This window comes from Cryomorpha ignava, assembly GCF_010686655.1.
In the GTDB taxonomy this organism is placed as follows: Bacteria; Bacteroidota; Bacteroidia; order Flavobacteriales_D; family Cryomorphaceae; genus Cryomorpha; species Cryomorpha ignava.
Genome location: NZ_JAAGVY010000004.1, coordinates 115,343 through 159,278 on the forward strand (window position 1 = coordinate 115,343; position 43,936 = coordinate 159,278).

Here is a 43,936-nt window from a genome sequence, read left to right on the forward strand (position 1 = left end):
GCAATTTAGCGTACAAAAGTAGCTTTTTTAAAGCAAGACAGCTAAAAAATCTTTGATCCGTTCAATTGACGTACTTTTGCAAAAAATTTCAGGTTGGCCTTTCGGCGAATATTGAAACGATAAGAGTAAGAAACAATGAGCACGCTTTGGCAAAAAATGACCCAGGAAGAAATCAAGAAGAAAATCTTTGGGGCACTTGATAATAATGTAGATTATGTAAAAGAGACCATTCTTGGTTTGCCGGCCTCCTATCTCGACGATAAAGTATTTAATCAGGATGCCTCTTTCTTAAAGAATTCGCCTTTTATGTCAACGCTTGTTCATAACCCAAACCATATTGGCTGTCACACACTTGGCAAATCAGAACATTTCTTTGCGGGCACACATGTTATTGAGCGTGAGGTCATTGAAATGTGCGCCGTGGATATTTTAAAAGGTGAGCCCAACCAGCAGGATGGATATATAGCTTCTGGAGGTACCGAGAGCAATATGCAAGCGGTTTGGATTTTTAGAAATTACTTTATGCAAAAGCATGGCGCAAAAAGAGAAGAAGTAGCCATTCTTTGTAGCGAAGACAGCCACTACTCATTCGATAAGGCTGCAAATATTCTTGCCGTTGGCATTCAAAAAATTAAGGTTGATACAGATACTCGCAAAATAAGCGAGGAAACTGTTCTTGAAGCAATTAAAGAAGCTCAAGCCAAAGAATTTAAGTATTTTATCGTGATCGGAAATATGATGACGACCATGTTCGGCTCGGTTGACAATATTGACACTTACATATCAGCCTTCGAAAAAACCGGCTTGCCTCACAAAATTCACATTGACGGGGCTTACGGTGGATTTTACTATCCCTTTACAGAAAACACCGGTCGACTGACTTTTGAAAATGAGCATATAACTTCATTTACATTAGATGCACATAAAATGGCGCAGGCTCCCTACGGAACCGGAATTTTCCTGATTCGGAAAGATTATATTCAGTACGCCAATACCAGTTCTGCGAGTTATGTAGAGGGCGAGGACTTCACAATGATCGGAAGCCGCTCCGGAGCCAATGCCATTGCTGTGTGGATGATTCTTATGAAAAACGGTCCGTTTGGCTGGCAGGAGAAGGTTTATATCCTTCAAAAGCGAACCCGCTGGATGTGCAAAGAACTCAAAGCCCTTGGGATTGAATTTTACAGTCATCCACAATCAAATATTATCACTATTAAAAGTGGAAGTCTGAGCGCAGAGATTGCTACAGAATTTGGCTTGGTACCAGATAATCACCGGAACCCGAAATGGTTTAAAATTGTGATTATGGATCACGTGACGATTGAGAAGTTAATGCCGCTGATATCCCGAATTAAAGAGTCTCAAAAGACTGTATAACTGATTATTAGCAACTTCTACCTACAGTCTTTCTTTAATTTAAAGAGCTAAAAACCAGGTTTCTGACTATTGTTAGCAATGCTATCGGTCAATCCATTCTTTAAACAGGCGGGTTTTTTCGCGACTCAAAACAATATCGGCGTTATCGCAGTGCTTTAACCATATTTTCAATCGGCTGTTTGAATAGCTTACCATCTTCTCTATTCCTTCAAAACGCGAGATGTACTGACGGTTTAGCCTAAAGAACATTTCCGGATCGAGCAAATTCTCAAGTTGCTCCAGACTAAAATCAACCAAAAAATTCTTGCCATCCTCATTTTTTAAATAGGTGGCTCTATTTTCAGAATAAGCAAACACGATATCTTCAGTGTTAACAGCAACAATTTTATCGCCTATTTTTGAAATAAAACGCTGCTTGTATTTGTTTTCATAGTCGGTTTTAGTCGTAATATAGCGCTGATTGCTGCCTTCAGGCCATTTTGGTTTCGAGAAATGGGTTTCATACTTCTTTAAGGCCTTTTCAAGCTCTTCCTTTTCAATAGGCTTTAAGAGATAATCTACACTGTTTAACTTAAATGCTCTTAGTGCATATTGATCGTAAGCAGTGGTGAAAATCACAGGTGAGCTTACTTCAATTTTTGTAAAAATCTCAAAACTAAGACCATCAGCGAGATGGATATCCATAAATATTAAATCCGGATTTGGATTATCCTTTATCCATTCTACCGCATCTTCCACCGATTCAAGCGCACCATGCATAAAGGCATTAGGAAGTAAATCCTTTAGAATTCGGCGCAATTTCTTGGCAGCCTGCTCTTCGTCTTCTATAATTAATAGATTCATTCGCTATTGAGTAAGGGGATTGAAACACTAAAATACCCGTCTTTTTCGCTTATCTCAACTTCTTCATCGGTAAAGAAACGGTATCGTTCAGTAATATTATTTAAGCCAATTCCAGAGACTTCACCAGGGAAATCGCGCTTTTGAAGGTTGTTTCTAACCATTAGCCTATTGTCCGATTTTACAACCTCAATCAACAATGGACTTTTGGCAGTAGCCGTATTGTGCTTTACTGCATTCTCTAAAAGCAGCTGCAGCGAAAGTGGTGGAATTAATAAATTCACCGAAGTATCCACTTCAATTTCATACCGCAATTTATCACCAAAGCGGATTTTCTGTAGCTCCAGGTAATTCTTAGCAAACTTTAATTCATCATTTAAACTAACTATTCTTTCATCTTGAACATCAAGAACATATCTGTATATTCCCGAAAGCTTTTCAATGAATGCATTGGACTTATCGGCATCTTCATACACCAAATTGCTAAGCACATTAAGTGAGTTGAAAAGAAAGTGTGGATTGAGCTGATCTTTCAAACTTTGATATTGCCCTGCAAGCCGTTCAGTTTTCATTTTCTCCGATTCTATTGCCGCCTGCCTCCACTCAAAAAAGAAAGCTCGGCTTGTAAAGAAAAAAGTAAAGCCCAGCGCTATCAATATGGGCAATCTGGTGCTTCGTACCAATCCTCCCCAATTCATACTGTCAATAGTGAGATACTTCCACACAAATAGCGCAAAAATGGTTGAGAGAATAAAACTGACCACAAAAGAGTAAGTAACTACTAAGGTGAGGTCGAGAACCAGCCGTTTAAACGGAGCTTCCAGCCAAGAGAATTGACGACCCGAAAATTCAATTAGCAAATTTATACCTCCGCTGAGCAATGCCGCCACAAGAAAAGAGTAGAGAAAATAATCGAGCAAAAAGGTTTTAATCCAAATAGTTGTCGCTTCAAAACCAGGACTAAAATAAAGACAGATTACAAGCGCAAGAAGCACATTTGTCAACAAGAACCTGGCGAATCTGCGATAACTGTAAACTTGTTTCATTTGACTTACGAATGTAGTTTATAAAACGATTGAACGCTTGAAGAAATTTAAAAAGGGTGCGGCGTTGCGCACCCTTTGTTTATTTCAATTGCAGGCTGCTGCCACTTCCATCGCTACATCTTTACCCCAGCGTGGCTCAAAACCATCTGGAGTTTCATTTTCAAATAGCTCAAGACTCCTCCCTGCCAGCGCGCATGCTTTGGTAGGCTCAGACCCAAAAAACTGCGCCACTCCCAATTCGTTTCGCGCCATCATTGCAGCTGCACGCGGATTTTGGGGATCCATCTGCATAGCCTTGCCATAATGCTGGGCTATCATTGGACTATATTTTTGTCCGCGCGTGGACGGATCAACCACCATTTTTGCTGTTAGCGCATATCCACGCAGCACCTCCAACTCAACGTTTTTCGGGCTTATTCTCTCAGCTGCATCAATATGCTCCATAGCCTTATCGGCAAGCTGGTCGCGCTCTGCGCTATCTTTTACACGAAAGCTCTGATTAATAAGCGATAGCGCGGCGTAATAATCGGGTAAATACTCCCCATCGCCTGCTGCGGCTATTCTGGTAAAAGTATTGGCCGTTGCGGTAAAATCGGCGGCGGTTTGCGCTTCTGCGAATGCGGTCATTGCCTGCCCCATCGCTTTTTGATAAGTTGGGCTTTGCGCCGAAAGGGTTAGTGTGAAAAAGAATAATACGAGTACTGATAATTGATTTTTCATAATTGATAAGTGTTTGATTTTTAATTGTTATAGATTATTTAATTGATTTGCTTCTTTATGCTTTGAAATTGTCCAGAAAACACCCACAAAAAGGAATCTGGCTGCTGGCTGCCCTTGCGCCATACTTTGAAACTTTCCGTTTTCATCGGGCTGATTTGCGTAGGTGTATCCAAAAATATTCTCACGACCCAGCACATTATTGCACGCCACATGTACTATCAGGTTTTGTTTCCACAAATAGCTCCAGTTTACCGAAAGGGAGGCATAACAAGGAGATACCGACTCCATTTCGCCTATTAGGTTTTGATCGTCGTAAGTGTATCCGCTATTCCATGAAAATGTAGCCCCGGGCAGCGACTTCCAATCGGCTATCCAATATTTCCCAACGACAGATAGGTTGTGCTTTGGCGCGAATGATGGCTGCACCTCAGTTTGGAAGCCTTCGTATTGCCGACGACTATCAACGAAACTATAAGTAACCCAAAAATCGGTGTTTTTGAAAGTTGTTCTATCTCTATAAAACAGATCAAATCCATTGGCATAACCCTGACCCTGTGCCCGGTAGCCATTTTCGGTTTTTACCGCGAGTTGGGAATAAGATTTTAGATAACCCTCTATTCTAAAAATGCGATCATCTGATCCGTGCTGAAAACTCAGTTGAAGATGTCCGGCTTCTTGATCTGCAATATTTCCCGAAAGGAGCTGAATATTTTCATTCTGATTCTGGCTAAAAATTCCGGCAGCCACAGAAATTATACCCTGCTTGTAAGGTCTGAAAGCTGCTGCAACACGTGGCTCGAGTTTAAATTCATTATTAAGAGAACCATAATTTCCCCGCAAGCCACCGCGAATTGATAATGACGTGGAGGCAAACCACTCAACTTCTGCAAAAAGAGCCGATCTGATATCTTCGAAATCATTCGATAAATCCAGAACTTTGTCGGCAGATTTATAATCGCGCACCATTACTTCCGCTCCACTTTTTAGCTTTAAAGCATCTGTAAAATAGTGGGTTAGCTTTTGCTTAACATGAAAAAGACGGTTATCTGTCTGATATTTATTAGAGTCTATTTCCAGATTATCGGTATTGAGGCTAAGCGACATACCGCCTTCAGAAATCCACTTTTCAGCTATAATTTTCTTATAAGAAGCATTTCCAAACCCAAAAGTATTGTTGATGGCAATGCGCTGTCCTCTGCCTTCTTCGCCGGGCTGTGGTTGCCAAATAATGAGTTGACTTCCCGACATCTGCAAAAACCCCTTCACCATTCCCTCATTACCCAATTTATGTCTGTAAAGAGCCTGGCCCTGTAGCGTACGTGGAGCCAGTTCAAAATCAAAATTTTGCCTAATAAGCTCCTGGTAAGGATTTAAGTCCGTATAAGCCAGTTCAGCCGAAATTGATTGTTTTTCACCTACCAAAGTACTTGCAGCCGATAAACCTACTGACATAAACGACAAATCTGTTTGGTTTCGAACCGGTTCATCAATCGTTTCGAGCGCCAACACTGATGATAGCGCTCCACCATACTCGGCCGAATAGCCACCTGTGCTGAAAAAAGTTCCTTTAAAAAGTGCGGCATTGAATCGATTTCTGGTAGGCAACCCCGATGTTGTTGAGCCGTATGCGTTGCCAACGCGCAGGCCATCAAAGAAAATGGCCGTTTCTGACGCATCACCGCCTCGGACAAATAGCCTTCCATCATTCGCTACGGTGGCAGTACCAGGTAAGGTATTCAGCGCACCTGTAATATCGGCCAGCGCACCGGCTGTCGTAACCACATCAAGTGGTTTCATAACCATTGATGAAGCTTTGTCGCTAACATCAATGGTACCTGCAGTGATGGATACCGCGCTAAGTTCATTGACTTTTTCAGTTAAACGAAACACTATTTTTTGAGAAGGATCTGTAACAAACTGCTCTTTCGGCTCAAAACCAATGCATGTAGCAACTACAATCAGGCTATCTGTTTGAGCGCTTTTAAATGAAAATAGTCCATTGGCTCCTGTAGTTCCCCCATCGTAAGTACCTTTTAAATAAACATTTACGCCGGGAAGCGGATTACCTTGTTTTGAACTTACATTTCCCGAAAGGGTAACTTGCGCATAGTTGGTGGCGGCAGCAAAAAGGAAGAAAAACAGTGTTAAAAGGCGCATATAATTTGATTTGACGATTCAAATATGCCCTGCTTCTCCGCGGTTTAAAAAATAAATTTACTGAATGTACTTATTTTATGACTGAATCAACAAAATAGGAGTTTCGGCTGTTGGTGAAATAATCATTATATCTGGGACGAATGTAAAGAAAGTGCTAACTATGTGCCCTGAATTAATGCTTTATATTAAATTGAGATTATGAGAGAAGCAATCCGCTTTACGCTTTTTGTTGTTATCATTTTTGCCCTTATTTCTGCAACTTTAAAGTGGCCGCTCTACGGATTTATCGGAATATTTGTGGTTATTCTGGCCATAGGTCTTTACGACATCAATCAAAAAAGTCATACCATTCTACGCAATTTCCCTGTTATTGGCCACATGCGCTATCTACTGGAAATGATTAGCCCCGAGATTCATCAATACTTTATTGAAAGCGATACCGATGGTAAACCAATAGACAGAAATCACCGAACATATATTTACTCTCGTGCAAAGCTCGAAAGAGACACCCATCCATTTGGCACACAGCTAAATGTGAATGAAGATAATTACAAATGGATGCAACACAGTATTTACCCTGCCGCTCGCTTAAGCTCACCACCGCGCATAAGAGTAGGTGGCTCAAAGTGCACCCAACCATATTCGTCGAGTATTTTCAATATATCGGCAATGAGCTATGGGTCATTGAGCAAAAATGCCATTGAGGCTCTAAACAAAGGCGCTAAAGCAGGAAGTTTTTTTCACAATACGGGCGAAGGAGGAATTTCTGCATTTCACCTTAGTGGGGGCGATCTGGTTTGGGAAATCGGAACAGGCTACTTTGGCTGCCGCACGGAAGACGGGCATTTTAACCCCGAAAGGTTTGAGAAAAACGCAAACAGACCGGAAGTGAAAATGATTGAAATCAAAATTTCGCAAGGCGCCAAACCCGGACATGGCGGAGTACTGCCGGCTGCAAAAAACAATGAAGAAATCGCGGAAATCCGTGGTTTGAAACCGCATACAGATGTACTATCGCCTCCAGGTCACTCGGCATTTAGTGATGCATATGGACTTTTGCAATTCGTGCAGCAACTTCGAGAATTATCAAATGGGAAGCCCATTGGCTTTAAACTTTGCATAGGAAGCAAAGATGAGTTTGATGACATATGCAAAAAGATGGTGGAAACTGGAGTAAAACCCGACTTTATCACCATAGATGGATCAGAAGGTGGTACCGGTGCCGCACCGATTGACTTTTCCAATTACGTGGGTATGCCGTGGGAACAAGGTTTGATTTATGCCGTAGATACCCTGCGTGGCTATGATTTAAAGAAAGATATTCGCGTATTGACAGCCACCAAGATTATTACCGCATTCGATGTTTTTAAAGCGCTTTGTATTGGCGCTGATATTTGCGCCGCAGCTCGCGCAATGATGATGGCTGTAGGCTGTATTCAGGCGCTAAAATGCGATACAAACACCTGCCCTACCGGTGTAGCCACACAAGATCCCAGACTTGTACGCGGACTGGTAGTGGAAGATAAGTGGAAACGTGTGCGAAACTATCAGGGAGCTACTATTCACGATTTTCTAGAACTCTTTATGGCGGCAGGCTGCAACCACCTCGAACAATTAGACAGAAAGCTGATTTACAAGCAAGTAAACGATAAAACAATGTCGTACGCCACACTTTATCCCGAAGTAAAACCAGGCAGCTACCTGCAACACGTTAATGCAAAAGCTGCACTCGCAGAGTAGCAAACCCGAAGTAATTTTCTAAATATTTGAGGACTTAAACAAGGTTAAAGCTTTGGTTGTTGTCTACCAATAACCATAAAACCAAAGATTATGCCTGGCAAGAAAATGAATAGTATCAGGAACGAAGATCAGTACGAGACCCTGAAAGACAAAGGAATGAACAAAGAAAAGGCTGCGCGTATCGCAAATACAAAACACCCCGATCACGACTCACGACCTTACGAAGAACGCTCAAGAGATGACCTTTATAAAAAAGCAAAAGAGATAGGTATTGACGGCAGAAGCAAAATGGATAAAGAGCAACTTATTAAAGCGCTTAGAAACAATTGACGCGCTGGATGCTCATTTTTTTTAAAGAAACTCTCATTGGAATATTACTCCAATCAGGGTTTCTTTTTTATTATGTTTTGAAAATTTGATTGGATAGGTAAGTCTGGATCGAGTCGAAATCAATGCCATTGGGCGGTCATTCTCTAAAACTGCAAACCTTAAATATTTTAATTAAATAACACACCTTAAAATCACACTATAAGACACTTATAATTTACATAAGAAATCTCTATATGCCGCTTCAAATGGTCATTAGTATTTAAAAAGGGGTGATTAGAATTAAAATGATACGAATTTCAAATAGATATATACAAAAGCTAGACGCCATTCCTATTGTATACATCTTTAGACATTCCAGATTTGAAAAGTGAAAATGAAACGAACCTATACAATTCCTTTAATAGCGACTGGCACATTTCTTTTGGGGCTAGTTTGTTTGTTTTTACCATTTCTTCCGTTTGGTTGGTTTTTGTTGTTTATAACCGCACTCCTACTTACCCCCTATTTTAAACCAATCAAAAAGCTATTATTGTGGGCAATTAAACGCGATAAATCGGGCATATTTGAAAAGGCTCGTAAAAAAGTTTCTGAACTTTACCATTGGGCAGGCGATAAAAAACGTGCTCATGAAATGGATAATTTTCATAAAACAAATCACGAAGATTAGGCCTTCACCAATTACATTGACATTGGTTTAAAGTAGCTTTTCTACTCGAAAACAGAGACCTCCATCGAAATATTATCCAAATAAAATGCTTTTTTGGGTTTGTTCCAGATATATACCGAAAGCTTATCTGTTTTTTTCCGGATGGGCAATACGAGCGAATAGACAAATTGCTGCCAATTATTGGACTTAAAGAGAGGAACATCTTTTAGCGGAGTTGCAATATAATAATACGGATTACCAATAGAATCGCGTAAATCGAAAACTATCAAGGCTTGCTCGTTGAGCGGCATCGGCTGCAATTCGAGTAGGTGGAGTTCTAATTTCAGGAATGCATCGCGACCATTAACGTACGACGAGTCAATCGGAATTTCTGCAAGCACGTTAAACTCATACTCCCGATAATCAGCTACTATTGAGTTGCTTAAGCTATCGTAAATTGATTTTGAAAACCTAAAGAGAGATTCTTTGTTTTCGAAATCCGTCAAGGCTTTTAAGATAATTGTTTCCTTCCGGTGATAAGGCTTCATATCTGACGCTCCTCCCAGCACATTCTCGTATTGCGCATCTGTTGTACCAAAAACATATCGGTACTTTGACCAATTCATATCGCTCTGAGAGAGAATTCCCGCTTTAAACTGATAAGACTGTAGCAAATTCAGTAGTACACAAGCAGTTGCAATAAGCATAAAGCCATATTTGGAAAAGCGATTTTGAAGCGATTGAATCAAAAATGCGAGAGGAATAAAAAGCAGCGGATAGAAATCGATAAAAACCCGATGGCCAAACGATGGCCCGTAGTACCAAATCCACCAGGAGCTTATGAAATACACAATTAATACACTAAACACCAGATAGCTACAAAATCGATATCGATTCTTTTTAAATAATGGTGCTAATCCAAATATTGTCACAAGCAAAATCGGTGTATAGATAAAAAGGCCTTTTCGAAAGCTGAATAAAACATTCATTATCTGTGGTTTATCAAAATAAAAGCCCTCATTGCTGTAGCCATATAGAACGAAATGGCCGGTTTGTACAAACCATAAGATCTGCTGTATGCCGAAAATACCAACAACTAGCACGACGCATAGAAACAGACGAAAAGGGCGCTTTATCAACGCTTTAATAGCTTTCGCAAATTCTGACCAATTACTCGCCAAAAAAGGAAAAGCAAAAATGATGAGACCATTAAACGGTCTGATGAGCAAGGTGAGCCCCAGAAAAATGGAAGCCAGAATAAAGTGTTTGGTCTTATGTGAGGCTATAAAACGCTTTGCAAAAAGCAAGAGAAAGGAAATGGAGAAAAACGAATAGACATGCGAGAAGGCCGGAGCATTTACGGTATAAAACAGCAAATTACTTCCCACTGCCAAAAGTGCAACTACAATAGCAATCGTTTGACTTCTAAAATGAATGCTCCGCAATACCAGGCTAAAAGCGTAAAGGCCGAGCAGGAAATAAAATAGAGCGGCGAAGTTTGCCATCTTTTGAAAACCTGATTCGTAGCCACTATATGTCAAACCGCTTATCTCATAATAGGTACATGCTGCGGCAAAAAAAGGCGCTATTAGAATCGGAGTTCCGGCATTGTAGCGATTTATCACTCCATTGGGGGTTTCGAGCAAGTAGCGGTAGTCAGCAGGCTCATCACCAAAATCTCCACTTATAAAGATGGAAGGCAGATACATATAGTATCCTTTTCCATCGCCATCAATCGTTCGAATTATATTTTGAGAATCATCCGGTTTCCAGATTACCGATACGATAATGATCAAAAAGAAAATGCCAATTGCAGTTATTGTGGAATTAACCAGACCGAATTGTAAAAAAACATTTTTCATTATCGGTTTATCACCGGGTTTTTAGGATTTCGAAGGTATGGAAATTCCGCGTTCCCCAGCGATTGTTTCCCCGCGATTCATCACGGGGCGGCTCGACCCTTAAACTATTCGCTGTTGGCTGCTGTACCTATATTTCGCGATCTGCGGCGGAATTTTATAAGTTCACCTTTATTTTTTATGCTTCCATTTTTTCGGATTATCTCGGATATATTGCCTCACAGTTTCGAGTTCCTTTTCTGATAAAATAATGTTATCCCAAAATTTCGGATGCCATTGGAATACTGGAAGTGCTTTTCGAATTTGAATGGTACACAGTGCTTTGTACCATCTGATACACCGTCCCAAATTATCGTATAGCATTGGGTTCTTCGTTCCCGTTGCGCCGCCTTTTTTTCTGTCTTTAGCTTCCTTTGCGCTCGAATTCCGTCGATCGCGGCTGTCCGGGCTGTCCGGGCTGTCGGGACTTTCGAGATTGATCGGATTCTCTGGTTTCTCGAAGCCTGCGGAACTGCCAGTCGGATTCTTCCCACTTTCCATCTTAACCACAACAATCCCATGCATGTGGTCTGGCATTATAACAAATTCATCCAGCGACACATAAGGGTATTTAATTGGAATTCTTAGCCATTCCTGTTGAGCTATCTTACCTGCTTCAGAAAGCTTAACCACGCCATTCTCAATTTCACCAAACCACCTTGCCTTGTCTTTTAAATTGATTTCGACATGGTAGATTCCATCCCCTCCGTAATCCCACCACGAAGCTCGTGTTGTTAACCCACGGTATCGATTTTGGTATCTTCTTAACTTCGTCATTCTACCTGTCTGTGTGCATGTGTTTCGACGTGTTTGTATCCCCGCGATTCATCGCGGGGCAATCATTCATCGCGGGGCAATCATTCACCGCGGGGCAATCATTCATCGCGGGGCAATCATTCATCGCGGGGCAATCATTCATCGCGGGGCAATCATTCACCGCGGGGCAATCATTCACCGCGGGGCAATCATTCATCGCGGGGCAATCATTCATCGCGGGGCAATCATTCACCGCGGGGCTACTATTATTATCTTACCCACAAGCCTTTTAGCCTCCAAGTTACTGATTTTATTTCTCAACCAGACTCTCCCTACTTTCATTTCCTTGATTTCACTCGGAATTTTCCTGAATGCTCCGGCTTATCGATAACACGTTGTTGCCCCGCGATAAATCGACGGGGCTACGGGTTCTCCGCATACCGCGCATCCGGCACCAACGCAACCTTTTCCAACCCATCCGCTTCAATGCTGATGCAATCAAACTCTTCGCAAACCGTACCCGAAATCTTGTAAACCCCACGGCCACGAAAGGGAAACTGCCGCAAAACGGGCGGAAAATGAACTGAATCAATAAAATGTCCGTCCAGATCTACAAAATTACCAAAAGCCATTCGGTCGCCGCGCGACGTTTTTACGTCGCGGGCGGTAACCATGTAGCCGTAAATGGTTACACGGCGACCAATCAGGGAAGGCAAATGGCTAGCGCGCGTGGATGTGGCAACAGTATCCCCGCGATAAATCGACGGGGATACAATCGACGGGGATACAGTCGCCGGGGATGCGACATTTCCAGATGCGTTAAAATCTACGTTGTCAACAAGATCGAACGGGTCGCACAGCGGAAACCCCAGCAATTCAGTCTGATCAAAGGCATCTTCTAATTGGGTGCTTCGCAATTTGGGCAGCTTACAATTGCGGCGTGGCTCACAAAACAGATTGAACTGCTCCAGATTTTGGCTTGATGGTTCAATTTTATATCGGGCTTCCCAAAGCAGTTCTCGTTTATTGCGCCCGGTAAACCGAAAGGCGTCAATGCGGATTAAGATGTCTATCTGTTCTACTCCGATGGGAACGCGGTCTAAAAAATCGTCTAAATCGATGAAGGGTTTGGATTTTGGATGAGACAGAGACGCAAAGCATTGCGGAGACGCAAAGCATTGCGGAGACGCAAAGCATTGCGTCTGTACGGCGGCGGCGCCCGCGTCAATGGCCACGTGACGGTTGTTGCCGTCACCCACGTCATCGCAATTGTCGGCACGTGCACGCATTATCCGATACACGGTTTCGTCTTCCAATCCTTGCAAAAATCCAAATCCCAACATGATTTCCTTTCCGGAAATGATGCATTCATTTCGGGCGCTGTTGATGCAGGGCGGTACAATAGTGGCACCTTTCATACGGGCTTCGTGCAGGTAAAACTCGCGGCTGTAAAATCCACCACCGTTATTGATTGTGGCCACCATATACTCCAGCGGAAAATGTGCCTTCAGAAACAAACTTTGATAGCTCTCTACGGCGTAGCTTGCTGAGTGCCCTTTCGCGAAAGCGTAACCCGCAAAGCTCTCTACCTGACGCCAAATTTCAGCGGTAAGCTCGTCGGTATAACCCTTCTTTTTGCAATTGCTGAAAAACTTGCCCTTGGCCTTGGCAAACTCTTCGCGTGAGCGAAACTTGCCGCTCATCCCTCGCCGGAGTACATCGGCTTCGCCCAAGGTAAGGCCGGCAAAAAAGTGCGCCACTTTTATCACATCTTCCTGATAGACCATTACGCCGAAGGTTTCGGGCATAATTTCGAGCATGGTGGGATGGGCTTCTTTTCGCTTTTCGGGATTGCGGTAACGCAGGATAAACTCGCGCATCATACCCGATTTAGAAACTCCCGGACGAATAACCGAGCTGGCGGCCACCAAACCCAGATAATTATCAACGCGCAGCTTCTTCATAAGCATGCGCATGGCGGGACTTTCTACATAGAAACAACCTATGGCATCGCCATTTCGCAGCAGCTCTCGAATTTTCTCATCCTGCTTAAACCGCTTCAGATCGTGAATATCAAAATCTGCCGCATCGGGTTGGTTTTCAGCAATAATAGCTACTGAATCTTTTATCTTTCCGAGTCCGCGCTGACCCAGAATATCAAATTTGTAAAGGCCAATATCTTCGGCTACAACCATATCAAACTGCACAGTAGGAAATCCCTTGGGTGGCATCCAGGTGGGCGAGAATTTATGCACCGGCGCATCAGCAATCAGAATACCACCGGCGTGCAGACTCAAATGGCTGGGAAATCCTTGGATAAGCTGGCTGTAACGCAGTACCAGCAAGGCGTGTCCATCAAGCTTTGACACATCAAACTTCCCGGTTGTCAGCACATCAATCTCATCTTTTGGCAAACCAAAAACTTTTCCCAGCTCGCGCACCACCGCCCGATACTGAAAGGTATTATACGTAGCGAGAATGGCGCAATGCGGAAACCGCTCAAAAATATAGCGCGTAACATCGGGTCGGTCGCGCCACGAAAAATCGAGATCAAAATCAGGCGGATTCTTACGGTAGAGATTGATAAACCGCTCAAAATATAAATCGAGCTCAATGGGATCTACATCTGTAATGCGCAGCACGTAGGCCACCAAACTATTGGCGCCACTCCCCCGCCCTACGTAGAAATAGCCCATACTTCGCGCGTAGCCGGTAATATCCCAGTTAATTAAAAAATAGGATACAAACTGCTTTTGCGAAATCACTTCCAGCTCCATATTGAGCCGTTTCATTACTACGTCATCGGCATTGGGATAGCGGTAATCCAAATTTTCCATGCATAGCCGGCGCAACATAGATTCATCTTCGGCTAGCGAATCGGTATACAAACGCAAGTTTTTATGCGGATAGGCATCGCCAAATTCAAAATTAATGCGACACTCTTGCAAAATGCGGGTTGTATTGGCAATAATCTGCGGAAATTCGCCGTAGAGCGCCATCACTTCATTTCGGTGCATCCATACATCATCGGGGTGACCTTCTTCGGTTTTGGGAAGTTTTGAGAGCAGGCAGTTGTTAGCAATAGCGCGCAACAAGCGGTGGGCATTAAACTCGCGCTTATTGGCAAACGAAAATTGGTGTCCCATTACCACTTTGTCGATATGCTTAGCCCATGGCGAGCGGGAGAAACGGATTAGATCGCGGGGAGCGACGGAGAGGTATTCGTGTTGTAAGAGGGTTTTTGGTTTTTGGTTCTTGGTTTTTGGACGAGTCGACGAATCTTTTAGTCGCGAGCCTTTTAGTCGCGAGTCTCGAGTCGCAAGTCGCGAGAATGTTGTGCCATCTTGATATCGATCGTCATTTTGATTATCGAGTTGGCTGTTATTTATCCGGTTATCGAGCTGGTCATCTAGCCGGTCTTCGAGCCGGTCATCGAGCGGAGTCGAGATGGGAGCCGAGACAAATGGATAAATCACAACCACATGCTTAAAGTGGGGTGCCCTTTCGGGGATGGGTTCGCCGGAGTGGAGAAAGTGTGAGAGATAGATGTTGATCTCTTCCCAACCTTTGTTGTTTTTGGCCAAAGCCAGGAAACATTGTTTTGCTCCATTCCTGAAATCAATTCCCAAAACGGGTTTTATACCTTTTTTGCAAGCCATACGCACAAAGTTGAGCGAGCCTGCCGTGCTGTTAATGTCGGTAAGCGCCACCACATCGAAATCATTGGCTACAGCCCTATCAAGCACATCTGCCGGAGAGCAGGTGCCGTAGCGAAAAGAGTAGTATGAATGATAATTGAGCATAGCTGAAATTGCTATGCAAATATAATTATCATTACACCGTGTTGACAATAATATTAGCTTAATATTCGCTAATACTTCTAACCTACCTGACAGTCAAATCAAAAAAAATTCAATACCCATTTTTGAAAATCTCAGCAGTGAATGCGACCCGCAAACTCAATTAACGAACTACAGAAAACGGTTTTTGAGCATATTTCTTTCCATCTGCCAGCATTATAGCGATGTAGATACCGGGAGGCAGCATAGAAACATCAATTTTCTCATTTCCATTCATATTTACCTCTTTCGAAAGTTTTCCATTAGCTGCATAAATCTTTAAGAAAGAATTTTGAGGAAGACCATCAACTTTTATAGTAATTTGATCTGCCGCAGGGTTTGGATAGATAGTTAATGCATTTTGATTAGCGCGATCAGCCAAACCCGTAGTTGATGCCGGGGTATAACTCACCATTGCAGTCATAGTCTGCGAAGAATCCAAAGGCATTCCCATGGCAGAGCTAAAGTCACTCGCAATAATCATTACCGGAATTGGATAATCTGGCGAATACCAGCTGGTTTGAGTGCGGTTTGTAAGTATCGTGAGCGTAGATTGAAGTGTTTCGATAGATGTATGAGTTATACGCAAAACATTTTCGAAGTTTCCATAAGGTGTAATGATGGTGCCCCAGCCATCTACCACATATGATTGCGTTCCCGAAATAGAATTACTACTTCCGATTCCAAAAACAGAACCACTATAGGTATCGCTGCCCGTATTTTGATATGAGAGCGGATAAGTAAAATGATCAATTGGATCGGAATAATTTACTCCTGAAGAAAAACCGGAAAACTCTGACTTGGTGCCGTACTCAGTAAATGTATTGTTTTCAAAACCCGTATATGAACCTAAAACAATACCATCAAAATCAACAACCCATACCATTGAAGCACCTGGAAAATCTTCTGATCCTTCGACTTCACTCGGGAGCATAACCGTGTAATTTCCCGTAAAATCGTCAATGATTTGATTGGAGAAATCCCAAGTTATATTAGCTCCCGCTTGGCCGGGAGAAGGCGCAAAATCAGCTTGATTTAATACAAATTGATCGCCGAAATTTGGAACAACATTAGAAATTACAGATTGGCTGAAAGCCATAAAGGGTATTGCCATTAAAAGCAATAGTGCATACAAAGACTTCATAAGATTGAGATTAAAGGTTATTGTGCAAAAATAGACTACCATTTTCTTACAGCCAAGACCAGGGCGTAGCAAATACTCGCTACATAACGGTTCAAATAACTGACCAGCACAAATTAACTTGATTGGAATTGAAACACTGCAATTACCTCCGTTTTTAACTCAAGTCTGGCTTTGAATTCCAGCGCTTCAATCAAAAAGAACATTGCTGTTCGCTTTTTACCTATACCTCATACCATACATTAGCGCTTCAAAAAAGAGAACGAGAGATGAAAAGTTGCTGCAGAAAGAAGTCCGCTGCAGAAAAATAAATGAACTGGAAAAAACAATTCTAAACAAACCAAAATTTATCGTGTTCATGTTAAGAATTTTAATAATCCATTAAAAATCCCACTTTAAACAACGACTACATTTTAAATAAAATTAGGTTCAACGGAATCTATTTGTCCAAAATGGACGTAACTCAAATCAAATATAGAAAAACAGTAAAACATGATTAAGAAAAAAACCAAATTATTTACCCTTCTCGCCGGAGGCCTTTTAGTGGCAGGTGTAGGTGCAGCGATTATCGCTGCAGACCACGTCGACGCGCCAAATGTTGCGAGTTCTACATCAGATATTGCCGACCTTTATGCATTTGAAGGCGACAATCCTGACAACACCGTTTTTATTGCAACGCTTCAGGGACCATTAATGCCCGGTTCTCAAACAACCGATGCAAAATTTGACGAAGATGTATTGGTGGAGTTTAATATCGATAACGACGGCGATTTTAAAGAAGACCTGGTCATTCAGGCTATTCGTCGCGGAAATCAGATGTACTTCTTTGGCCCAGCAGCTCCGGCTGAAACAGGTCTTAACAGTACCATTCTAACTTCTGCAACCAGAAATAACGTAGAGATTTCTTCAGGCGCAAATGCCATTGTAGGAAATGGTGACGGAATGACTTTTTATGCCGGTCCACGTCGTGATCCCTTCTTTTTTGATTTTAACCGATTTAATCAGATAGCTTCCGGTGCTGCTGCTCCCAATGGTTTTTTACCTGCAGGTGAGGCAAGCGACTTTTTCGAAGATTTGAATGTACTCGCCATTGCGGTAGAAGTACCAAACTCAATGCTAGGTGAAGCACCTGCTCACGTAGCAGGATTGGTTGGAATAGATGGATTGCCAAATGCTTACAATGTTTGGGTTTCGACAAAGAGAAAATAAAAAATCGCGGATATTAATCATACGATGAATATCCGAATCAAAAATATCTTAAATAAAATAGAATAATAATGAAAAATATAAAATTCATATTTGTGGCTTTATTTGCCTCTCTTACTTTCGTAGCTTGTGATAGCGACGATGATACAGATGATGTTATGCCACCAACAGAGCCAACTTTCACAGGCACTTATGTACAGGAAGACATAATGGGTCGCCCTGGTATTACCACCGTATTTGGTGGAACCGATATGGTAAAAAACAATTTCAATACCAGTGTGGTTTCCGCACGTGAATCATTTCAGCCAATATTTGAAAGTACGCTTGAAGCATACCACGATGTATATGGAACGGCCCTTGGTGTTGAGCTTGACTACGAAGCAAATATTCTTGGTCTTGATGCTCCAACATTTACTACTGTTCTTGCTCAATTTGATGCACTACAAGTAGCACCTGAAGGAGAAACAATTTACTTCAATCCAACTACTGGACTGGCTCTTACAGGAAGAAAACTATCAGATGATGTAATTGACGTATCACTTACTTTGATGTTTGGTGGTAACGATGGAGCAAGATTTGATGGAACTGGTGGAACTCCTCAACTTACCAGCGATGGTGTTGATTCGGGAAGCCGCACATACAGTCAAGGATTTCCTTATTTGAATGCACCGAATTCATAATTGAATTAATTCAAATGAAAAGGGGCGCTTTCAGCGTCCCTTTTTTTTTTACTTCTACCAAAAAAACAGAAAGCATGAAAACCTTACCACTCATAATTGCTGCATTGGGCTTATTAACAGCTTGCGGAAAACCTTCCGATAAACAAATTGCCAACCCCGCCGATTACAATATTTACCTCACCACTACCGAGCAACCCGGTCTTGAAAGCGCCATGGAAAGCTATGAATTTTGGAATAGCAGAATAGATGGTGACACAACAGGGGTAGGCGATATAAGCGGAGCAGCCGGTTCGTATGGAGCGCTTTTTACTGCAACTGGCGACATTGAAAACTTGAAAAAAGCCGAGGTGCTTTACAAAAAAGGTATTGAACTCTCTGCGAATAATAAAGATGGATTTACCCGGTCACTGGCACACAATTATATTTCTCAGCACCGATTTAAGGAGGCCAAAAATTTGCTGGAAGAGAGCCTCAACGGTCCTTCAGATAAGTACGAAACGCATTTAATGCTTTTTGATGTTTATATGGAGCTTGGCCAATATGAAGAGGCCGGCAAAATGCTGCAACGTGTTGAAAATGAAAACCGATTTTCTTTTTTGATTCGTCGTTCTAAGTGGAATGACCATTTGGGCAACCTCCCTGAAGCCATCCGCTACATGGAAAAAGCGAAGGCTATTGCCGAAACTTCGAATAATAAAACGCTCAAGATTTGGTCGTACACCAATCTTGCTGATTTTTACGGTCACGCCGGAAGAATTGAAGATTCATACAAGCACTATTTGAAAACTCTTGAAATTGAGCCCGATAATGCTTACGCAAAAAAAGGGATAGCATGGATTGCCTACGCGAATGACAAAAATACTGAAGAAGCCAATCGAATTCTTGATGCTGCGGCAAAAGGACATAAGGTACCTGATTATTACCTGCTAAAAGCCGAAATGGCTGCCTATAACGGAAATACAAAACTTGAAGAAGAAAATCTCGATGCTTTTCTTAAGGCAGTTGCAAACCCACTTTACGGCGGAATGTACAACACCTATTTAATAGAGCTCTATGCCGATAAGAATCCGGATAAAGCTTTGACCCTAGCCGAAAAGGAAATAGAAAATAGAGCCACCCCCGAAACATACCAGCTTTTGGCGTATGCACAACTAAAAGCAGGACAAAAAGAAAAAGCTTTGGAAACGATCAATCTACATGTAAAAGGTAAAACCTATGAACCCATGGCACAATATCATAGCGCATTGATCTATAAGGCAAATGGCATGATGGCTGATGCCAATAGTATGAAAAAAGAATTACAAGAAGCCGCTTTTGAATTGGGGCCTGTTGTTATGGAAGAAGTGAATCGATTGTAGAAAGGGCGCAATGAATGGTGTTAGAAAAGGCAGTCTTTCGGCAGCCTTTTCTGTTTGTAAAAGCTCGTTATTTGAAATCTACAAAACTTATTGGGGTAAGCACTTGAGACTTTATTTTTGCAGAAGGAATTTAGAGAATTTAGGAAGAGGCCGATAATTAACGACTTTGTCGATGCTGGAAATCATAGCACATCGGTAGTTATAAAAGTTCCTTCCTAAGGATTAAACAACCAGGATAGGGCATAGAGATGCTTTTGATTTAAAATCGGAAAGTAAAAACAGAATTACCAAATTAGAAATATTCCCGAGCCAATAAATTAATCTTTGAGATCAATAAACTTGATGTCATCAATAAAAACCTCACCTGCTTCTTCAAAATTAAACATGAGCTGCTTGGTGCGTGAGAAATCAAAACCCTTCGGCAAATCTGAGAGCGGTATTTTAACAACTCTCCAATTGGTGTCGTAATTGCCTTCTGCTACATACTTTGGTAAGAGCATTACATACGTTACTGCGCGATCATAGTCTTCAAGACCAACTTTAATAGGAAGTGACTCGCTACTGCCGTCTGCGCGCTTTATTCTGAACGAAAATCCTTTTGAACCAAGAACATTACTTAAATCTACAGGTTTCCACTTATGCCAACTCGCTCCAAAAGTCATCAATTTACATCCTTCTTTCTCCTCCCATTTTGCATGAATGATATCTCCTCCTTCATTTAACGAATCCACTGGTTTCATTTCAAAATTCTGACAATCATCTTTTATAAATCCCCAATAATTGTCATTTATAAATTTTTTATCAAAAATCACAATGGGAGTTGAAAGTGGATTTGGAAGAACCTCCTCGTCCATCCATGGGACAATGGGTTCGGGTGTATAGTAAACCAGTTCTATATCGTCGAGGTAAATCTTCCCGCTCTGCTGGAGCTCAAGCTGCAACTGTTTTATGTTGGAAGGATCAAGGTTTTCTTTTTCCATCTCAAAGCTATTAAGCGGAACCACAACCTTTTGCCACTCCTCATCGATGGCAGTGCGTTCAAAATACTTATTATCAGTATATGAAAATCCCATTCCTCCGCTATGATCTTCAAGTGTAAGTACAATGGGCAAGCCAAACATGCGACCAGATTTAGAACGCACATAAAATTGTATGGCTGCATAATCCATAATAGATGTCAAATCCTTGCCCACATAGCTATCCCATCCAATACCGATACCGGCAAAATCGCAACCACCCGCAGCTGGGTTCCATTCCAGATCAATTGCCTCAGTTCCTGAATGTGTAAACTCACTTGTGAGACTTACCGTTTGACAACTATCTGATTTAAGACCCCACATATCTTTTGCATTATCCCGAAAAATCACAGGCTCAACTACAATTGAGAGTATTTCTGGTTTCGTTGGCTTCTCTATTGGCTCAAGTCCGTCATAAAGTGTTTGGGGCTTGAATTGGACACAACCAAAAAGCATCAACCCAAAGAAAAACAAGGTAGCGTGCTGACAAATCATATGTAGGATTGAACGCATACTACAGACTTAAAGGGGCTCCACTTGTGAATGTCATATAATCTATTCCAAATTGTACTTGTAGTGGTGGTGTAGGTTGTGAATTCATATCAGATATTAACAATACCCGAATGGCCACAATTTTTTGAAGCAATTCTTGTGTGAGACCTACATCTGCCATTGTATGGCTAAATTGTTTCCAGCCGGTAAAGTTCAGAGGGAAATCTCCAGTGAGCTGAAAAGTTTGGTCAACTCCATCATTAAATACCCCATTATCATTGGTATCATAAGCAAATTGAATTACGGCAATACCATAAGGTCGGCCATCATTGTAAAGAAAAAAGTTGAAATACAAATTTTCGGGCACGGTTGTGGGAAACTGAACGTATTCTGTGCCATTTATTTGCGGACTGATAACAATAAGTCCTGTAAAAAAGTTTGGCACTACATTATCTGTTCCTTCAAAAAGGTAGAAAAAATCACCATGAGCTGCAGGAAAAGCCTGAGATCTTGCTGTGTTGTTTGTAAGTTCAAATTCAAAATTACCAAGTGTAATATTAGAACCCGCCGGTTGTTCGAAATCTGTAAAAAGAGTGCCGGGATAAATTCTCGTTGAACTAATTTCTATCGAAGCAAGACTTGAAAAGTCTACTTCTTCAGGAATTGTCAATTCTATATTACACATTTCTATTTTGAAGAAAGGAAGTTGAGTTGTATTTCCATTCCACACGGCGTTTACCGAATTAACGATTCGCGAAAAACCTTCTATTCTTTTCACGGCGCCACTCTCATTGCCAGTAATGGTGATGATCCAATTTACATTCTTATTAAACTCAGCATTAAACAATACGGTTTGGCCAGAGGCAAAATCAACACTATCTCTATTTACTTCTAACTCAGAAATGATCATAAAAGGCCCGAAGCGATCTTCCAAATTAGGCCCGTCAGGCTCTTCATCATGGCTGCAAGAAATAGCAAAAATGAGCACTGATAAGATTCCGAAAAGCTTTAGCAAGTTAAGTCCTGCTTTGCCTTTTGATATGTATTCTTTGCGTTTCATAAGGCTAAAAGTTCATGGTGTATAAAACAAATATCTGGTTTAGATTATAGCTTTGTTGACTATTCAAATTATTATCCGATGAAAAAGCGTGGTATTGAAGGGTTATGTAAATTCCTTCTTTAAAGTTATAGCGAACACCCCCTGCCAATAGCGTTTCCGTATCGTCTATTATGCTTCTACCCGGAAAATCTGAAACAATATTAAAATTATCAATGCGAGGTATGTAATCGCTACCTTCTGCTTGCAGTAGTTTTGCTCCCAGCAATACCTCGAAATCAGTAAAAATTTCAGCTTCAATTCCCAATTCGAGGAGATTAGAAGAAAGGTTAACTTTTTCTACGTCCAACCCACCTCTATCCGTAAGTTCGTATTGGTATCCAAGGGTAAATCGAAGGTTTTTCTCCCAATCTATATACTTATCGATATGTATTGTGGCCGCAGCCTTTAGCAAGGTGAAATTCTTAAGTTCCGTAGTTCCTTGTCCTCTAATTTCGCTCATAATCGCAGCATCGAGTCGTGCCTCAAGCTTGTCTGTATTTTTTCCATAGTCGGCACCTACTGTAATTCCTCGTCGGTTTGGAGTTGCTCTACCATATGGAAATGTATTGCTAAAGCGCGGATCATAAGGCATAAGCTTATCCGACAATTGAAATGTGTAGATAGCTGGGTCTCTGGTAATGTCAAAAAGTGTGGGTGATCGCTGATCCTGAGCTTCACCGGCACGGTTGTAGTATTTCTTAGTTGCATCGTATTCAATACGCTTACTTTGAGCACCGATACTAAAAAATTCGGGCCCTACATCTAGAAAAGATGCATCTACATGAACTTTTTGCGGTTTTAGATGGAGTGAAGCGCCAAGGTCAAGAAAACTATCATCGCTGGAATAGAAATCTACCGAGTCATTTTTTGAAACCAACCATGATTGGCCGGTTTCACCCATAAAATGAAGTGCTGTATTTTTTAAATCCCAAATTTTTAAATCCCAATTAAAGGTTGCCACCGTATTGCGTATTCCTGTATTTGCTTCACCCGATTTTAAGTCATCAAACGTATGTGCAAGATAAAAACCGAAATCTGCCTTAGTTTTAAGAGAATCATTAAGCGAATAAGTCGAAAACTGCAACTCGCCACCTGAAACAAAGCGCGATGGAATAGTAAAAAAATCTGTACCCCTCACCCTGGCAATAAATCCGGTGAATTCCATATCTCTAATCACGTCAGTAAATTGCAAACCAAAATTAAGATTCGCGCCTTGCAGTCTACGCGTATTGTCTGTTCCGTAGAATTGCTCATAGTAGATAATCTCTTTTTGAGGCATGAATGCGGCTGGTTGATTCACATGTCCTTCCTCATCGTAATTGTATAAAGTGTACTTCGAGAGCTTCATATCCATATCACCCACACGATATTTTACTCGATTTGCTATTACACCTCGCGCCCATAATTCCCGCACCTCTATCGTCATTCCCGAGCCAAAAAAACCGCCAAATTCATTTCTCAACCTAAGGATAGTTTGGACCTCAGTCTTATCATTAGGAGTTGCATTAATTTTCAAGTCAAGTAAAAACTCTCCATCAGTTAAGCTTCTTGGAGTGAGCGTATCACCTTCTAAGAGATTTCCATCAATTCCTGTTTGTAAAAGATTGGTTCTTCCCAAGCCGTTAAAACGAATTTTTTCTCCTTGTTCTTCTTTTTCAGATGCCGTTGATGACCCGTCTTGGCTATAGCCAATGTTGGTGCTCAGTGCAAAAATCAACAGAACCATCGAATACCGTAATGCTTGCTTTTTCATGGCTTAAAAAAATGTTTTGAGTTCTATGGTTATTTCGCGTCCGCGATATTTGTCAAGAGGAAAGCTTCTATCTTCAAAAGTCATCCACCTATGTCTGAAATAAAGTCCCGAATTCTCTGATAACATCCAGTCAAAGCCCACGCCGACGGCAGTACCCAATTGATCTAATGGCTTATTCGTTTCTTCATTCCATTCGGTAAATCTTCCTCCACGTGCATTTTCGACTCCAAAATATCCGGTGAGAATAAACTTCGGAATAATTTCGTAGTATACATCCAACTCGTGTTGCTGCACAAAAAGATATGACTCATCATTGTATCCCGGAGCAGCTTCAGCATTCGGCGATACGCTTCCAAAAAAACCGAGGTAAAAAAGATAGAGAGATCTATCAAATAATCTTGTATTGTACTTCGCTTGGACGTCAGCGGTATTGAAAAATTTTCTTTGCTTTGCGAGATTAGTACCCGGATCAGCATCAGTTGTTTGCACAAGTTCAGAGGTACCCCTGAAGAAAGAAAGTTTTCGATTGTAAGGACCAAAAATAATGGCTCGACTAATTCCCCCAGGAAAAGGGTTATAAATTCTTGACATTGCTAATCCATTGATTCTATGAACATAACTTAATGCGGTAGCTAAAGGATCAATTTCTTGAGCCAAACTCCAGGTTCCTGCAAGTTTAAGTGCCCCGAACTCATAGCCAGTTCCGATGGTTATTCCTCGCCTGTTGTGAACCAGTTGATTGGATTGCGCTATTTGACCAGAAACACCTGTTGAACCAACTGTTAATCCAATTTCATCAAAAATATCTGGATTAGAGTTGGTTGCAATTTCTCCGTTTTCATTGTAAAAGTTCTTACTAATTTGATAAACTTGAATGTCCAAGGGAACAAACGAGATTGACTCAGGTATTTTAAAACGAAGCATTAAGGCTTCTCCCCATTTTTCTTCGTAAGTCGGACTCTTGTAGTTCCCTGCACCCAACTCTCCGGATATATTAATTTTTTGAACGTTTAGATCAAGCGAAAGAGAATGCACCTGATAAGCTCTGGTGATATCTTGATTAATGCTATCCAATGCTGTTTGACTGAATATCGCGTTATAGAATAAGGTTTGATCTTTATTGGCTCCGAATGATCTCCCGATTTTACCTCCAGCTAATGTGCTTGGTAAAACCCGACGGTCTCCAGCTAGGCCAAAATAGTTAGGAACATTTCCACTTTGAAGATTTAGTGGGGGATTACCAAATGATTCCTCTGTTGAATTTATTAATCCACCATTTGCCTGAGTTTTTCCCCAGAATAAGTCTACGGAAATATCGCCGGGGAGCTGAGCTCCGTTCAGTATTAAACCCTGAAAAGCCTGATAATTCCAGCGCAGGTCGCCCGCGCTCGTGGACCCGGAGCTCCAAAAAGCGTCATACTTTTCCATATTACTGACACCTTCCCACGGTGTGCGATCAAAAATCGTGAATTTGTCAAGAACCTGATAAATCCCAATAGTAAAAGGACTCAAATTATACCAATGGATCCCTCCTGCCCGAATCCCAAAGTTTCCATGCTGGGTTCTGAAATTTCCGTAAAAATTGATACCTAAGTTCGTAGTGAAAACATTGTTATCTATTGTGCCATCATAAGGTGTAAAAAAATACAGCTCTGATCCAAAACTTGTTTTTCCATTTGGACGAGCCATTACATTAAGTGACAACATTGGTTCTCTATACCCATCTCCTACAGAATAGCCTCGCTCGTACGGATTCAATCCAGGATAATATTCCTTCATATTCCTGCCATATCCAAACAATCGGTAATACCCGAAAACTGCAACCTTCTGCCCCCTTTTTTTGAGCTTGTTTGCTACAAAATCTTCATCATAATGAATCCCGGCAGCCACGTCAATACCATGGTCTGAATCTATTAGTGTAGAATCTACACGTGTAGTAACTTTATCAACTGGTTGTGCGAATGAAGTATGACTGAATAAACAAGTAAATATTACGACCACTGCAATATAGCAGCGACTAGCGCGGTTATTAACTCTTGTAAGTTGAGATCGGGAAGATACTTTAAACATACCTTTAAAATTCTACATAAGAATTGATAGACGACAATTCTAAAAATATTTTTGCTTGGTTTTGCTTGGCACTGTTCATCAAAGATACATCATTGCATTTTTCACTACATCATATATACATCAATAAGTAAATCGAACTGAATGGAATGATGAAAACTGGCTACATTCAAGGCTTGTTTATATCCTCAACAAATCTATCGGTATGAATAAGGAATATCATACTCATTCATAATTACGTCATTAGCAGAATAAAATATTCAAAAATGAATAGACCTACTCAGAAATTACTCATTTGTAGCTTTGTACTGATTTTTTCAGTAGTATCATCACTTTCTCAAGGTCAAGAGGCATCGAAAGTCATTAAAGTAGAGCTTAAAAAAACGGATGGAAACTGGCAGCTCTACAGAGGTGGTGAACCGTATTACATCAAAGGTGTAGGTGGACAAAATTATCTTGACAAAGCAGTGGCCTATGGTGCTAACTCGGTACGCACCTGGGGAGCGGGCGAGGCAATTGCTATTCTTGACGAAGCTCACTCCAAAGGACTAAGTGTATTATTTGGACTGTGGGTAGGCTGTGAGCGCCAAGGTTTTGACTACGATGATTCGAAGGCTGTAAAGGCACAATTAGAGCGTTTTACAGAAATAGTTAAAGAGTATAAGGATCATCCAGCCATACTGATGTGGGGAATTGGAAATGAAACAGATTTGTTCTATTCGGATTTTAAAGTTTGGAATGCCATAAACGACATTGCCAAAATGGTTCATGACATAGATCCAAATCACCCTACCATGACGGTAACGGCAGGTGTAGATGTGGCAGAAGTTCAGCTTGTAAAAGAGCGGGCACCAAACATAGATATATATGGAATAAATACATATGGTGGACTTATTGGTTTGGATAAAGAAATGCGCGCCTACGGTTGGGATGGCCCATATATTGTTGCAGAGTGGGGGCCAAATGGCCACTGGGAAGTAGCAAAAACCGATTGGGGTGTTCCCGTAGAACAAACCAGCACCGAAAAAGCAGAGTCATACAAAAAGCGCTACAAGGAAGGAATTCTCAGAGATCAGGAAATGTGTATTGGGTCATACGTATTTCTATGGGGACATAAACAAGAAACAACGCCTACCTGGTATGGAGTATTTTTGGAGGATGGCACTGAAACGGCAGTGATGGACGTTCTGGAGGAAGGTTGGTCAGGAAAGCTGCCAAAAAACCAGTCACCGGCTATTACAAGCATCACCATTGAGGGAAAGGATAGATATGAAAGTGTTTATTTGAGACCAGGTAGAGAATACAACATACAAACGGCTGTAAGTGATGCAGATAACGACCCGTTGGAATTTAGATGGGAAATGCTACCTGAAAGTACGGATATAAAAAGTGGTGGTGACGCCGAGTCAAAGCCTAAGCCTGTTAAATTCAAAAGCAAGAATGGCAGTTCACAGGATGAGCTTCTATTTGTAACTCCCTCACGTGAGGGACCTTACAGAATGTTCGTGTACATTTATGATGGAAACGGAAATGCCGCAACAGCGAATATTCCTTTTTATGTTCAGAATGAGCCAAACAACTAGTTGAAGAAAACCCCTGATGCAACTTAAACTTCCATAATAAATGAAACCAAATTCGTATCTGATTCCAAGTTGAGTTTTTTGCGGAGTCTATAGCGGCTAATTTCCACACCCCTTACAGAGATATTGAGTAATGGTGCTATTTCTTTGGTAGTTAGATTCATGCGCAAATAGGCACTAAGCTTTTGATCTTTTGGGGTAAGATCAGTGTGGTTAGCCCGTAGCCTTTTAAAAAAGTTTTGGTGCACTTGATCAAAATGCTTTTCGAACCGCTCCCAGTTTTTGTCGAGCCGCACATCTGCTTCTATTTTCCTTTCTATTCTTTTTATATCTGCAGTTAAATTTTCCGGGACTTTTTTCGCAATTTCACTTAAATCAGACTTTATTTTCATTAAAATCTCACCCTTTTGAACTAAGTGCATGGTCGCTGAAGCCAATTCACTATTCTTAAATGCTATTTCACTCTTTAGATTCTTATTTTTCAACTCCATGATTTCAGATTCGTTTTCCTCGACTGATTTTTGGAACTCTGCCTCTTTTTCCTTTAGATGAGCATTTTGCTCCTGCTTAAAAGTTTCGGTCTTCTTTTTCTCTCTAAAAGAGATATAGCGCCAATAGAAAACGAGGGAAGAAATAATCAGAATAATATAAATCCCTTTCGCAATTGTTGATCTATACCATGGAGGTAGAATTCTAAATGACACGCTTACCGATTTACTAAGTGCTCCGTATACGTTTTTAGCTTCTACGGTGAACGCATAATCTCCTGCCGGCAAATTACTATACTCTTTGGTCGTTTTATTGTACCAGCCTGACCAGTTCTCATCAAACCCGGCAAGTTTATAGCGATAAGCTATTTCATTGAATTTTTCAAAGTGGGGAGTTACGAAAGAAAAGTTGAAATTATTCATATTGCTTTGAAATTCAGGATTTACAGCCCCGTCAAACCTGCTTTTCACATTAACTATTGAATCGTCGTCTAAGGCAATATTGATGCTTTCCAATATCAAGTTGAAAGGAATTTCGGGCTTACTTATGCTAGACGGGTTGAAGTGTACAAACCCATCTTCAATAGCAATAAATGAGTTTTCAGCATCGTAAGAGTACACATACTCGTATCCATCAACCAGCGCATCTTCTAACTGATTGAGATAAAATATCTCCAATTCGTTTGAAAGACCTTGCTCCTTTACTTTAATCAATCCGAATTCATTCTCCATTGAAATCCAAATCCGCCCGAGATCATCTTCAATTATCTGATTCACATTTTTCCCTTCTCCGATTAATTCTGTCAAATTTTCATTCAGCAAGAAGGTATCTCTTTGTTGATCGTAGTTATAGATCCCATTTAGAGTTGAGAATGTAAGTTGATTCCTAATTTTAGAAACACTTGTAAAAATGTCAGAAGGAAGTCCTTTAGCCTTGCCATAAGACGTTATTGATTGAAACTTTTTTAAGTTTTTATCAAGAGTGAGTTTATATAAACCCCGATAAGCATGAGACACCCAAATATTGCCATCATCATCTTCTTCAAATAGTCTTGCTGATTCATCAAACCCATCAATCCTACCCAGTGACTCCCAGCCAGCATTATTTTTGTAATCCACACCAAACAAATAAAACCCTGTATAGGCACCTTGAATTACATACTCTGAATCACTTAATAAAACAGCTGATTTCCAAACACCTTGAATATTGGTAATTCCTTTTAGGTCACTACCGGCGATTGCATTAGCTCCAGCATGTTGGTCAACTATAAGGTTACCGTTTATTTCGTCTAGACCCCATACCTGACCTTCAACTTCCTTAACCGCATTAAACTTTAATTTGCCATAGTCCAGATCAACACTCCACGGCAATTTAAAAAGTCCCTGATTGGTGCCCAAATACAAATTCTCTTCAAATACCCGGGCAGCATATCCGGTTCCGTTTATTCCCATTTCGGAACCAATAAAACTTAAGGGTGAATTAATTTCCACGTAGTCGATGCCATTATCAAGACCTAACCACAAATTATTCTGCTTATCTTCATAAATGCTTAGGACGGTATTATTCTGGAGCCCTCTGTCCACATTAAGTTGTGTGAGTATTTGTCCAGATTTATTGAAAAGAGTCAGACCATTTTGCGAACTTCCCACTGCATAATTACCGTTTACCAATTTAATGGCGCAATAAGGTTTCTCAATAAAGCCATTCAAATAATCTGATCGATCCCACTTCGAAACCGCGCCTTCTTGAATAATAAAATACCCACTTGATACTGTGATCGCAAGAAAACCTCCATGATCAAAAGGCAAAATAGACGCAATACGATCTGATTCAAAAACGCCATTGCCGCCAACTTTAATGAGCTCTCCCGCCTCATACTTATACAAGCCACGCGAAATATCCTGAAAGAAAAGGCTCCCATCTACTTCAAAATAATTCTCGAAGCGTCCGCCCAGAGGTTCAATTGTGCTGCAAGAATCTCCGTTATAAATAAATATGGCCTTTTCTGAACAAAAATAAACGGTGCTATCAATGATAAAGGTCTTCCATACATCTTCAAAGTCAAGGTTTTTCTCGGCAATTAAATGTGTAAGTGAAACATAATTTTCCCTGGTAAAATCAGTTGACTCCAAAAATCCTATTTCATTTTGACCACCGAGAAAGAGTTTATTTTGATTATCAATATTAAAAGATCGGATGATGGTTGCATTGGGCAAACGAAACAAATTCCAGGAATGACCTTCATATCTCAACAAACCTTTATTATTACCAATAAAAATAATCCCTTCTTCACTTTGTCTTATTTCCCAGTTCTGAGTACCGGCTTTATATTCTGATCTGGTGAAGTTTGTTATAGGAGGAATACCTATGTTAACTTCTTGGGCAGAAATATCTTTGCAAAAAAACCCCAGCACGAAGCTGGCTATGATAAAAAACCGGGATGTACGTATTATACTCAATTGATATATACTTAGAAGTCTACACGAATCATTGTGAAACAAATTTCGCACTAAAGATAAATGTAAATCTCTGAAATACAAATCATTTATAGAAAAGTTCGTGTTTAGTGATGTAGTATGATGTAGCATTGATGTACTCAATAGTCAGTTGCGACGTAAGCGTGATGTAGGGAATTATATGGCGTTATAAACAGTAGCTCACTATCTTTGAGATTATTGACAACGTTAACTAATTCTCATGCATTGTAAAAAATTCAAGTTTCAAATTTGCTCAGTCTTAATCATACTAATCGCTTCATCTTGCACAGAAAAAGTAGAAGAAATTGGTGGATGTCAATTTGATATTGCTCTGGATAATTATGAGCTCGTATGGAATGATGAATTTGAAGGCAATGCTATAGATTCAACAAAATGGTCATATGATCTAGGAGATGGCTGCCAAATTTCTGAAAATCTTTGTGGGTGGGGAAATAATGAACTTCAGTATTACACAAAGAGGGATGAGAATGCGTTTGTAGAAGATGGCAATTTAGTAATACAAGCTATTGAGGAAGACCCCAAATATCTTGGAGTATTTGACTACACCTCAGCAAGAATTGTGACTAAAAACAAAGGAGACTGGAAGTATGGCAGAATAGATGTGAGAGCAAAAATGCCAATTGGTAAAGGTTTATGGTCTGCGATATGGATGCTTCCTACCGATACTGCTTATGGAGGATGGCCTGCAAGTGGTGAAATTGATATTATGGAATATCTGGGTGATAATTCGCGAAGAACGCTTGGAACTATCCATTATGGTCATGATTTTTGGCGTTTTGACACTGAATACTTTGATAAAGCTGGCAGTGAGCCTTCTTTTCATGATGAATTCCATGTCTTCTCAGTTTTATGGAATGAGCAGTGCATTCAATTTATGGTGGATGGTGAGCTTTTTGGTGAGCCAAATACACGTTCAACAGTATTGCCTACCACCTACCCTTTCGATCAGAAATTTCATCTCTTACTGAATCTTGCTGTTGGAGGCAATTTACCGGGCAATCCGGATGGCTCCGCTGTATTTCCACAAAAAATGGAAGTAGACTATGTAAGAGTTTATCAATAATTAAAATTAAATCTTAAAACCAAAAACATGAAAAAAATTTACTTCCTCCTACCCCTTCTTGCCATATATGTATTGCAAGTAAATGGACAACAAACCTGGGACAATTTTGAAGACATCAGGCAGACGAATTATGGATTCATAAACGGTACTTTCATTCCTTACAATGAAAATCCTGATCCAGCGGGAATCAATACAAGTTTAGTAGCTGCGAAATACACAAGAAATGCTTCTGAAACTTTTGATGTGCTTATTTTAAATCGTGTTATGGCGAATGTAACCGATTATGCTACAGGATCGAAGACTATGTCTATGGACATTTGGAGTCCGGCAGTTGGCACTACAGTTCAAATAACACTTGAGAATACCTCTCTCGCCATGAATCCTTACCCTACAGGTCGCCACAGCGAATACCAGGCGGTAACAACAGTTGCCGAGCAATGGGAAACGCTTGAGTTTTCGCTTACCGGAACCCCTGACGCGAATGTTGCTCCAACCATACTAAATCAATTGGTGTTGCTTTTCGCCCCAAACACGAATACCAATGACACGTACTATTGGGATAATCTGCAAGGTCCCGAATTTGCTGTAGATGCTTGTGAAGGTATTGCACCGAATGCCAACATTTTAAACGATTTTGAATGTCATCAAAACGTTAATTACATATTTTCACACTCAGGAATCAATTTCCAACGTATTCTAAACCCCGATTCAGATGGAAATCCATCTTCACATGTGGCGCGCTATGTGCGCAATGGAGGCGAGGAAAACGATGTAATTATTGGTCGATTTGACGGAGCACTGGGTCTTTCGGCTAACAGCGCTATGAGTTTAGATGTATGGGATCCGAATGCTCCTACCACAGTCATAGTATCTCTCCAAAACAATGCAGGGAACGTTATTCTGGCAATGTCGGCTGAGACTAGTGTTAGCAGCACATGGCAAACGCTTTCTTACGATCCTAGTGAGGTTTTTGAAGCAACAGACATCACCCAATTTGTAGTTCTCTTCGATCCGGGAGCCAGTACTTCTGACGAATACTATTTCGATAATTTTAATGCCACCAATACTACCGCTATTGATGAGCTAGAAGCTGTTGTATCTTTTAAAGCTTATCCGAATCCATCTAATGGAGCGACGACTTTTGAGTATGAACTCAAAAACTCTGCGAATGTAATTTACGACATCATGGACATTACCGGTAAAGTGGTTGAGCAAAACAATCTGGGAATACAGGCAGCAGGCTCAAATCAAGTGCTTTGGAATGCCAATGATTATTCCAACGGCATCTATTTCTACAATTTCAGAATTGATGGCCAAATAGCTTCAGGTAAAATAGTACTTAATAGATAGTTCATTTTCAATTGCAGATAATCAAATCGGGAAATCCAGAATTTTTCGATATTGATTATCTGCTTTGCTTTTTTTTTGAAGAATAACAACCGTTCAGAATCACTTATGAATAAGGAATCCTCAGCTGTCGCTAAGAAAAGTGGACAATTTAACGAGCGAATAAATTCTTTAATCGCCGAAATGACCTTGCGTGAAAAAATCGGTCAGATGTCGCAAATAGCCGGTCAGGGAGGTGTTACCGATCAGTTAAAGAAAGCTATTCGCAACGGAGAAGTAGGTTCGTTATTAAATGAAACTGATTTAGACACTCTCAACGAAATTCAGCGGATTGCTGTTGAGGAGAGTCGTCTTGGAATTCCAATTATTATTGGGCGCGATGTAATTCACGGATTTCAAACGATGCTGCCTATTCCAATTGGTCAAGCGTCTAGCTGGAATCCCGAAATAATAGAAAAGGGAGCGCGCATAAGTGCTATTGAAGCAGCTTCTGTAGGCATTCACTGGACTTTTGCGCCCATGATTGATATTACGAGAGACCCGCGATGGGGTAGAATTGCAGAATCTTTGGGTGAAGATCCCTATTTAACAAGCGTGCTTGGAGCTGCGATGGTCAAGGGTTTTCAAGGTGACGATCTTTCAAACCACGACAGCATTGCCGCTTGTGCCAAACATTTTGCAGCCTATGGGTACTCCGAATCTGGAAAGGATTATGCCTACGTGAACATTTCTGAAAATGACCTTCGGAATACCATTCTGCCGCCATTTAAAGCAGCCAAAGAAGCAGGTGTAGCAACATTTATGACCGCATTCAGCGATGTAAACGGTGTGCCGGCTACTGCAAATCAACTTCTGATGAAGAAAATCCTTCGCCAGGAATGGGGTTTTGAGGGTTTTGTAGTTAGCGATTGGGATTCGGTGATTCAGCTAACTACACAAGGCTATTCGAAAAATCACGAAGAGGCTGCATTTGATAGCGTAAGCGCAGGGGTTGATATGGAAATGGCAAGCCGTTCGTATATCTATCACCTTGAAGACCTTGTAGATCAAGGAAGGATTACCATCGCCCAGATAGACGAATGCGTGCGCAACATTCTTAAAATCAAATTTGATCTAGGCTTGTTTGACGATCCGTTTACAAATGAAACCGCTTTTCCCGAAAAGGGAAATCAGAAACATCTGGAAATCGCTAAGCAAGCTGCAATTGAAAGTTGTGTGCTTCTAAAAAATGATTTCAACGTTCTACCACTTAATCCTGAAAAAGTTCAAAACCTGGCTATTATTGGTCCTTTGGCAAATGATGCTTTAGAGCAAATGGGCACATGGACTTTTGACGGTGTAGAAAGCTGGTGTGAAACACCCCTTCAATCCATTCAGAAAGCGGTAGGTGAGCATACAACAATAAGAGTGGCCAGAGGTCTCGAAACGACGAGAACTAAAAATCGTGACGGATTCGCGGAAGCAATAGAAGCGGCAAAATTATCGGAGACGGTGATACTGTTTATGGGTGAAGAAGCTATTTTAAGCGGTGAGGCGCACTGTCGTGCAGATATCGACCTACCCGGATATCAAAATGAATTGCTCGAAGAAATTTCTAAGCTCGGCAAAACCACAATTCTAGTCATCATGGCCGGCAGACCGCTTACATTGACTCAAACACAGCACTATGTGAATAGTATGATTATGGCGTGGCATCCGGGAACGATGGGCGGCCCGGCAATTTCAGATATTCTATTCGGTAAAGTCTCCCCTTCCGGGAAATTGCCATTCTCATTCCCAACAATGGTAGGTCAAATACCTATTTATTACAATCAGAGAAAATCGGGCAGACCCGCAAAACAAAATTCATTCTTACACATAGATGATATTCCTGCCAGGGCTCCGCAAACCTCAACAGGAAATACCTCCTTTCATATGGATGCCGGAGTAGATCCACTCTACCCTTTTGGTCATGGGCTCTCTTACACACATTTTAGCTATGGCGGTTTGCGTCTGTCTAAAAATGAAATGCGGCTCAATGAATCAATTGAAATTCTTATTGATGTTTCAAATGTGGGTGATATGGAGGCTGTCGAAATCGTTCAAATGTATACCCGTGACCGGTTTGGAAGTGTAACCAGACCAGTACGAGAACTCAAAGGCTTTCAGCGCATTTCTTTAAAAGCCGGCGAAACAAAAACTGGAAGGTTTGAGATGCATACCGATCAATTATCATTTTACAATAAGGAAATGAAATGTGTTACCGAACCAGGTGATTTTGACCTTTGGATAGGTGGGGATAGTAACGCAACACATCACGCTCATTTTAAAATAATAAGCTAAAACCAACCATGGAAACCAATCAAAAACCAAAAATTAAAGGTTCTAAGACCAACCGATTTATTGTCCTTACAGCTTTAATCGTCGCACTAGGAGGATTCCTGATGGGATTTGATGCTTCGGTCATTTCAGGGGTGAATAAATTTATAGAATTGGAATTTGAACTCTCAAAGCTTGAGCTTGGGTGGGCAGTAAGTTCATTAACTCTTACCGCCACTTTGGCTATGCTGGTTTCAGGACCATTAAGCGATAATCTAGGTCGAAAAAGAGTACTCACCATCGCTGCCATTTTGTACACTATTTCTGCCTTGGGATCGGCATTTGCACCAAGCTTCTTCTGGCTTATCGCAGCCCGAATGCTTGGTGGTATTGGAGTAGGTGCATCCCTAATTATTGCCCCTATGTACATTGCAGAGATTTCGCCACCGGGATTGCGTGGACGCATGGTTTCTTTTAACCAATTGAATATTGTTCTGGGTATTTCTGTAGCATTTTTCACGAATTACCTTATTCTACAATGGGGCCAGTCTGAAGCTGAATGGACTAAAACTCTAGGTTTTGACGAATACAACTGGCGTTGGATGCTGGGACTTGAAGCCATACCGGCAATTCTCTACTTTTTTGGCCTTTTCGCTGTGCCAAGCAGCCCGCGTTGGCTTGCCATGAAAGGGCGATATGACGAGGCCCTCAAAGTTATGACCCGAGCCTGCGGTCCAGAAGAAGCTGCCGAGATAATACAATCTGTAAAAGAGAGTATGGCAGATACAAGCAAAAAAGAAAAAACACCAATAAAAACACTTTTTAAACCTGCACTAAGACTGGTTCTTACCATCGGTCTTGTTATTGGAATCTTGCAGCAAATAACCGGTATAAACTCCGTTTTCTTTTATGCGCCTATGATTTTTGAGCAGTCGGGTATTGGAACAGATGCTTCTTTTTCGCAAGCCATTTATGTAGGACTTATTAATTTGGTTTTCACCCTACTAGCAATCGCTTTGATAGATAAACTGGGAAGAAAACCGCTTCTTGTTTTTGGAGTTTCCGGAATTGCGCTTTGTATGTTTCTGCTTTCCTATGGCTTTCATTCAGCATCATATACACTTACAGAAGAATCATTGACCGCATTACCCGCCGAAATAGATCGGGTGCAGCTGGCTCCTATCATAAATAAAACCTTTATTGACGACGTGAGTTTTAAAATTGCCCTGAGAGAAAATCTTGGAGAGTTGCCTGCAAAAACGTATGAATCTCAACTTATTACCGGCGCAGTTACTATAAACTCTATGCTCATTCTCATCGGAATACTAGGCTTCGTGGCATCTTTTGCAATAAGCGTTGGTCCCGTAATGTGGGTCTTATTTTCTGAACTGTTTCCAATATGGATTCGCGGTTTAGCCATATCCTTTGTGGGGCTGGTAAACTCGGCTGTAAGTTTTGGAGTCCAGCTTGTATTCCCGTGGGAATTGGAGAATCTGGGAAGCACGATCACTTTTATGATCTATGGGGGTTTCGCAGTTCTAGGTTTGATTTTTATTATACTCAAGCTGCCCGAAACAAAAGGAAAATCATTGGAAGAACTTGAAACATTGCTTGTGAAATGAAAGGATATCAAAACATAGTATTCTTTAAGTCTCTGATACTTTTGTATTCGTGGACGGTATTGACTTCCTGTGAATCTCCAGAAAAAAAGAGTCAAACCATATCAAAACCAGTCAAAGAGGAGATAGTGATAACTCCTTCTTCGTTTGTCCGGTCTACTGGAGATGTAGAAGTGGCGAACAATAAAAAAAGTATTATCCTTTCTGGAGAAAGTACGTGCACATACCAAATAAATGTAAAAGAAGCTGGCAGGTACCGAATTGAATTTTTGATGAATTCAAATAGGGACAGCTCTTCTGTTTGGATCGAAGATTATGTAGGTAATAAAGATGGTCGCACCTATAATATAACCGGAACCATACCTGTTGAAAATGGAAAAGAACCGATCCTGCACTTTCGAGATGGAAGTCCTTTAAATAAAGGTGGGCATACTATAAAACTACAAGCCAAAGGCGCAATAAATATTGAATCTATCAAAATGGTGCTTATGCGAAAGCACCTTGCATCACCTGAAACGCTTACGCAAGAAATGAGCGGAGAAAACTGGGATTTGGTTTGGGCTGATGAATTTGATGGCAGCGGATTGCCCGATACAACCAAATGGACTTTTGACATAGGAAACTGGGGGTGGGGAAATTCTGAATTGCAATATTACACAGCCAATAGAACTGAAAATGCCAGACAGGAAGATGGAAATCTAATAATTGAAGCGCTTAAAGGTGATATGGGTGAGAAATGGACTTCGGCCAGGCTTACCACCCGCGGCAAAGTCTCCTTTCTATACGGTAAAATCGAGTTTCGAGCAAAAGTTCCTCCTTACAGAGGCAATTGGGCGGCAGGATGGACTTTGGGTGATGACTATGTAGATGAACTTTCTTGGCCTTACTGCGGCGAGATAGATATTTTAGAGAGCGTTGGATACCAAATGAACGATACGACAGGAAATGGAATCGCCCATGCATCAGCGCATTGCGGGGCCTATTATTTCAAGCTTGGCAATCAACCCACGGGCACCATTGATGTAAAGAATATGCATGAAGAATTTCATACATACGCCATAGAGTGGAGTCCTGATGAGATAAAAGCAACAGTTGACGATCAGGAATATTTTAAATATGACGATACATCCACACCATTATCCTGGCCGTTTGACAAGCCTCAAAATTTAATCCTTAATCTCACAATGGGTGGTGGCTGGGGAGGCGCAATGGGCATAGATCCAACTATTTACAGCCAAAAAATGATCGTTGACTACGTAAGAGTTTACCAAAAAAAATAAGATTTGAAAACCGTGTTCTACATAGCATTTCTGTTTATCTGCAAAAGCTTATTTGCGCAGGTACCAGTCAATGCAAATGAACGCGAAGATGAAGCCATTTACCAAAAGGTAGATGCGCTTATTTCAGAAATGACCCTTGAAGAAAAAGTGGGTCAGATGACGAATATTAGTTTGATGGCTATTGCCGAAGGTGACTTTTGGAACAAGCGCGATACGGTGATTCTCGACACCGCCAAGATGCGCGATTTACTCGGCAACTTCCACGTGGGCTCTGTTCAAAATCTCGGCACCTACCCTTTCAGTCCGCGTGAATGGAGACAAAATATTGAAATCATTCAAGACTATGTAAAGAGCCAGACGAGGCTTAAAATCCCAGTACTCTACGCGATTGATGCCGTGCATGGCGCAAATTACTCTGCCGGCTCCACCTTGTTTCCGCACCAGCTCGGCATGGCGGCTACCTGGAGTCGCGACCTCGTTGAAAAAGGAGCAGCTATAACGTCTTATGAGATTCGCGCTTCGGGAATTCCGATGAACTACGCACCGGTTCTCGACGTTTGCAAACAACCACTTTGGGGAAGAATTTTTGAGACTTTTGGCGAGGATACTTACTTGACGAGTCAATTGGGATTGGCGACTATAAAGGGAGCGCAAGGCGATAATCAGTCCAACCCTTACAGTTCTTTTGTGTGTTTAAAGCATTTTTTGGCCTACGGAGCTCCCACCAATGGTAAAGACCGCTCTCCCGTAAATCTCTCTTACCGGAAGTTGCGCCAAGACTATCTCCCACCATTTCGTGCAGCGATTGATGCCGGTGCGCTGGCGATTATGATCAGCTCTGCCGCCATTAATGGAATTCCATCTCACGCAGATGAATACCTGATTACCAAGTTATTAAAGCAAGAATTGGGTTTTCGCGGATTCACCATTTCTGATTGGGAAGACGTGAGCAATTTGGTGAAAACACATCAGGTTGCGGCAACCGAGAAAGAAGCTGTAATGCTTGCCGTCAATGCCGGTCTCGATATGTGTATGGAGCCCTACGATGCCAGTTTCGCATCAGATTTGATAGAGCTGGTAAATGAAGGAGCTGTGAAAACTTCGAGAATAGACGATGCTGTAAGGCGTATTTTATATGTGAAATTTAAGATTGGACTTTTTGATACTATTCAAACCGATTCTGATCTCTACATGGATTATGGTTCTCCGGCTTTCGCCGAATCGAGTTACAATGCTGCCGCAGAATCAATCACCCTGCTTAAAAATACGAACAGCCAATTACCGCTTGGAAAAAACGAAAAAGTGCTGGTGACGGGCGTTGCTTCAAATTCGCTCAACTACCTTAACGGTGCCTGGTCGCGAACCTGGAGCGGAGTTGATACCACCTTTAACGAATGGGAAAAAGAAACAATTCTAGAAGCTATTCAAAACACAATTGGCCGGGAAAATAGCATATACGCTCAAGGAACTTCATACGATTCGGATGTGAATACGAAGCAAGCCATTGAAAAAGCTGCTCAAGCCGATCGGATCATTATTTGCCTGGGCGAAATTCCGGCTACAGAAAAACCAAGCGATATTGATGCATTAGATTTCCCCAATGCTCAGATTAATCTGGTTAAACAATTAGCAGCAACCGGCAAGCCCATCACACTTGTATTGGTGGAAGCCAGACCACGAATAATCAGAGAAATTGAGCCGCTCGCTGAGTCAATTTTGATGGCTTACCTTCCCGGAAATGAGGGTGGCCGAGCTATTGCCGATGTCCTTTACGGAGTAATAAACCCCAGCGGAAAGCTGCCTATTACCTATCCCAAATACAACAATTCTTTGTGGGCATATGATCATACACGAGCCGACGAACGAGACAAGGGATTTGGGTATGATGCCTTTGATCCACAATACGCGTTCGGTTTTGGACTGAGCTATACCGATTTTGCTTACAGCGATTTGAAAATTAGTAATGACACCCTTTTCAGCGATGACTCCTTATTTGTATCGGTAAAGGTGACAAACATCGGCAGCCGAGAAGGGAAAGAAATCGTTCAGCTTTATAGCGCAGATCAATTTGCGAGTATTGTACCTACAGTAAAACAATTGCGAAGATTTGAGAAAATAAACCTTCAACCAGCCGAAACGAAAACAGTACAATTCTCTCTTCACCCTAAAGATTTAGCTTTTGTGAATGCAAAAAATGAATGGATTACTGAACCGGGCGCATTCACATTAATGATAGACACATTAGAAGTTCAATTTCTTTATCAGGAAAGTAGCCCAAAAATCGAAAACTTACCTGAAACCATGACTAAAAGACGGAAAAAGAAATGAGCGAAAAGGAAATATATCAGCGAGTTGAAGAATGGCTTAGTCGCATGACTTTGGAGCAGAAAATTGGACAAATGATTCAAACCGAACGTATGTCTATCACTCCTGAAGAGGTTAAAGTTTTTCACATTGGTTCTGTGCTAAGCGGCGGCGGGTCAAGTCCAGGAGAAAACAAACCGGCAGACTGGGTAAAGATGAACGATGCATTTTGGGCTGCATCTGTAGAAGAAGACGAAAAGCATTTGCCCATTCCTATTTTATATGGAGTTGATGCCATTCACGGTCACAACAATGTACTTGGAGCTACAATATTTCCACATAATATAGGATTGGGCTGTGCCAATGATCCTGAACTCGTGAAAAAAATAGCACAATCCACTGCGCGTGAGATTCTTGCTACAGGAGTGGAATGGACTTTTGCCCCTACGCTTGCGGTGGCTCGAAATAACCAATGGGGTCGAACTTACGAGAGTTATTCCGAAGATCCTGAAATCGTTAAATCCTATGCAGGCGCCTTTGTGGAGGGCTTGCAAGGCGATTTAAAGACAGATTCTGTCATAGCATGTGTTAAACATTGGGTTGGCGATGGTGGAACTACTTACGGAATTGATCAAGGCGATACCGATATTTCTGAAGCGGAGTTGCGCAAAATCCATATACCGCCCTACATACCTGCTATTCAGGCAGGTACACTCACCGTGATGGCATCTTTTAATAGTTGGAAAGGCGACAAGCTTCACGGACATAAATACCTGCTTACTGACGTCCTCAAAGAAGAGCTTGGCTTTAAAGGATTTATCATTTCCGATTGGGATGGTTGCGATTATCTAAACGCTGATTTTCATCAAACGGTGGCTCAAGGCGTGAATGCTGGCATTGACCTATTTATGGTGTCAGAAAAATGGAAGCCATTTGGCGAAAGCCTAAACCAACATGTCAATTCAGGAAATGTGAAACCTGAGCGGATTGACGATGCGGTGCGACGAATTCTCTATGTTAAAATCAAATATGGCTTGTTTGAAAAACCACGGCCATCGGCTAGGTACTGGTCTAATCATGAGAGCTTTGGCGGCAGTGCACACAGAGAAGTAGCTCGTGAAGCAGTACGCAAATCGCTTGTATTATTAAAAAATGAAAACGACCTACTGCCCTTAAAAAGAGACGCACGCATAATTGTAGCAGGTAAAAATGCAAACGATCGCGGACACCAATGTGGCGGATTTACAGTGGCCTGGCAGGGCGTTTCAGACAGTATGGACGAGGAGAGTGATGAACCAGCAAGCAAAATTACAACGGCTTATGGAGCGGATGCCGGTGTACAAAGGGGAAAAATAATAGGCGGAACCTCCATTTGGGAAGGAATAAAAGCCATGTCGCCAAAGGCCGAGCTCAACATTAATGGAAATATGGCCGACCGCTCAAGGCACGATGTAGGAATAGTGGTGATAGGCGAAACGCCCTACGCTGAAGGAATGGGTGACATACGACAGGGTGATGAAACCATTGCCGAAATGGCCACAAAGATTAAGGGCCTGATGAAGGTTCTACATCCATATGGTCATTCGCTTGTGCTCAATGAATTGCACCCGGAAGATCTCGAAGCTATTAAAAATATTACAAACCAGAGAATTCCAGCTGTGGTGGTGCTTTTGAGTGGAAGGACTTTAATCATTGAAAAAGAATTAGAAGAATCAACTGCATTTGTTGCTGCGTGGCTACCGGGAAGTGAAGGTCAGGGAGTAGCAGATTTACTTTTTGGCGTTTACGACTTTAAAGGAAAGCTGTCTTTTAGCTGGCAGAAAAAAGCTGGTGAAAACTTCCGAAAAGGAGATGAGCCTTACAATCCGCTTTTTGCTTTTGGCTACGGACTTAGTTATTCAAATAATACAGAGAATTAATATAAACCTTAATAAGAAATGAGAAATCTTAAAATCAATTAACACATTAAAAATCAAATCATTAAAAACAAGAATTATGAAATCACTTAGATTATTATTGATCGTACTTCTCGGATTATCCGGCAGTATGATTCACGCCCAAACGGGCGAATGCTCCGGCACATGGACGGATGCAGCAGAAGGCACATTCGATATGGGCTTTGACTATACAATCGTGACCAATGGACCAGATGTAACAGTTTCTGTTGAGCTTCTTGACATAAAGGATGGTCTCGTAGCCTTTGCACAGACCTATACGCCAGATTTTGCTGAAACGCAAATGGATAACACTGGTGGACAGTCATTTTCATCAACATTTTTTGGACTAGCTGATGGCAGTGCTTTTAATGTGGCTATTAAGTTTGCCTTTGCCGGTGGTCTTGCCACATCTACCATAATCCAATATACGGTAGGTGAAGGATGTGCGACTGGGAGTTCAAGTGATATTGAGCTGCCTATTACATTTGAAGATGGAGGGCTTGATTATGAGCTAACAGACTTCGGTGGAAACGCTTCACAAATCATCACAGACCCTACAGATGCAGGAAATCTGGTAGTGGAGTCAATTAAAACAGATGCAGCCCAAACTTGGGCTGGAACAACCGTTGCAGAAGTTTCTGGTTTTAGCGAGCCTTTGCCATTTGCTGCAGGAGCTACAACAATGACAGTACGCGTATGGTCACCAACATCTGGTACACCTATTAGGCTGAAAGTTGAGCAAGTTGGCGTGCCAACCGTTTCGGTAGAGACTGAGGCTACAACCACTATGGCTGGCGACTGGGAAACGCTAACATTCAATTTTGCAAACCAAGCTGCTGGTACAGCCGCTCTTAACTTTGCCAATACGTACAATAAGGCCTCTATCTTCTTTAATTTTGGAACAGATGGAGCCACAGCCGGTTCACAGACTTACTATTGGGATGATGTAACATTCGACGGAAACGGCGGAGGTGAAAATATGATTGAACTCCCTATCACTTTCGAAGATGATGAAGTTGATTATGAACTAACCGATTTTGGTGGGAATGCTTCACAAATAATTGTAGATCCAACTGATGCTAGCAATTTGGTAGTAGAGTCAATTAAAACTGATGCAGCCCAAACTTGGGCCGGAACAACTGTTGCAGATGTTTCTGGTTTTAGCGAGCCTTTGCCATTTGCTGCAGGAGCTACAACAATGACGGTACGCGTATGGTCACCAACTTCGGGAATACCTATTAGGCTGAAAGTTGAGCAAGTTGGCGTGCCAACCGTTTCGGTAGAGACTGAGGCTACAACCACTATGGCTGGCGACTGGGAAACGCTAACATTCAATTTTGCAAACCAAGCTGCTGGTACA

Annotated in this window: 28 protein-coding genes and 1 pseudogene; 16 read left to right on the forward strand and 13 right to left on the reverse strand. The window is 41.4% G+C overall.

Annotated elements, in window-relative coordinates; translation table 11 throughout:
- Positions 1-135 precede the first annotated feature (135 nt).
- On the forward strand, positions 136-1,377 hold the full coding sequence (locus G3O08_RS04080; RefSeq protein ID WP_163283403.1) for a pyridoxal phosphate-dependent decarboxylase family protein: 1,242 nt from the start codon (positions 136-138) through the stop codon (positions 1,375-1,377).
- An 81-nt stretch (positions 1,378-1,458) separates the two neighbouring features.
- Here the strand turns inward: G3O08_RS04080 and G3O08_RS04085 are convergent, their stop codons facing one another.
- From G3O08_RS04085 to G3O08_RS04100, 4 genes are all read right to left on the reverse strand, one after another.
- Positions 1,459-2,220 (reverse strand): LytR/AlgR family response regulator transcription factor, encoded by a 762-nt coding sequence (locus tag G3O08_RS04085; RefSeq protein ID WP_163283404.1) that lies wholly within the window; start codon positions 2,218-2,220, stop codon positions 1,459-1,461.
- A complete protein-coding gene (locus tag G3O08_RS04090) occupies positions 2,217-3,263 on the reverse strand; it encodes a sensor histidine kinase (protein WP_163283405.1) in 1,047 nt (348 codons plus the stop codon). Before G3O08_RS04090 ends, G3O08_RS04085 begins: the two co-directional genes overlap by 4 nt.
- A gap of 84 nt (positions 3,264-3,347) precedes the next feature.
- Positions 3,348-3,983: a hypothetical protein gene (locus tag G3O08_RS04095; protein ID WP_163283406.1), complete on the reverse strand. Its 636-nt coding sequence runs from the start codon at positions 3,981-3,983 to the stop codon at positions 3,348-3,350.
- 27 nt (positions 3,984-4,010) lie between these two features.
- Complete coding sequence (locus G3O08_RS04100) at positions 4,011-6,140, reverse strand: TonB-dependent receptor (RefSeq protein ID WP_163283407.1); 2,130 nt, start codon at positions 6,138-6,140, stop codon at positions 4,011-4,013.
- 198 nt (positions 6,141-6,338) lie between these two features.
- Between G3O08_RS04100 and G3O08_RS04105 the strand changes: the two genes are divergently transcribed.
- The 3 genes from G3O08_RS04105 to G3O08_RS04115 all read left to right on the forward strand — a co-directional run bounded on the left by G3O08_RS04105 (position 6,339) and on the right by G3O08_RS04115 (position 8,877).
- The gene (locus G3O08_RS04105) at positions 6,339-7,880 is read left to right on the forward strand and encodes an FMN-binding glutamate synthase family protein (RefSeq protein ID WP_163283408.1); all 1,542 of its coding nucleotides are present in this window, start codon (positions 6,339-6,341) and stop codon (positions 7,878-7,880) included.
- 90 nt (positions 7,881-7,970) lie between these two features.
- Positions 7,971-8,210 (forward strand): DUF7218 family protein, encoded by a 240-nt coding sequence (locus G3O08_RS04110; RefSeq protein ID WP_163283409.1) that lies wholly within the window; start codon positions 7,971-7,973, stop codon positions 8,208-8,210.
- A gap of 367 nt (positions 8,211-8,577) precedes the next feature.
- Complete coding sequence (locus tag G3O08_RS04115; protein ID WP_163283410.1) at positions 8,578-8,877, forward strand: hypothetical protein; 300 nt, start codon at positions 8,578-8,580, stop codon at positions 8,875-8,877.
- A gap of 41 nt (positions 8,878-8,918) precedes the next feature.
- Here G3O08_RS04115 and G3O08_RS04120 read toward each other — a convergent pair whose 3' ends face one another.
- The 4 genes from G3O08_RS04120 to G3O08_RS04145 all read right to left on the reverse strand — a co-directional run bounded on the left by G3O08_RS04120 (position 8,919) and on the right by G3O08_RS04145 (position 16,493).
- On the reverse strand, positions 8,919-10,718 hold the full coding sequence (locus G3O08_RS04120; protein WP_163283411.1) for a hypothetical protein: 1,800 nt from the start codon (positions 10,716-10,718) through the stop codon (positions 8,919-8,921).
- Between the two features lie 168 nt (positions 10,719-10,886).
- Entirely contained in the window at positions 10,887-11,531 is a 645-nt protein-coding gene (locus G3O08_RS04125) for a transposase (RefSeq protein ID WP_163283412.1), read from the reverse strand.
- 401 nt (positions 11,532-11,932) lie between these two features.
- Positions 11,933-15,313: a DNA polymerase III subunit alpha gene (locus tag G3O08_RS21090; protein ID WP_239540934.1), complete on the reverse strand. Its 3,381-nt coding sequence runs from the start codon at positions 15,311-15,313 to the stop codon at positions 11,933-11,935.
- A 160-nt stretch (positions 15,314-15,473) separates the two neighbouring features.
- Positions 15,474-16,493 (reverse strand): T9SS type A sorting domain-containing protein, encoded by a 1,020-nt coding sequence (locus G3O08_RS04145; protein WP_163283414.1) that lies wholly within the window; start codon positions 16,491-16,493, stop codon positions 15,474-15,476.
- 489 nt (positions 16,494-16,982) lie between these two features.
- Here G3O08_RS04145 and G3O08_RS04150 point away from each other — a divergent pair, with 489 nt between their 5' ends.
- From G3O08_RS04150 to G3O08_RS04160, 3 genes are all read left to right on the forward strand, one after another.
- Positions 16,983-17,699 (forward strand): DUF4331 family protein, encoded by a 717-nt coding sequence (locus G3O08_RS04150; protein WP_163283415.1) that lies wholly within the window; start codon positions 16,983-16,985, stop codon positions 17,697-17,699.
- Between the two features lie 68 nt (positions 17,700-17,767).
- Positions 17,768-18,376 (forward strand): DUF4331 family protein, encoded by a 609-nt coding sequence (locus G3O08_RS04155; RefSeq protein ID WP_163283416.1) that lies wholly within the window; start codon positions 17,768-17,770, stop codon positions 18,374-18,376.
- 74 nt (positions 18,377-18,450) lie between these two features.
- Positions 18,451-19,734, forward strand: a complete 1,284-nt coding sequence (locus G3O08_RS04160) for a tetratricopeptide repeat protein (RefSeq protein WP_163283417.1) — start codon at positions 18,451-18,453, stop codon at positions 19,732-19,734.
- Between the two features lie 317 nt (positions 19,735-20,051).
- Here the strand turns inward: G3O08_RS04160 and G3O08_RS04165 are convergent, their stop codons facing one another.
- The 4 genes from G3O08_RS04165 to G3O08_RS04180 are packed head-to-tail and all read right to left on the reverse strand — an operon-like array spanning position 20,052 to position 26,164.
- Complete coding sequence (locus tag G3O08_RS04165; protein WP_163283418.1) at positions 20,052-21,263, reverse strand: hypothetical protein; 1,212 nt, start codon at positions 21,261-21,263, stop codon at positions 20,052-20,054.
- A 1-nt stretch (position 21,264) separates the two neighbouring features.
- Positions 21,265-22,302, reverse strand: a complete 1,038-nt coding sequence (locus tag G3O08_RS04170; RefSeq protein ID WP_163283419.1) for a hypothetical protein — start codon at positions 22,300-22,302, stop codon at positions 21,265-21,267.
- A 4-nt stretch (positions 22,303-22,306) separates the two neighbouring features.
- Positions 22,307-24,094: a hypothetical protein gene (locus G3O08_RS04175; protein ID WP_163283420.1), complete on the reverse strand. Its 1,788-nt coding sequence runs from the start codon at positions 24,092-24,094 to the stop codon at positions 22,307-22,309.
- A 3-nt stretch (positions 24,095-24,097) separates the two neighbouring features.
- Positions 24,098-26,164, reverse strand: a complete 2,067-nt coding sequence (locus tag G3O08_RS04180; RefSeq protein WP_163283421.1) for a hypothetical protein — start codon at positions 26,162-26,164, stop codon at positions 24,098-24,100.
- Between the two features lie 263 nt (positions 26,165-26,427).
- Here G3O08_RS04180 and G3O08_RS04185 point away from each other — a divergent pair, with 263 nt between their 5' ends.
- Positions 26,428-27,744 carry a glycoside hydrolase family 2 TIM barrel-domain containing protein gene (locus G3O08_RS04185; protein ID WP_163283422.1) on the forward strand — a complete coding sequence of 439 codons (1,317 nt, stop codon included), beginning with the start codon at positions 26,428-26,430 and terminating at the stop codon, positions 27,742-27,744.
- Positions 27,745-27,767: 23 nt separating this feature from the next.
- On the opposite strand, the gene G3O08_RS04190 is transcribed toward G3O08_RS04185, so the two are convergent.
- Positions 27,768-30,689 (reverse strand): two-component regulator propeller domain-containing protein, encoded by a 2,922-nt coding sequence (locus G3O08_RS04190; RefSeq protein ID WP_163283423.1) that lies wholly within the window; start codon positions 30,687-30,689, stop codon positions 27,768-27,770.
- 238 nt (positions 30,690-30,927) lie between these two features.
- Between G3O08_RS04190 and G3O08_RS04195 the strand changes: the two genes are divergently transcribed.
- The 8 genes and pseudogenes from G3O08_RS04195 to G3O08_RS04230 all read left to right on the forward strand — a co-directional run.
- Entirely contained in the window at positions 30,928-31,791 is an 864-nt protein-coding gene (locus G3O08_RS04195) for a glycoside hydrolase family 16 protein (RefSeq protein WP_163283424.1), read from the forward strand.
- A gap of 27 nt (positions 31,792-31,818) precedes the next feature.
- Positions 31,819-33,141, forward strand: coding sequence for a T9SS type A sorting domain-containing protein (locus G3O08_RS04200; protein ID WP_163283425.1), 1,323 nt, complete (start codon positions 31,819-31,821; stop codon positions 33,139-33,141).
- A gap of 105 nt (positions 33,142-33,246) precedes the next feature.
- Positions 33,247-35,460 (forward strand): beta-glucosidase BglX, encoded by a 2,214-nt coding sequence (bglX, locus tag G3O08_RS04205; protein WP_163283426.1) that lies wholly within the window; start codon positions 33,247-33,249, stop codon positions 35,458-35,460.
- A gap of 8 nt (positions 35,461-35,468) precedes the next feature.
- Positions 35,469-37,058: a sugar porter family MFS transporter gene (locus G3O08_RS04210; protein WP_163283427.1), complete on the forward strand. Its 1,590-nt coding sequence runs from the start codon at positions 35,469-35,471 to the stop codon at positions 37,056-37,058.
- On the forward strand, positions 37,055-38,335 hold the full coding sequence (locus G3O08_RS04215; RefSeq protein ID WP_163283428.1) for a family 16 glycosylhydrolase: 1,281 nt from the start codon (positions 37,055-37,057) through the stop codon (positions 38,333-38,335). The genes G3O08_RS04210 and G3O08_RS04215 overlap by 4 nt, the downstream gene beginning before the upstream one ends.
- A 12-nt stretch (positions 38,336-38,347) precedes the next feature.
- Positions 38,348-40,663, forward strand: a complete 2,316-nt coding sequence (locus tag G3O08_RS04220; protein WP_317164027.1) for a glycoside hydrolase family 3 N-terminal domain-containing protein — start codon at positions 38,348-38,350, stop codon at positions 40,661-40,663.
- A complete protein-coding gene (locus tag G3O08_RS04225) occupies positions 40,660-42,558 on the forward strand; it encodes a glycoside hydrolase family 3 protein (protein ID WP_163283430.1) in 1,899 nt (632 codons plus the stop codon). Before G3O08_RS04220 ends, G3O08_RS04225 begins: the two co-directional genes overlap by 4 nt.
- Positions 42,559-42,634: 76 nt before the next feature.
- Positions 42,635-43,936, forward strand: a pseudogene (locus G3O08_RS04230) (carbohydrate-binding domain-containing protein); the annotation flags it as partial.

Excerpts from the sequence above, each read along its gene's own strand:
- G3O08_RS04160 (WP_163283417.1), top strand. The coding sequence starts at position 18,451 with ATGAAAACCTTACCACTCATAATTGCTGCATTGGGCTTATTAACAGCT.
- G3O08_RS21090 (WP_239540934.1), bottom strand. The coding sequence starts at position 15,313 with ATGCTCAATTATCATTCATACTACTCTTTTCGCTACGGCACCTGCTCT.
- G3O08_RS04175 (WP_163283420.1), bottom strand. The coding sequence starts at position 24,094 with ATGAAAAAGCAAGCATTACGGTATTCGATGGTTCTGTTGATTTTTGCA.
- G3O08_RS04090 (WP_163283405.1), bottom strand. The coding sequence starts at position 3,263 with ATGAAACAAGTTTACAGTTATCGCAGATTCGCCAGGTTCTTGTTGACA.
- G3O08_RS04210 (WP_163283427.1), top strand. The coding sequence starts at position 35,469 with ATGGAAACCAATCAAAAACCAAAAATTAAAGGTTCTAAGACCAACCGA.
- G3O08_RS04180 (WP_163283421.1), bottom strand. The coding sequence starts at position 26,164 with ATGTTTAAAGTATCTTCCCGATCTCAACTTACAAGAGTTAATAACCGC.
- bglX (WP_163283426.1), top strand. The coding sequence starts at position 33,247 with ATGAATAAGGAATCCTCAGCTGTCGCTAAGAAAAGTGGACAATTTAAC.
- G3O08_RS04195 (WP_163283424.1), top strand. The coding sequence starts at position 30,928 with ATGCATTGTAAAAAATTCAAGTTTCAAATTTGCTCAGTCTTAATCATA.
- G3O08_RS04110 (WP_163283409.1), top strand. The coding sequence starts at position 7,971 with ATGCCTGGCAAGAAAATGAATAGTATCAGGAACGAAGATCAGTACGAG.
- G3O08_RS04095 (WP_163283406.1), bottom strand. The coding sequence starts at position 3,983 with ATGAAAAATCAATTATCAGTACTCGTATTATTCTTTTTCACACTAACC.
- G3O08_RS04225 (WP_163283430.1), top strand. The coding sequence starts at position 40,660 with ATGAGCGAAAAGGAAATATATCAGCGAGTTGAAGAATGGCTTAGTCGC.
- G3O08_RS04170 (WP_163283419.1), bottom strand. The coding sequence starts at position 22,302 with ATGAAACGCAAAGAATACATATCAAAAGGCAAAGCAGGACTTAACTTG.
- G3O08_RS04200 (WP_163283425.1), top strand. The coding sequence starts at position 31,819 with ATGAAAAAAATTTACTTCCTCCTACCCCTTCTTGCCATATATGTATTG.
- G3O08_RS04100 (WP_163283407.1), bottom strand. The coding sequence starts at position 6,140 with ATGCGCCTTTTAACACTGTTTTTCTTCCTTTTTGCTGCCGCCACCAAC.
- G3O08_RS04185 (WP_163283422.1), top strand. The coding sequence starts at position 26,428 with ATGAATAGACCTACTCAGAAATTACTCATTTGTAGCTTTGTACTGATT.
- G3O08_RS04155 (WP_163283416.1), top strand. The coding sequence starts at position 17,768 with ATGAAAAATATAAAATTCATATTTGTGGCTTTATTTGCCTCTCTTACT.
- G3O08_RS04165 (WP_163283418.1), bottom strand. The coding sequence starts at position 21,263 with ATGCGTTCAATCCTACATATGATTTGTCAGCACGCTACCTTGTTTTTC.
- G3O08_RS04105 (WP_163283408.1), top strand. The coding sequence starts at position 6,339 with ATGAGAGAAGCAATCCGCTTTACGCTTTTTGTTGTTATCATTTTTGCC.
- G3O08_RS04085 (WP_163283404.1), bottom strand. The coding sequence starts at position 2,220 with ATGAATCTATTAATTATAGAAGACGAAGAGCAGGCTGCCAAGAAATTG.
- G3O08_RS04145 (WP_163283414.1), bottom strand. The coding sequence starts at position 16,493 with ATGAAGTCTTTGTATGCACTATTGCTTTTAATGGCAATACCCTTTATG.
- G3O08_RS04125 (WP_163283412.1), bottom strand. The coding sequence starts at position 11,531 with ATGACGAAGTTAAGAAGATACCAAAATCGATACCGTGGGTTAACAACA.
- G3O08_RS04120 (WP_163283411.1), bottom strand. The coding sequence starts at position 10,718 with ATGAAAAATGTTTTTTTACAATTCGGTCTGGTTAATTCCACAATAACT.
- G3O08_RS04215 (WP_163283428.1), top strand. The coding sequence starts at position 37,055 with ATGAAAGGATATCAAAACATAGTATTCTTTAAGTCTCTGATACTTTTG.
- G3O08_RS04080 (WP_163283403.1), top strand. The coding sequence starts at position 136 with ATGAGCACGCTTTGGCAAAAAATGACCCAGGAAGAAATCAAGAAGAAA.
- G3O08_RS04150 (WP_163283415.1), top strand. The coding sequence starts at position 16,983 with ATGATTAAGAAAAAAACCAAATTATTTACCCTTCTCGCCGGAGGCCTT.